Below are 57,671 nucleotides of genomic sequence, written 5' to 3'. Positions count from 1 at the left end.
TGTTTATTTGGTATCATGCAGAGGCATCACCGCCAATTTGGGACGTGCAGTACGAAGCAAAAAATGCCAATCTTTATTCACTTTTAGGTGTATTTCCTGTTACTGCAACTGGTTCTCATGCGGAGCGAATTGCTAATTTGGAAATAATTCGGATCGATGATTTTGAGACTGTTACCGATCCAGTAGAGCGGGAGTTTTTCAGTTATATAGGATACCACTCTCTGCTGAACATTCCGGTTCAAACATCGGCTGGTAAAATTGGGGTAATTTCCTGTAGCGCTTCTAGCGGAGTGCGGTGTTGGAGCGATGAGGAAGTGGAACTGTTAGTGGCGGTGGGCAATCAATTGGCGATCGCCATTAATCAAGCGGAACTCTACACTCAAAGCGTCGATTCAGCCCGGAGCGCGCAAGAACAAACTGCCCAACTCGAAACAACTCTGTGCGAACTCCAGCAAGCTCAAACTCAACTCGTCCAAGCCGAAAAAATGTCCAGTCTCGGTCAGATGGTAGCAGGAATTGCCCACGAAATTAATAACCCAGTCAGCTTTATTTTCGGCAATCTAACCTACACTGAAGAATACACCGGAAACCTAATAAAACTGCTGCAAATGTATCGAGACGAACACCCAGAACCTTCTCCAAATCTTCAGGAAGAAATAGAGCGGTTAGAACTGGATTTCTTGCTCGACGACTTGCCAAAAATGCTATCTTCGATGCAGGTAGGAGCAACTCGCATCCGGGATATTGTGCGGAGTTTGCGGAATTTCTCTCGTCTCGATGAAGCGGAGATGAAAGATGTTAATATTCACGAAGGCATCGACAGCACATTAATGATTTTAGAACACCGTCTGAAAGCTCAGCAAGACCGCGCAGCCATTCAAGTCATTAAAGAATATGGAGAATTGCCGCTGGTGGAATGCTACGCCGGACTGTTGAATCAGGTGTTTATGAATATTATCGCTAACGCGATCGATGCTTTACAATATCCGCCGGAAAATCCGGGAATTATCCGCATTCGTACAGAGGTAGAAGGTACTTGCGCTGTGATTGGAATTTCTGATAATGGTTCAGGTATCGCCGATCAAGTCAAGCAGCGGATATTCGACCCTTTTTATACTACAAAACCGATCGGTTCGGGTACAGGAATGGGTTTGGCAATTTCCCATTCAATTATTGTCGAAAAACACAAAGGTAAAATCAACTGTTTTTCGGCGAAGGGGAAAGGTACTGAATTTGCGATCGAGATTCCGATTAAAAGAATAGAAAATTAAATAGGTTTGTAGTGAGGACTTTAGTCCTCAGAGTTTGATATAATATTAAAAATCTAAAATTTAAAATCTAAAATGGCATTACCTCCAGGCAGTTTAGGTTTACCGCTAATTGGCGATACTCTCAACTTTTTGAAAGATTCTCAATTTGCCAAAAAACGCCACCAACAGTACGGGCCAATTTTCAAAACCAGCATCTTCGGACAACCTACCGTGTTTGTGTGCGGCCAGGAGGCGAATTTGTTTGTTTTAAGCCATGAAAACCAGTATTTTGTTGTGAGTTGGCCTCCTAGCACCAAAGCGCTGTTAGGGCCCCTTTCCTTGGCGCTGCAAACGGGTTCGGAACACCAAAATCGGCGCAAGCTGCTATATCAAGCATTTCAACCGCGAGCTCTGGCCGGCTACATCGGCGGGATGGAAGATATCACGGGGCGCTACTTGCAAAGGTGGACGCAAATGAGCGAGTTTGCTTGGTATCCCGAACTGAGAAATTATACTTTTGATGTTGCAAGCAAGCTGTTAGTTGGAATTGACAATGGTTCGGATACTGCGCTAGGACATTATTTTGAGATTTTCTCGGATGGTTTATTTTCTATTCCTTTGGATTTGCCTTTTACTCGGTTTGGCAAAGCTAAAAATGGCAGAAAGTTGCTGTTAGCTGAACTAGAAAATATTATTCGTGACAGACAGCAAGGAACCCCCGGCGGTAATGATGCTTTGGGTTTGCTAATTAGCGCTCGCGATGATGAGGGCATTTCTCTGAGTTTGGAGGAGTTGAAGGATCAAGTGCTGTTGCTGTTGTTTGCGGGACACGAAACTCTGACTTCGGCGATCGCCTCTTTTTGTCTTCTCGTGGCTCAAAACCCCGATGTAATGGCAAAAATTCGCGCCGAACAACAGCAGTTTCCTGCAACTGAACCGCTAACTCTGGAACAGCTCAAACAAATGACTTATTTGGAGCAGGTGATGCGAGAAGTGCTGCGGTTGGTGCCGCCGGTGGGAGGCGGTTTTCGGCAGGTAATTAAGGCTTGCGAGTTCGGTGGCTACGAAATTCCCAAGGGTTGGAGCGTTTTGTATGAAATTAATCAGACGCATCAGGATAGCGCAGTTTATCCCGAACCCGATCGCTTTGATCCCGATCGATTTACGGGCGATCGATCGACAAATGCGAAACCTTTTAGTTACGTGCCCTTCGGCGGCGGTTTGCGGGAATGTTTGGGAAAAGAGTTCGCCCGCTTGGAAATGAAATTGTTTGCGGCGAAGATTGTTCGGGAGTGCGAATGGGAGTTGTTACCGGATCAAGATTTGAATTTAATCCGAGTACCGACTCCGCACCCGCGCGACGGTTTGCGAGTGAAATTTCGGCAAACAACTATGAATCTGAAGGATTAAACCACAGAGGACGCAGAGAACTCAGAGGAAGAGAACAGAGATATCGATAATTCCGATATTTTATCTAACAGGGTTCTCGAAGAGCGATCGCATTTTATGAATCAACATCCAAGTGCATCGGCCCCAAATACTTAGTTAAATAAGGTGAAAACACCTCATAAATCAGCGTCAGCGGCTTACCGTGATGCCAAAACAAATAGTGTCGCCCCCAAAAAGGCCCCGACTGTTCAAAAGCTGACTCTAAAATCGCCGAATCACCGAGATAAATGCCTTGCACGTCGCGATACAATTCTGTTCGCAGCCGCGCTAAACTAGCCCAAATGGGTAAAGATTTATTGTGTAAATATTCATCTACGTGACTCGCTTCCCACCAGGAAGTCGCGTAGGCGAGGCGCTGTCCCGAAGCTGTTCGCAGCCACACTTGGCGGCGGAGGCGCGGCCCGGGCACCGCGACAATTTGCTGAGGTGCGCCGTCTGCATCGTCACCCACCAAGGACATATCGATTACGTCTACTTCTGTGGGTTCCCCTGTCAGCAGTTGCAGGTGACGGGTGGGGGAACCGTCGCCCAGGAGCAGTATTTGCCATGCCGGCGCTAGCTTAGTGTGGGGTAAACCCCTCTGTACAGCGTCTTCTGCTCCTTCCCACAGGGGGTTGAGAGCGTGCCAGGTTTGGTTGTTTTTGAATGTGAATGTTGCAGTCAAGGGTGTTTACAAAACTTAATTTTTTGTTTATTATAACGCTTCTGCAATTATCTCAAGTCAAATAGTTATAATAAAATTCGCGATCGCACTCCGACTCTCATAACCGGGTTTTGGAAGAAAAAAACGCTTTTTAGCTACCCGTGCATAATTCCTAAATACTTTTATTCGACTGATTTTATTCAACTGACAACTGACAACTGACAACTGACAACTGACAACTACTATATGTTACGAATAACCGAAATCAAACTTCCCTTAGATCATCCTGAAGATGCGATCGCCAGCGCCATACTCAAAAAGCTGCAAATCCCCCCCGAAGAATTGCTCAGCTATACCATCTTCAAGCGCAGCTACGATGCTCGCAAAAAAGCAGAAATCGTCCTTGTTTATATTGTGGATGTGGAAACGACACAGGAAAAACAACATCTGCAACGCTTCAAAAAAGATCCTCATGTCACGGTAACACCAGACACGAGTTATCGCTATGTAGCGCAAGCCCCCAGCAATTTGACGATTCGGCCCATTGTGATTGGTACGGGGCCGTGCGGTATGTTTGCAGGTCTGATGCTGGCACAAATGGGGTTTCGCCCTATCCTTTTAGAACGCGGAAAAGCAGTGCGCGATCGCACAGTTGACACCTTTGGATTTTGGAAGAAAAAAACCGAATTTAACCCAGAATCTAACGCTCAGTTTGGCGAAGGTGGTGCGGGTACTTTTTCCGATGGCAAACTCTACAGCCAAGTTAAAGATACCCAGCATTACGGGCGCAAGGTACTGACGGAACTTGTGAATGCGGGAGCTTCACCGGAAATTTTATATATTAATAAACCGCATATTGGTACGTTTAAGCTCGTAGGAATTGTCCAAAGTATGCGGGCAAAAATTGAATCATTAGGCGGAGAAATTCGTTTTCAAACTCGTGTTGAAGATATCCATATCGAACATGGCAAAGTGCAGGGAATTACCCTAGCCAGTGGAGAATATATTGCTAGTAATTATATAGTTCTGGCGGTGGGACACAGCGCCCGCGATACTTTTGAAATGTTATTTTCGCGCGGTGTTTACATCGAGGCTAAACCTTTTTCTATTGGTTTTCGGGTGGAACATCCGCAGCAGTTAATCGATCGCTGTCGTTTTGGCGATCGCGCGGCCCACAAACTTTTGGGCGCCGCCGATTACAAACTGGTTCACCACTGCCAAAATGGCCGTTCTGTTTACAGTTTCTGTATGTGTCCCGGTGGTTTGGTAGTGGCTGCTGCGTCGGAACCGGGGCGACTTGTGACTAACGGGATGAGTCAATATTCTCGCAACGAACGCAATGCTAACAGCGGGATTGTGGTGGGTATCACGCCGGAGGATTATCCCGGTCATCCCTTAGCAGGAATTGAGTTTCAGCGTCGTCTAGAAGAACGGGCATTTGAGTTAGGAGGTGGCACTTACAACGCCCCTGGGCAGCTTGTGGGTGATTTTTTGGCAAATCGCCCTTCCACGGCGCTAGGAAGCGTGCAGCCTTCTTATACGCCGGGAGTTGTGATGACTGATTTGAGCGAAAGTTTGCCGGATTTTGCGATCGCAGCCATCCGCGAAGCGCTTCCGGCTTTTGACAAACAGATCAAAGGATTTGCGATGGATGATGCGGTTTTAACTGGGGTGGAAACGCGCACTTCTTCGCCGATTCGGATTAAGCGCAGGGAAGATTATCAGAGTTTGAATACAGAAGGCCTTTATCCTGCTGGGGAAGGTGCGGGATATGCGGGTGGAATCCTTTCGGCGGGGATTGATGGGATTAAGGTGGCGGAGGCGGTTGCTTTGAGTATTTTGCGAGAAAACCACAAAGTTTGAGGCTGGGATCAACCAACTGCAAATTCGGTGTATTGTCGGACATCAGGTGCATGATAGGCTAGCACAATTTCCTGGGAGGGGACACCTCGTGCTATTAATTGATTGGCGATCGCCTCTTCAGTCCCGTCATGCTGCACCCAAATTTTCCCATCTTTAATATCTACATGAATTATACAGCCATAAATTCGAGTGCTACTGTTTTTCCAACCCACATGAACCAGTTGATAGCGATCGCTAATTAGATCGAAAATCGTCTCACTAGCAACTGGATCGTGAGGCGAGCGTCTCTGGGCCCGTTCAGTTAACAACTCCTGAATATGTTGACGATACAAACTTATTTTATCCATTGAGAAATCTCCTTTTTTTCGGTATCATAAACTAAAAGCGAAATTTGATTACGTTCAATTACCGTTTGAATAAATGAGTATTTGACAATTTTTTTGTGAATAGCTAATGGAATTGCCAGGTAAAGAATTCTATCTGGATCGTCAAATTATAATGCAATCCGATAGTTGATAAATTGTCCCACTGCGGTATGAAACTCTGAAATAGTCGATGGTGCCAAAAACGTTTTGATTTCAACCGCAATTTTTTCACTATCCTTTGTCGCTGCTAATAACTGTTCTGCACCGAGATCGATATAAAAATCAACAAATCCCAGATCGATATGATAAGGGTCATGGGTAATTGTCCAACCCTGATTTTCGAGGGCAGTCTTGACGAGTTCGTGAAACTTATCTTTAGCTGGCATCTTTAAACAGTAGCTAAGCCCGATCGAATTTCCGTATCCGTATATTCCGGCGTCCAGCCTTCTGTGGTGGTAAAATAGCGCACTGCTTTAATTTTCCGGGCCGCAGTCAAATAAAACCAATGTTCCGTATTCGCCGGTACGTTGATAAATTCTTCTGGCTGCACCGTAAGTTCAACTTGGCTACCGTCGGGCCGCACGAAGCCAAAAATGCCCTCGCCTGCTACGATATAGCGGACTTCATCGTCAGCGTGGATGTGGCACTTATTGAATTTCGACAGCACGGTGTCGATGTTGGGAATGTCTGGGTGCAGTACGATTAAGTCGCGCTCTTGATAGCCTGCGGTTTCCTTGAGTTGCTGAAAGTAGCCGTCGAGGGCTTGCAGGATTTGCTCTTTTTGATTGTCGTCAAGAGCATCTTTCGCTAGCAATTCCAGAATTTCAGCGCTGTCACCCACGGGCCAGCGGTTGAGTTGAATGTTTAAAGGCGCGAGTTCGCGCGCAATATCGCTTAATTGAGTGTAGGTTGTACCGTTTTCGAGTTGCAGGATAGCCATTATTTCACGTTTTTATTTTTGATTCACAGACCGCGAAAGATATTGGTCGATCGCCCTTGTAGCAGAAAAACAATTTTAACGCTAATTTTAGGATTTGTGGGTGTTCGCAAGTTTGGTCGATCGACTCAACACAATTTTCCAATTAATTTGTCAGTATTTAATCAGAACCCAAAAAAGTCAGGTGTCCGTCTGTACCGCCAGCGGTTCAGTATACTGATTTTATTCATGTAACTTTTGCAACAACCATGCCTACTTATACTGGAATTTCTAGCGAAGCATTTCAGCATCCCCTCGATCGCCAAGCCGAAGAAGCGTTACGCAGCGTACCTGGATTTGACTTAATTGCCAGCAAATTTGTAGAATTTGTCTACGAACGACCGCAATTCGTTTACTTAATGGGAAATAGCATTCAAGTCGGGCCGCGCCAGTATGCCAGCATTTATCACATATTTCGGGAGTGCGTGCAGGATTTAGATGTTTTTCCAGAACCGGGTTTGTTTGTGTCTCAAAATCCCGCCGTTAACAGCTATGCTCTCGGAAAAAACCAGCCTTATATAGTGTTAAATACGGGTCTTTTAGACTTATTGGACGAGGCAGAAATCAAGGCAGTGCTAGCTCACGAGTTGGGACACATAAAATGCGGCCATCCAATTTTAAATCAAATGGCGATGTGGGCGATGAGCGTCGCCTCGACCATTGGCGAGATGACTTTCGGGCTGGGAAATATGGTCGGAAGCGGTTTAATTTACGCTTTTTATGAGTGGCGGCGCAAGGCGGAATTATCCGCAGATCGGGCGGCTTTGTTAGTAACTGATGATTTGAATAGCGTGATGAAGACGATGATGAAACTTGCGGGAGTTAGCAGTAAATATGCTGACCAATGCAGTTTGCAAGAATTTATCCGCCAGTCTGATAATTATCAAGAGCTCGATCGCGACAATCTCAATCAAGTGTATAAATTTTTACTTTACAACGGCGGCCAAGGCGTGATGCTGAGTCACCCTTTCCCGGTGGAACGCCTGCGGTATTTGCGAGACTGGGCAAGTTCCGAGGAATACCGCCAAATCAAACTGGGAAACTACAAGCGGGCTGTAGCTGAGGGTGCGGTTGATGTGAAATCCCAAACATCTAACAGCGAGACGGAGGCTTTACGCCGTCAGATTGAAGAATTGCAGCGGGAGATCGATCGACAAAAATCTCAGCAAAAATAACTTTAGGGTGTGCCGCAACCACCTGGTGGCTACAATTAGCGCGTTACACCACTGTTTGCGTAAGTCTGGGAAAATTTACCGGATTTGGGTGAGGGAGGAAAGTAGAAGGAAGACGGGCTAGTGAGAGACTTACTCGCAACTGGCCTCCAATCTAAAAACTGTCCTCTCCTTTCTGAAATCTGTTTCACAGAAGGTGTAGTTTAAATCTAGATAAGCTTTTAACTCAATCGGGCTAGGAAAAAAATGATTATTGATAAACCAATGAATACTCACAAACCAACTTCTAATTTTTTCGGTAATGTCGGAAAAGTGGCGATCGCCCTAACCGTGTTAGCCGCCGGTATGGCATTTACAAATCCTCCTAGAGACAAATATTTAACTTATGCTTCCGGCGTACTCCAAACCGAGTTGGAAAACACTGTCTGTAAGGATTCTCGCGTGCCTCAAGCGTTGAGCGGCGTTGCAGAGACGCTGATCGGCAGTTGCAAAAATTTGCTAACTTCGCAACGGAGTTCGATCGAACACTTGCTCGACAATACAACGGAACGTCAGAACTTAGGCGTTGTCAGCATTTACAAAACTCAAGTGGGCAAAAAAACCTATCCAACCGTTGCAGCTTTCGGTAATTTTGTCACCCTGCCACCTAGTTCTGAAAATGCTCAAAATTAGGATTAAATTAAGTTCAATTCTCAAAACCGGGTTTTCTAGAAAACCCGGTTTTTACTTGCGTAATTATATCTAAGTAAGTTTCAATAAATTCCTAGACAGCAAGCACGTATTTTTAATCGATCTCGCTATCAAACGCCAAATATTAAATTTTAATAAAAATCATAAATTGTGATGTCATTTTAATATAAAATTAACAATATAAAGTTTTATTATTTACCAATAAGTAGATAGCCATGCAATTAAGTAAGGGTGAAAGATTTAATATCTCTCAAGAAGCGCCGGATTTGAAAAAAATGGCGATCGCCCTCGGTTGGCAGGTGACAGAGGCAGGACAAAGCTACGAGATTGATGTCTCTGCGTTTATGCTAGGTTCTGACGGTAAAATACCTAACGATCAATATTTTATTTTTTACAATAACCTGCAATCCTCTGACGGTTCGGTACTGCAATCGATTCCTGCAAACAACAACCCAGGTAAAGAAAATAAGACTATTTACGGCGTTATCTTAGAAAAAGTTAATCCTGAAATTGTGGAAATAACTTTTGTTGTCACTATTCACGAAGCACAGAAAGTTAATGCAAATTTTAGCAATATCATAAATTCTTTTGTCAAGATTGTTAATTTGGATACGGGAATCGAACTTGTTCGGTATGAATTAAAAGAGAATTTTACGCGAGAAACTGCTATAGAATTTGGTCGCTTGTATCGCAAGAATGGAGAGTGGAGATTTCAGGCGGTAGGAGAAGGATATCAAGCTGGATTAAAGAGTTTTGTTGACAAGTATTGTAGCTGAAATAGAAATAACATGGCTCCGCTTAAGCGAGGCTAGGGGCGATCGGCTTTAACCCAAGTTAATTGAATTATATGTCAGTAAATCTTCGTAAATCCGGCCACAAAAAGCACATATTTTAAATCTGGCCTGCTATCAGACGCAAGTTAATATTAAGTCTTATTAAAAATAAAACATTTTGACACCAATTTATATTAAAGTGAGTGATATCAATTTTTATCTTTTATAAATAAGCAGATGGCAATGCAATTAAGTAAGGGTGAAAGATTTAATATTTCTCAAGAAGCGCCGGATTTGAAAAAAATGGCGATCGCCCTCGGTTGGCAGTTGACAGAGGCAGGACAAAGCTACGAGATTGATGTCTCTGCATTTATGCTAGCTTCTGACGGTAAAGTGCCTAACGATAAATATTTTATATTTTACAATAATCTGCAATCCTGTGACGGTTCGCTACTGCAATCGATTCCTGCACAAAACAACCCAAGTCAAAAAAACAAGACTATTTACGGCTTGATATTAGAAAAAGTTAATCCTGAAATTGAGGAAATAACTTTTGCTGTCACCATTCACGAAGCAGATAAAATTAAGGCAGATTTTAGTAATATCACAAATGCTTTTATCAAAATTTGCAATGTGGATACGGGAACCGAACTTGTTCGGTATAAATTAAAAGAGAATTTTTCGCGAGAAACTGCTGTAGAATTCGGGCGTTTGCACAGAAAGAATGGAGAGTGGAGATTTCAGGCGGTAGGACAAGGATCTCAAGCTGGATTGCAGAGTTTTGTTGACAAGTATTGTAGCAAAAATAGCAATAATACTGCTCCAATTACTAACGAGTTGGCACCGGAAATGGCAGCAGATGATTTGCAGTTGCCGGCTTGGGAGTTGGAAGTGGAGTCAGAAGCGGCAGCTTCCGGGGAGACGGAAATCCCGCCGCGATCGCAAATTAACCATCAAGTTAATTCCCGAAACCGCAAAATACCGCTAGCTTTAGCGGCAAGTTTAGGCGTTTTGGTGCTGGGGACTGGTGCAGTCGCGCTCGCCTTTATGCGATCGGGAAATGAAACGCTGAAGCAATCAAAAATACTAACCGTTGAAACGCAGAATGCAGCGCAAGCAACCGATATCAACCTACTCAGAAGTTTCGATAAACGACTTAAAGAAACGATCGCGAATTTAGAAAAAATTCCTAACTTCCCCGGCTTGGGATATCCACAGGCGAGAATTGATTTGCTGACGTTAGGCCCGAATTTGGTTGCTGTCGAGCAAAATTTACAGGCTGCAGAAAATCTAGAAAAAGCTCAAAAGTTGGCGCTGGAAGCTGCTGTGCTCGTGCAAAAACCGCCTCATCCAATAGAAGTTTGGCATCAGTCGCAAAGTAAATGGCAACAGGCGATCGGGCTTTTAGAAGCGATCGAATCGCGTACACCTATCTATAATTTAGCTCAAAATAAGTTATCTAATTACCGAAAAAATCTCGCTGTTATCAGTCAAAGACTGGCGATCGCTCAAAAAGCCACCAACTTCAGCAACCAAGGTTCTTTAAAAATTCAAAAGGGAGATGTTCCTGGGGCGATCGCCAATTTTACTCAAGCTTTAGGGCTGAATGCCAACATACCCCAAGCTTATCTCGGATTGGGAATTGCGAGTTCACAACAGGGAAACAAGCAGCAGGCAATTTACAATTACGATCGAGCGCTGCAATTCAATCCTAACCTAGCAGAAGCTTATTTTGGTCGCGGTCAAGCATACTATGAATTGGGAAACAAGCAAAAGGCGATCGGGAATTACGAACAAGCTATTCGCGTCAATCCTGATTATGGTTTGGCTTATTTGGAACGAGGCGCTATTCGCTGTATGTTGGGAACTAAATCGCAAGCAGTATCAGATTTTCAACAAGCTGGAGAACTTTTCTCAAAGCAGGGAGACGGCAACAATTACCAATTAGCAAAAAGCATGATTAATGAGTGTCAAGAACCGACTGCACCGGCTGTAATCTGCGATTATCGAAGGAATATCGACTCTTTGGGCCGGCGCTGCGGTGGATCTGTCAATGTTCCGATTATAATTAGAAGAAAATCTGCGATCGCTCCTTCCAACTCTAACTCCACTCAGATTGACAGCAATAGCAGCAAGCCCAAAATCTCGCCAATAGATTCTGATAGCAGCAGCACCAGAACTCGCAGCAGGAGAAGAAGTAAAAGATAAACGTCTATTGCATTAGTTAATATAGCAACCGACAAGACGCTTAGGACGCTGTTAATGGCTAAAACGATTGATTTTATTGCTTCTTCCTTCTTCCCTCTTCCTGGTGACGTTGGACGTTCGATGGGGGAGGACAACACTAATGACTAATGACTAATGACTAATGACTTCTTCCTTCTTCTATAGATGACAAAATGTGCTGGTAAGCATCGATGGTTTGTCGGGCGAGATGTTCCCAGTTATAATACTTTTCGGCATACTCCCTGCCATTTAATCCCCTGCGCTGGCACTCCTGTGGGTTCAGAAGTGCTGATTTAATTGAATTGGCGATCGCCCCTACATCCAAAGGAGCAACCCAGCCCGCCTCTGCTTGCTCAATGTCTTCGGAAATCTGTACGCGATCGGAAATAGCAACAGGTACACCAGCAGCCATCGCTTCTGCAACAGCAATGCCAAAGTTTTCGTAATAAGAAGGTAACACAAATAAGTCAGCCTTTCTCAACAGTGCAAGTTTGGCATCACCGCTAACAAAACCCGTGATTGTGGTAAATTTTCCTAAACTTGAATTTTGTATTTGTTGTTTAATTTTTGTTTCGTAATCAGCATCTTGGGGATTGGAACCTGCTAAAATAAAATTAAACTTTATGCCGTCCGCTAAAATACTTTCTAGAGCAGGAATCAGCACATCTAATCCTTTTTTGGGTTCTATCCGTGACATAAATAATACGACTGGCGCTTGAATAATTCGCAATAAATCAGAATAAAAAGCTGCTTTCACCCCCAAGGGAATCACCAAATCTTGTGGAAAACAATTTTGTGAAATAGCAATATTATTTGTCTTATTTGGTAACATAAAATCTTGTGACATAGCTATCTCGCTTGGCCTAGCCAAACCAAATCTTTCTGAAATTTTAGCTTCTCGCTTGCTAGTGAAATGAATCGCAGCAGCACCTGCTAAATTAGGACGTTCTAAAAGTGCAGCATAAATCTGTTTTAAGCACTTTTTTTTCTCTAAATCTGCGGGATCGAGCATACCGCAGGGACGAATAATATACGGTAACTGGCGATTTCTAGCAATTCTAGCAGCAAAAGTAGTTACTGGTGAGAAAAGAGCGTGAATGTGGGCGAGGTCAAATTGCCTTACATTTTGATTGAACCACTGCAATAACGAGAGTGAAAACTTATATCTACGAAACGGATAACAGCGGAAATAAATAATCTGATAACCGTTTTGCTTGATTGGTTGATTTAACGGCACATCTAAGGGAGATTGACCGATATCTCCATTAGAATCTGTGGTGATAATTGTGACATCAACGCCTTGGGAAGCTAGGGCGGCAGAAAGTTCCAATACCATTTGACTCGGGCCGCCGTAGACGAGGGAAATTGAGGGAATAATTTGGATAATTCGCATGGAGGATCGTTTTTTAAATCAATATACCAACCTCTCCAATGACAAATTTAATTATCTGGAAAAGGCTGGCCATGTAGCTGTTGAGCTTCCTCTCTCTTTGTTGCTTTTATCTGGGTATTGTGAGATATTTGCTTAGAAAATTCATACATTTCACTGGCTTTGGCTTCAGTGGCTTTGACAATTTCAAGAATTTCTAGGAGTAGGCTTTCATCGGGTAATTTTTTCATGGCAATGCATCTAATTTTTCAATTACTTGTTCGATCATAATTTTAACTTCTGGAGCCATATGTAGCAAGGCTCCTAAATAATCTCCGGCTTTTTGAACATCTTCGTCAGGAACACCAGCCAGCAATATATTGCTCACAATGTTCTCTGCTTGTAAACGAGTACCTGCTACGCAGAATTGAAAATTACTGATCGAAGAAAAGTATTGCATCAGTATTTCATTTTCAGGAAACAGAGACATTGCTGTTCTAAGTGCAAAAAGTCCCTGGGTTGCTTGGCGCTCGGTATCGTTCAGTACCTGGTAGAGTTCGTTAACCAAAGGTCGTATGTCGGAAGGAATAGACATTTACCACAGTTTTTATTTGACAATCATAATTATACTGCTAATTAGAAGGAAGAAGGAAGAAGGAAGAAGGAAGAAGGCTTGAGTTATCGTTGCTATAGCAGGAATAATACATATACATCTAGCTTCAGCGCGACTCGATCTGTATTTTACGTTTAATTAGGTGGATTTGCTTAAAAGTTACGATCGCTAGGAAAATTCTTTGTAAAAATCTAATAACTGTTCAGCTAAGGCTTTATTTGTATAATGGCTCATCGCTCTATGATAACCCCGATCGCCCAAATCAGCAGCAAACTCCCGCCGCTCCATCAATTGCTGCAAACAATCTCGCAAAATCCCCGCATTTCCCTCCGGGAAGACTAACCCTGCAGATCCGATGACGTGGGGAATTTCCCCGCAGTCGGAACCGATAACGGGAATTTTACAAGCCATCGCTTCAATTAAAACATGGCCGAATTGTTCTTTCCAACCCACAGTAGTTAAAGTTTTGAATTTATAGCTCGTTTGCGATGGTAATACCAAACAGTTCATTAAGTTAATATAGGGGGGGATTCTTTCGTGAGAAACGCTTTCTACCCAGATTATGCGATCGCTAATTCCCCATTCTCTAGATTTTTCTGCGAGATGCGCCTGCAATTTTCCTTGTCCTACTAACAGCCACTTCCAAGAGTTTTTTTTCAACCCTGCCAAGGCTTCAGCCAAAGTCAACAATCCTTTTTCTTCAACAAATCTACCGACAAATCCTACCACAAAATCTGTCGGTTCAACGCCTAATTTTTTTAATAAATCAGCATTTTTAGCAGTCGGTAGAAATAAAGTTTCATCTACTCCGAGTTGCGGCATTACTTTCACCGCACCTTGATAGCCTCTATCGCGCAAAATTTTCGCTCCGTCTAGGTTCCCTGCAATAATTCCGTCGGTGTGATTGAGATTGTAATTTTCTAAGGCTGAAACGGGCCAGTTCAATTTATAAGGCAGATTCCACCAGGTAAATAATATATTTTTTGCTTGCAACTTTAGTAATTTATTTAGTAAGATTAGCTGAGCGCAGGCTAGGGACTTTGATCCTTGTTCGACTTGGATAATCTGCGGTCTAAATTCGTGTAATATTTTAATTAAATCTGGGCCAAACGTTAGTAATCCTTGATTGTTTTGGCTGTAATTGGAGACGGGAACTACTTTAAATGAACCTTGTTGAGAGAATCCGGTTTTGATGATTTTATTTTGTACGCCTCCAGGTTTCCAGCGTCGCGGTACTATAACTGTTACTTCAATATCGGGTTCCAGGTTGGCTAATATTTTGAATTTTTCGCGATTAATGTCAACTATATATGTGTGACTGGCGACCAGAATTCTCATTTTTTGGAAGAGGGAAGAAGGAAAAAGGAAGAGGGAAGAAGGAAGAAGGAAGAGAAAAGAATAGGTGTTGAAAATTTATGTTAGTTATTGATTGAGAAGGATCTTGCTACCTGCAGCCTCTGCGATTGCTTCAATTCACTGCGCTGCATTCGCAATGAGATCATTAAGCTTTTTTGTCTTGATGGGTGTAAATTTGTCCGTCGTTCCAGAGGGACTGAATTAATGTCTTGATGGCGCTAATCAAGCCGAGGAGATAAAAAGTAAGTCTCAGAAATATTTTAAGAGGCGATCGGCTTTTATGGCAAGGCGGATTTCCCAAAACTTGGCAGTCAAAGAGTTTGGCGAAAAATTGCAGGCATTGAAAGGCTGTTAAATTTTTCAATCCCATCAGGAAGTGGTTGTGATAAAATGTGATTTGATATTCGATCGATCGCGTACTGACATCATGACATCCGCCGCTCTCCTCCCCTAAGTGAACTAAACAAGCATTGGGATCGTACCAAATTTTCATGTTAGTCGATCGCAATCTCAAACAAAAATCCGACTCCTCTCGCACAGCACTCCCCGCAAACCGCTCATCAAAAGTCAAACCCCACTCAGCAAAAATCCGCCGGCGAAACGACATATTGCAGCCTCTAGCCGAGAGCACCTGCTGCGGTTGTACCGTATGCACCAAATCGATAAAATACCAAGCAACGGCTGCATCCATCGCTTCTGGAGGCAAATATTCGATCGCCAAACCGCTGATAGAATTATCCAGTTTCATTCTGTCAAAAACCCTGCCCGCCACACATCCCACATCAGGTTTTTGTAAATAATTGCCAGCGTGAGCCGCCAAAAAACCATCTGGCAATTGTACATCATCATCAATAAATAAAATAACTTCTCCAACAGCGCGCCGCACTGCATAATTTCGAGCACCTGGTAAACTCGCCCAATCTACCCGAAACCACCTAATTTTTCCCGCATTTGCCAATTCGTTCAAATAAACTTGAGTTTCCAATTCATGGGTGCGAGTTTGATCGATTACCAGCACTTCAAAATTATCGTAATTTTGCCGAATCGCATCAGCCAGTGTCTCTCGCAAAGGTTGCTCGCGATTGTAGGTAGGTATCACAACAGAAATCATCATGGCACTTGCCGCCAAAGTATTCAATTTGAAACTTGAGATTTGAGATTTGAAGAAGAAGGAAGAAGGAATATCAAAGCAGGAATATCAAAGCAGGATCAGAAATTAGTTTTAAACCAAGAGACTGAATCTCTATAATTTTCCTTCTTCCCTCTTCCTTCTTCCCTCTTCCTTCTTCCCTCTTCCTTCTTCCTTCTTCCCTCTTCCTTCTTCCTTCTTCCTTCAGATCAAAGAGATTGGTATTTCTGAACTGCCAACACCAAATTATCAGTCCAGAAATTAGCCAATTCGGCGCTGGCAGCTTCTACCATAACTCGGATCAGCGGTTCAGTGCCAGAAGCGCGAACCAAAATTCGTCCCTGTTCTCCCATTGCAGTTTTAGCACGGACGATCGCCCCTTGCAAAATTTCGCACTCGTGCCATTTTAGGCGTTTTTCCCGATCGTCCACCCGCACATTTACCAGCAACTGCGGATAAGTTTGGAAACTGCCGCTGACCAATTGCGCTAAAGATTCCCCGGATTGGCGCACCAGCGAAGCTATGTGCAAAGCTGTGAGCAAACCATCGCCACTAATACCAAAATGCGGACAAAGAATGTGTCCCGACTGTTCGCCGCCCAACATCGCACCGGTGCGCTGCATTTCAGCGTGAACGTGCTGATCTCCCACGTTCGTTCTAGTTAGTTTTCCTCCTAATTTTTCCCAAGCTCGCTCGAAGCCGAGGTTAGCCATTACAGTAGAAATAATTAAATTGGACGGTAACTGTTCGGAGGCGCGCAACTGCCGACCCCACAGATAAAGAATGTAATCGCCGTCAATCGATCGACCTTTGTTGTCAACACCCAAAACTCGATCGGCATCGCCATCAAAAGCAAATCCCACATCGGCATTGTGTTCCAAAACCGCCGCTTGCAAACTTTCGAGATGAGTAGAACCGCAGTTAACATTAATGCGATCGCCATCAGGAGAGTCGTGCAAACAGATAACATCCGCCCCCATTTTCTCAAATACCGCCGGTGCCAAACCAGCCGCCGCCCCCCAAGCCAAATCCAAAACCACCCGCATTCCCGACAAATTCATCTCTTGCAGCGAATCAGAGAGAGAAGCAGCATAATCTTTCACCAACTCCTGGCGGTGGTAGTGGTGTCCCAAAGCAAAACTAGCAACCGGAACCTTAGCCCCCCGGATTCCCGCTTCGATTTGTTCCTGCAACTGTTGCGACAGCTTAGAGCCGTTTGAGCCAAAAAACTTAATCCCGTTATCTTCAGGGGGATTGTGAGAAGCCGAAATCATCACACCGCCGACAGAATCCGAAATGCTTGCCAGATAAGCAACGCAGGGAGTCGGACACAAGCCCAAATTCCACACTTCTAAACCGGCCGCTGTCAAACCCGCAGACAGCGCCATTGCCAGCATATCGCTAGAATTCCTGCTGTCTTGCCCCAACATCACATGGCCCTGGTTGGGGGCATTTTGGCGGAGAACTTGCCCAGCCCAGAAGCCAATTTGCAGCGCTAGGGATGCAGTCAGCAATTCTCCCACTTTCCCGCGAATGCCGTCTGTGCCGAAGAGTTTTGTATTTGGCAGCGGGGCGCTATCTCCCAGCAGAATCGTATCGCGTTTGACTGGGCTTGCTGAATTAACAGCCGGAAACTCGCTGCCGCGATGGCGCGAAGGTGTCTGAACCATATTCACTCCTTTAGGAATATTCACACTCACACTTTGCAGTTCATGTTACAACTGAAAGTCTTTATTTTCAGCGTAAACTCGATTTATTTCGGGGATTTATCAGGTAACGTACCCTGTCAACCTACGCACAAAGTTTAACTTTTCGGGAAAAATTTGTATCGGACTCAAGGGCTAAATTTTACGATCTGCAGGCGCTTGCAGGATGGTTGAGACCGCTATTCGGGACGATCGCACTGCGCGATCGTTCGGATCTGGGCGGGATTTGATATTATGATGCTGATGCCGTTTGAGCTGGTCAGCCACTGCGGGCATAGAAAGTTAATGCTGTATTGCCGTATATTTTTTGTCGGCAAATTTCTAGGCCGGGAATCGGTTGTGTCGATCGATCGGGGCTGTGTTCGATCGCAATTTCGCCATCAGGTGCTAGCATTTCTTGGCTGGCGAGCTTGTTTAACAGAGGTTCGTACAAGTCGCTGGCGTAGGGCGGATCGAAGTAAACGCGATCGAACTGCTGTCCTCCCAGCGCCCCCAATTTTACCATCGCGTTTCCCCGCAGGATTTGGAATGTTTGGGAAGAGCCTGCTACTTTCTCCCAGTTTTCATGAATAATCGCACAAGCTTTCGCCGACTGTTCGATGCCAGTAACACTAGCCGCCCCCCGACACAAAGCTTCTGCGCCCATCGAGCCGCTGCCGGTACAAATGTCAAGCCATCTGCAACCTGCGATCGTCCCCTGCCAAATATTAAACAAAGCTTCTCTGACTCGCGAAGGCGTAGGACGAGTGGCTAGTCCCGGCAGAGTTTTGATTTGGCGGTTGCCGCAGATTCTCAAGCTCATTTAACACCCAATTTGTCACACTATTTTATAATTAATTTGATTCGCCAAACTAAGTTGGAATGCAAGGCTGCATCTCCGACTTAGCAGCATTTCTTTGAGTGCTTTGGCGAGTTCGCCCCGGCCCAAAATATCTGCATAAATTGGGGAATATCTCCCGAAAGCATTAAGAGTGCCAGCGTCTCGATCGCTAGCTGTACAATACTCGCGATCGCCCGAAACCGATTCTGCGATCGATCGCCAGCGGGGATGCCCTATAATATCAAATCCCGTAGCATCGGAATTATATAGTGCCGTCGCGCTGGCGATCGACTTCGCCAGCGCGACCTCACTATCAATGATTTAAATATGTGATTTCGATGCTATCGGAAACGATATAAAAGCTGGCTTGATGCTCCCTGGCCGTCGGTAATTATAAATGACGATCGCCATTTTGTCTGTCAAATATCATACATTTGGCAGATGCTCCTGTCGCTCAACCTATGATGTATCCAACTAAAAAATAAAATAATGGCTGGAAAAAAGCTAATGTCCCATCTCAAATTGGCTGAAACTCGCTCTAATCAAGGGTTTTTTGAAGTGATAAAGCTCTCTTGAGAGAGGGGATAATATCGACTATCGCTTGGCAAACAGCCAGCTTACTGTTATACTTCTGTCAAGCCAGCAGGGAATGTCTGAAAAATCGAAGCAAATTGGGATAGACAAGCCCGATGTTGAAACATACTTCGAGGATAACGCCTGCGGCTGGCATCCAAAAAACGATCGAATAGTTGATAAAAAAAATAGAATCGTTAAATTGGAGCAAAAATATGATGTTACATGGAATCAATCAGTAAATATGAGAATTGGCGCAACGTATCTGGGCAATAATCGCTGTGAATTTACGCTATGGGCACCCTTGTTACAAGATGTAGCAGTCCAAATCACAGCACCCGAACCACAACTAATCTCCATGCAAAAAAAACGGAGAGGATATTGGACTGTCACAGCCCAAGGGGTGTCTCCAGGTACGCTTTATACCTATCAACTAGATGGAAAGACAACGCTACCAGATCCAGCATCCTATAGTCAACCCGAAGGCGTTCACAACCCCTCAGAAGTAGTCGATCAAAGTGCATTTGTTTGGAACGATGCCGACTGGCAAGGGATTGCTCTGGCAGACTATATCATGTACGAGGTACACGTAGGCGCGTTTACCGAAGAAGGAACATTCGAGGCAATGATTGACCGTCTCGATGACTTGAAAGAATTGGGAGTTAACGCGATCGAAATTATGCCCGTGGCGCAGTTTCCGGGCGATCGCAATTGGGGCTACGATGGCGTATATCCCTTTGCCGTTCAATCCTCCTACGGCGGCGTTAACGGCTTGAAAACCCTAGTCGATGCTTGCCACCAAAAAGGCTTAGCCGTTGTCCTAGATGTCGTCTACAATCACCTAGGCCCCGAAGGCAACTATACCTCGAATTTTGCCCCCTACTTTACCGATAAATATCGTACCCCTTGGGGAAACGCCCTCAACTTTGATGATGCTGGTAGCTATGGCGTTCGCAATTTCTTTATCGAAAATGCCCTCTACTGGTTTCGGGATTGTCACATTGATGCGCTGAGGTTAGATGCCATTCACGCGATTTACGACTTCTCCGCCAAGCACTTTTTAGCCGAGTTAGCCGAAAAAACCGGAGAATTGTCCCAACAGCAAGGGCGATCGTTTTACTTAATTGCTGAAAGCGACCTCAACGACGTTCGGATTATCAATCCTCCCAGCAAAGGCGGCTACGATATCAATGCCCAATGGTGCGATGATTTTCACCACTGTTTGCACAGCCTCATTACCAAGGAAGACCTAGGTTATTACCAAGATTTTCGCGAGTTCAGAACCTTAGTGAAAGTCTTGCAAGAAGGATTTGCTTATGCAGGAGAGTATTCGGAATTTAGACAGCGCTACCACGGCAGTCCGGCGGGCAATTTCGACCCGGATCAATTCGTCGTTTGTTGCCAAAATCACGACCAAGTGGGCAACAGAATGTTAGGCGAACGGCTGGCACATTTGGTCTCGTTTGAAGCACTAAAATTGGCAGCAGCTACGGTATTGCTTTCTCCTTACATTCCTTTATTATTTATGGGGGAAGAGTACGGTGAAGAAGCACCATTTCTGTATTTTGTCAGCCACGGCGATCCAGATTTAGTTGAGTCGGTGCGCCAGGGAAGAAAGGCCGAGTTCAAAGAATTTCACCACACAGGAGAACCGCCGGACGTACAAGACAAGACAACATTTTTGCAATCAAAGCTTAACTGGAAAAAACGGCGCGAAGGCAAGCATAAAGTGTTGTTAGAGTTGTATCGAACTCTGATCAAACTTCGCCAAGAAATTCCTGCCTTGAAGTGTCGCGATCGCCAAAGCATTGATATTAACAGTTTTGACGGTGAAAAAATCATTACCCTCATCAGAAGCGTTGACGACAGTGAAGTCTTAGCAATCTTTAATTTCAGCGATACCACACAAAAAACTAAACTTGTACTACCAGAAGGAAACTGGCAAAAAGTCTTAGACTCATCCGACCCTCAGTGGATGGGGGACGGTTCGACTTTGCCCGAAAAACTTACAGGCCAAGCCGAGGTCAGCCTTCGGCATCAAAGCTTTATTCTATATCAAGTTGAATAGTTTTCTCCTAAAAAGTCTGTAAACAGCAGGCATCTTGCCTACCATTGATATCATGTTCGATCGATCGCAATCAGCAAGGATCGCGCGTGCGGACGACCGTCCGCCCAAAAGCGGTTTTTGTGATGGTAATCGATCGAACATGATAGGAAAGGCTTTTTGCTACAAGTCTAATGATTGATTGTTCAACTTAAATAAAATTACCACTCTAGGTTCTATGGATTTAAAACTTTGGCCCGGTAAACCCTATCCCTTGGGTTCAACATGGGACGGTAAAGGCACTAATTTTGCCCTATTTTCCGAAAATGCCACAGCAGTCGAATTGTGCTTGTTCGACGAAAAAGGGTGGGAAACCCGAGTCCCGCTGACTGAAGTCTACAACTTCATTTGGCACTGCTACATTCCCGGCATCAAACCCGGTCAATTGTACGGGTTTCGCGTCCGCGGCCCCTACGAACCCTCAGCCGGACATCGGTTCAACCCCGCCAAACTGCTGATCGACCCCTACGCAAAAGCCATCGCCGGAGATGTGGATCACGGACGGGAACTCTTCGGCTATGACTGGGACGACGAAGCCGAAGACTTATCCTACAGCGCATTAGACGATTCTCATTTAATCCCCAAAGCCGTTGTCATCGATGAATCCTTCGACTGGGAAGGCGACACTCACCCACAACTGGCTTGGCACAAAACCATCATCTACGAGATGCACGTCAAAGGCTTTACTCAACTGCATCCCGACATTCCCGAACCCTTGCGGGGAACCTACGCCGGACTCGCCCATCCCGCCGCCATCGACCACCTGAAATCCTTGGGGATTACCGCCGTCGAACTCCTCCCCGTCCACCACTTCATCGGCTGTCCCGGATTTCTGGATGCCAAGGGACTGCGGAACTACTGGGGCTACGACTCGATTAACTATTTCGCACCTTACTCCAGCTACAGCGCCAGCGGCGACACCGGCGAACAGGTGAATGAATTTAAGGAAATGGTCAAAGCCCTGCACGCTGCGGGCATTGAGGTGATTCTCGATGTGGTCTACAACCACACCGGAGAGGGCAACCACATGGGCCCGACCATCTCGTTTCGAGGCATCGATAACGCCGTTTACTACCGCCTCGTGAAAGAGAATCCCCGCTACTACATGGATTACAGCGGCTGCGGCAACTCCCTCAACGTCTTCCATCCCCAAGTATTGAAGCTGATTATGGACAGCTTGCGGTATTGGGTGTTGGAGATGCACGTCGATGGGTTCCGCTTCGATTTGGCGACGGTTTTAGCGCGGGAAACCGATCGCGTCGATACTTTTGCTGCCTTTTTCGATATCATCCACCAAGACCCAGTTTTGTGCGATGTCAAGTTAATCGCCGAACCTTGGGACATCGGCGAAGGCGGCTATCAAGTCGGAAAATTCCCCTTGCTGTGGTCGGAGTGGAACGGTCGCTACCGCGATACCATGCGCGACTTTTGGCGGGGAACCGATGAAACTCTCTCTCAGTTTGCCTACAGCTTTACCGGAAGTTCCGATTTGTACGAAAGTAACGGACGGCGACCCCACGCCAGCATCAACTTTATCACTGCCCACGACGGGTTTACCCTGCACGATTTGGTCAGCTACAACCAAAAACACAACGAAGCTAACGGTGAAGACAGTCGCGACGGGGAAAACCACAATCAGTCTTGGAACTGCACGATGGTGGAATTCCCATATACCGAAGCGCTAGGAGAGGGAGAATATCCACCTCCGCCAGACCCCTGTGCTGGGGACGGGGAAACTGAGGATCCCGAAGTGCAGGCGTTGCGAGAACGCCAAAAGCGGAATTTTTTAACTTCGTTACTGCTGTCCCAAGGGGTGCCGATGCTGGTGGCGGGAGACGAAATGGGGCGAAGTCAAGGAGGCAATAACAACGCTTACTGTCAGGACAATGAAATCTCGTGGGTGGATTGGGGATTGCAGTTCAAAAACGCCGATCAACTCGAATTTACCCGCGAGTTAACCCGCTTGCGGCGCGAACATCCGGTATTCCGCCGGCGTAAGTGGTTCCAAGGGCGCGCCATTCACGGTTCTCAAGTTAGCGATATTGCTTGGTTTAACCCCGATGGCGGGGAAATGACTGACGAACAGTGGCAAGTGGGATATGCTAAGGCGATCGGCATTTTCCTCAACGGCGAACAACTTGCTACGCCAAATGCTCGCGGCGAACGGATTATCGACGATAGTTTTCTGTTGTTTTTCAATGCTTATTGGGAGACGCTGGATTTTGTGATTCCCCCTCGCTTTCAAAGTTTGCAGTGGATTGCTGTGCTTGACACTGCTGAACCGAAATTTGTGGAATCTCAAGGGCGAATTTATGCAAAGGGGAAAGCTGTTCCGGTGACGGCGCGATCGGTGGTGATTTTAAAGTGTCTCAAATAAGATTGGCGATCGAACATAGCTGATTTATTAAAAACCCGGTTTCTTGAAGAAATCGGGTTTTTAATTGACTCTAAGCGGCTACTTTTGTTCTCACTTGATTCACAAAATTTGAGAGCATTTGCAATCCCGTGCTTGAAGACTTTTCCGGGTGAAATTGTACGGCCATCAGATTGTCTTTAGCTATGGCCGCCGTCACCGTCTGACTTCCGTGCGTCACCAATGCAGCTTTGACTGTTGAGTCCACCGGATCGACATAATAGGAATGCACTAAATACACCCAAGGTTGAGATGAAAGATTGTGCCACAGCGGCAAATTTGGCTGAGTAAATTCTAACTGATTCCATCCCATGTGCGGAATGGTTAACCCCGGTTCCGAGCGAAATCGGCGCACTTTTCCGGCAATAATTCCCAATCCTGCTTCTGTACCTTCTTCGGAACTGTCAAACAGCATTTGCAAGCCCAAACAAATGCCTAAAAAAGGCTTTCCAGAGGCGATCGCATTTGTTATCGGTTCTATCAAATTGCGCGATCGCAAATTCTGCATTGCCGGGTCAAAGGAACCAACTCCCGGCAAAACCACCGCATCAGCCTGCTCGATTGCAGCAGGAGAATCCGTAATTTTTGGCACTGCGCCCACATTTTCCAAGCCTTTACAGACCGAGTGCAGATTGCCCATGTCATAGTCTACTACTGCGATGACAGACATTGACTTACTTGCCTTATATGATCAATTTTTAGTATTATTGCACAAAACGTCAGTAGTTAGTAGTTAGTAGTTAGTAGTCAGTAGTCAGTAGTCAGTAGTCAGTAGTCAGTAGTCAGTAGTCAGTAGTCAGTAGTCAGTAGTCAGTAGTCATTAGTCATTAGTCATTAGTCATTAGTCATTAGTCAGTAGTCATTAGTCAGTAGTCATTAGTCATTAGTCATTAGTCAGTAGTCATTAGTTAACAGTTAACAGTTAACAGCCAACAGTCAACAGTTAACAGCCAACAGTTAACAGCCAACAGTCAACAGCCAACAGCCAACAGTCTGATGAATTTTCAATTCCTGATTCCCATATTCGAGAGTCGTAGGGACTGGTTCATCAGTATTTCTGCTGTAAAACCAGAGGATTTTTGATACTCGCCCCTACCCAGCGACAAGGTTTTCTGCACGTCAATTTACGGGAGATTATATGAATACCAAAATCCTGCTAACTTCATTTGACACTTGGCGATCGCATCAGCAATCAAATTCTTCTGACGATTTATTAGCTAACATTTCCCAAATTCAATCTTTGCCTGATTCCCTAACTTTTTTGAGGAAACTACCCGTAGATTCCCAGCTAGCAGCGAATTTGGCGATCGCCCAAATCAACCAACTCCAACCAGACATAATTATCTGCTGTGGCATGGCAGAAAGCAGGGAAAAATTAACCGTGGAATCCTGCGCTTGCTGCGATACGGACATTTTGAAAACAACAGTTAATCTTGAAGCGCTAGTCGCAGATTTAGCCGTCACAGAAATCAGTCACGAAGCCGGGAAATATGTTTGCGAAGACCTCTATTATGCGGTTTTAAAGCATATTCATGATTCTCAAATACCCACTCAATGTATTTTTGTCCACGTCCCGATTTTAACTCCCGACAACACCGACAAGATTGTTGCTGATTTTTTATCTATTGTGAATCGCTTAACAATTAACTATAGTATTTCCAGCTCTCATATGAGGTAATGTCGGGCATTGGCCAAACAGGGCATTGGCCAAACAGGGCATTGGCCAAACAGGGCATACCTCACAACGCGATCGAGCCGCTATATCTAGCAACTAACAACTAACAACTAACAACTAACAACTAAGAGGGCGGGCACGGGGCACCGCCCCTAGCAACTAACAACTGAGAGGGCGGGCACGCACCATCCACCGCCCCTACCAACTAACAAATAACAAATAACAAATAACAACTAACAACTAACAAATAACAAATAACAACTAACAACTAACAACTAACAACTAACAACTGACAACTAACAAATAACAACTAACAACTAACAACTAACAACTGACAACTAACAACTGACAACTGACAATTGGCAATTGCCAATTGCCAATTGCCAAGTTTTTAGCCGCCGTAATTCCAACCAGTGCTTTCTAATAGCAACGGATCGCCTTCTCGGTGAACGCCGGCGGCTACCACTTCTCCGACATACACCGTATGATCACCGTGTTTTACAGCACCGACAACATTGCACTCAATGTAACCCAGAGAGTCGGAGATAATCGGACAACCAGTTTCGGCCCCGGCATAAAATTCTACATCCTCAAATTTATTGCCAACGCGCCGCTGCGGCTTGAAGAATTTTTGGGCTAACTCTTTTTGTCCTGCTTCTAGGAAACTCAAAGCAAAGACTCCGCTGGCTTCGATCATGGCGTGGGATTTTGAGTCTTGCTTGACGCAGTTGACGACTAAGGGAGGGGTAAAGGAAGATTGCATCACCCAGCTAGCGGTGAAACCGTTGAGTTCCTCCCCGTCTTTGACGCCGCAGATGTACAATCCGTGGGGGATTTTCCGCAAGATGGTCTTTTTAGCTTGTTCGTCTAGCACGGGCTTACCTGTCGATCTATAATTCTACACAGGCCAGTTTACCAAGTTGCGCCCACAAACCCAACTGTCTTAAGGGCGATCGGGCTACACTGATATTGTTCAGATTGCCTGTCTGGCTGTTTTCGATCGCAAATAGGCTGCTTCGCGCCACCTTTATTTTGTTAGAATTAAATTTAGGTATTTGTATTGTTTGACAACCAAGTATATACGAATATTTTTAGCTGCGGGTTTGCATTTTTTGGTTCAATGTAGAACAATTGTTGTTTTTATGCTGGTAGTTGGTGTTTTTGCATTTAGCAGGAAAGCTAAATCCCGTGAGGGATTGCAGGAAGAAATGGCTTGATTTTGCCCTAGTCGTTCAGTCAGGGCGGGTTGATAGATATTCTGGAGGTAAGTTACAGATTGTTGGTGAAATTCCCCCCTAAGATATAATACTAACTTATATCGTTTCCGGTCAATTAAAAACGATAAAATTGGTTTTTAGTGCGGACTTTAGTCCGTAAAAAGGAGCGGACTGAAGTTCGCACTACGAACGTTTCTAGCCACAAAAAGAAGCGGAATAAAGTCCGCAATACGAACGTTTCTAGCCGCAATTATATCTTCACGAATCCCCAAAAATAAATATCTAAAATACCAAGATTTGTAGATACTATATTGACCTGTCAAGGGGTAGCGAGCAAATATTGATTGGGAATGTGTTATGCAACTCCGTGCTTCTTAAACCAATTTTGCAGCTTTTGCCAAGCATCCTTGGCATCTTTTTCTCGGTAAGTGGGGCGATAGTCGGCATTAAAACCGTGCGGCGCATCTGCATAAACTACGATTTCGGAACCGCTGCTGCCGGTTTTGAGCAGTTGCTGCATTTTTTCGACTGTATCCAGGGGAATTGAGTCATCGTTGCCACCGTAAAGACCCAATACGGGCACTGTCAAAGTTGCTGCAAGGTCGATCGGCTGTTTGGGAGTTAAAGCCGTAGAAGCTCCAACCAAACGCCCGTACCAAGCCACTCCTGCTTTGACTTTTGGGTTGTGGGCCGCGTACATCCAAACAATTCGGCCTCCCCAGCAAAATCCGGTAATTCCCAACTTATTAATATTGCCTTTTCCTGACTTTTGTGCCCACTCTACGGTAGCATCTAAATCGGACATAACTTGAGCGTCGGGAACTTTCGAGACAACTTTACTAATAATTTCTTGGATGTCGGTGATTTTAGAAACATCGCCTTGACGGGCAAACATTTCTGGGGCGATCGCCAAATAGCCTAATTTGGCAAAACGGCGGCAAATATCTTGAATGTGTGCATGAACTCCGAAGATTTCTTGAATTACTAAAATTACTGGAAAATCGCTGCCAGTAGCGGGCATTGCTCTGTAGGCTGGAATGAACTCGTCTTTCACGGGAATTTTTACTTCACCTGCTATTAAGCCAGTTTTATCTGTGGTAATAGTTGCCAACGAAATAGGATGAACTGCTAAGGCAAATCCGGCGGTTAATGCGGTGACAGTCATAAATTCTCTGCGAGTTAAATCTTTCATGGGTAATGGGGAATTGGGAATGGGGAATGGGGAATTGGGAATTGGGAATTGGGAATTGGGAATTGGGAATTGTCAACCACTACTGACTACTGACGGAAAAGCCGATCGTGCTCTGGATGGTACAAGCGCGATCGCCCTTGGGCTTCTTTTCCCAACGCCGGACTGATAACATACATTGTCGTTCTGAACAAACTATTTTCGCGGGTAGCAACCGCCATTTTGTCAAGGGGAACCAGGACAATTTTTTCATCCGGCCAGCCCAAGCGATAACAAATCGCCACTGGTAAATCCGATGGGTAATGTTCCATCAATTTAGCTTGAGCTCGATCGACATGGCGCGCGCTCAAATACAGGCACAAACTCGCTTGATGGGCCGCTAAACTCGCCAATTCTTCGCGATCGGGTACTTCCGTACGGCCGCTAATTCGGGTCAAAATAATTGTCTGTACAATTCCGGGAACTGTCAACTCAATTTTAAGTTTCGCTGCGGCAAGTTGGAAAGCGCTAATTCCCGGAATTACCTCAAAAGCAATTCCCGCCTCGGCCAAAGCTTGCATTTGTTCGCCCACAGCGCCGTAGAGACAGGGATCGCCGGAATGGAGGCGGACGAGGCTTTTCCCGGCGCGCACTCGTTCCACCATCAAAGGTACAATCTCTTCGAGAGTCTTATCTGCAGTTTGGATAACTTCAGCATCTGCGCGCACTCCCTGCAAAATTTGCTGCGGGATTAGGGAATCAGCAAATAATATGACATCGGCGACAGCCAGTAATTTTTGAGCCTTAACAGTCAACAAATCCGGGTCTCCCGGGCCTGCACCTACAATGTACACCCCTGAAAGGGGGGCTTCAATTTCTGTCAAACTCATGGCTGCTAAAAAATTTGCTAAATTTACCGGCGCTTCCGGATGCACCGATTTTGGCTGGAAGTAAGGGATGGTAGATGCACCCTGGTTTTGAGCCCTAGAGACTAACCTCTCTGGGGTTTTTTATCGATCGCCCGGGGATTTGCGATCGATATTTGCCCGATCGCTATTGGGGGAGACAACATCGGGTAAAGGTCGATCGAGCAAATAAAGCCAAGCCAACCCGCCCAAACCTAACACAATCCCAGTCAAACTTACCATCTGTGCAGCCCTGAGTGGCCCGAACATCAAACTATCAGTTCGCAACCCTTCAATCCAAACTCTACCGGAACTGTAAGCTGCCAGGTAAACCAAAAACAAAGCACCTGTTTTCAACCTAATTTTTCCTTGCAAATCGCGGAAGAACAAAGTCAGCAGCAACCCAAATACTGTCAAATTCCACAGAGATTCGTAGAGAAATGTGGGGTGGAAGTATTCAAAATTAGCGTAGCCGATCGGGCGGCTGTTTGGCGGAATATAAAGTTTCCAAGGTAAATCCGTAGGGCCGCCAAAAGCTTCGGAGTTAAAGAAATTTCCCCAGCGTCCGATCGCCTGACCGAGAATTACCGAAGGCGCGATTAAATCTGCCAATTGCCAAAAAGAAACTCGCTGGATTTTCGCAAAAATTAAAGCTGCGATCGTGCCGCCCAAAATCGCCCCGTGAATAGCAATTCCGCCTTTCCAAATCGCTATAATATCTTCAGGTCTTTGGGCATATTGCGGCCACTCAAAAGCCACGTAATAAATTCGAGCGCAGGGAATAGCGCCCAGAACCAGCCAAATTGCTAAATCGCCCAGCAATTCTGGGTTGACGCGGCGCTTTTCGGCCAAATATTGGGACAAACTGACCCCTATTAAGACGGCAGAAGCTATCAACAGCCCGTACCAACGGATAGCTACGGGGCCGAGTTGAAAGATAATCGGGCCGGGGGATGTAAATTGAAACGCTAAGGGCAGCGCAAGAATATTTAGCACCATAAAAGTTGCATTAATTGTGATGGAAAGCAGTCAGATTGCATACCCTAAAATAAACTCCAGAGTTTATTTTAGGGGGCTGCGGTCATTTACACGCAATTTTTGGGGGATTTGGTCAAAAATTAACTGGATTCTTGATTGTGCAGATTTCTGTCTGGAGTTTTCTTTGTGAGTCTACAATAACAGCCCCCTAACCCCCTTTTTTAAAGGGGGGAACCGGATTATTTTTAAAGTCGCCCTTGTTAAGGGATTTAGAGGGATCGAGACTTCACCTTTTTCAGAATTAACGGCAGCTTTGGTCGAGAAGTTTTAATATGGAGGATGGCTTTAAATTTTCTGATGACCTATGCCTTCTACTTCCGTTTCTCAGGTGTACTCTTCTGGTAATTCCAAGGGTGCGAATCAGTCTCGCAAGACTGCTGCTTTGGCTGTTGAGTCTGGTAAAATTCCGCCGTTGTTGGGCGCGAGTTTGGCTGAGTTAACGGAGTGGGTACAGCAAAACGGGCAACCCGCTTATCGCGGGAAGCAGTTGTACCAGTGGATTTATGAGAGAGGCGCGCGATCGATCTCTGAGATTTCTGTATTCTCTAAACAGTGGCGCGAGACTGTTGCTAAAGTCCCGATCGGGCGATCGACCATTCACTATCGATCGGTCGCACCAGACTCTACCGTAAAGTATCTTCTAAAATTAGCAGACGGTCAAATCATCGAAACCGTCGGCATTCCCACCGAAAAACGGCTGACAGTGTGCGTCTCAGCCCAAGTTGGCTGCGCGATGGGCTGCGACTTTTGCGCTACGGGAAAAGGCGGTTTCAAGCGCAATTTAGAAGTAAACGAAATTGTCGATCAAGTCTTGACAGTACAGCAAGATTTCGGCCGCCGAGTCAGCCACATCGTATTTATGGGAATGGGCGAACCCCTGCTGAATTTCGATAATGTTGTAGCTGCTGTCAAGTGTTTGAATCAAGACGTAGGAATTGGACAGCGCAACATCACCATTTCTACAGTAGGAATTCGCAATCGCATCAGCCAACTAGCCGAACATCAACTGCAAGTTACCCTCGCCGTCAGCCTCCACGCTTCCAATCAAAGATTGCGCGAAGAGTTAATTCCTAGCGCCCGCCCTTATCCTTTGGGTGAGTTAGTAGCAGAATGTCGGGAATATGTGCGATCGACTGGACGCAGATTAAGCTTTGAATACGTGCTCTTAGCAAACGTAAATGATTTACCAGAACACGCAGCCGAGTTAGCAACTCAGTTGCGCGGTTTTCAGTGTCACGTCAATTTGATTCCTTACAATCCGATTCAAGAAGCTGAATATCAGCGTCCGACTCCCAATCGAATCAATAATTTTGTTGCGGTTTTGAAGGAGAAGAAAATTGCAGTTAGCGTGCGGTATTCTCGCGGCTTAGAGGCCGATGCCGCCTGCGGACAATTGCGGGCATCTGAGGTTTAAATTTTAAGAGTGTATGAGTTATGCAGTGTGCGGTAAAATAAATTTACTAGCACTCATAACTCATACTCGTAAATACTGAATTTCAAGCTTTAAGACAATTAAATTGTTAATATAATCCTTTAAATATGGAACATGACAGCATAGAATATGACTTAAAAAATGAGCCTAGTCTCAATCTTTTAAGAATTGACAATGCACCATTAATTATTAGTTTTTTATATCTACAGTTCAAGTCTTCAGATAAGATTACCGTTTCCCAATCAGAACTCGTAGAAAAACTTGAAAATTATTTAGAGAAGCTGCGCGAACATGAACCGGAACGATATTGTAGGAAAGCACAGACTTACCTGGACACTTGGTGCAATAGCGATCATCAGTTCTTGAAGAAATATTATTTAACAAAAAATGACGATCCAGTTTTTGAACTTGCACCGGGTACTAATCGGGCGATTGGTTGGCTGGAAGATTTGAAGAGGAGAGAGTTTATTGGCACTGAATCCCAGTTTTTAGAGATATTTGCACTGCTCAAAGAAATTGTCACTAAAAGTACAGAAGATCCAGCAGTGCGTTTGGAGGAATTAGAAAAACAAAAAGCAGCCATTCAGAAAGAAATCGACACCATCGAACAAACTGGTGAGGTTGAGCGCTACAGCGAAGCTAAGCTCAAAGAGTGGTTTCTTAAAGCTAATGATGTGGCGCGTCGGCTGCTTGCTGACTTTGGAGAAGTCGAGCAAAATTTTAAAGCAATCACGGACAAAGTGAAAAAGGCACAGCTAAAAGAGGAGGGGGGAAAGGGTTTAGTTGTCGCACAGGTAATTGATGCCGATGAAGAAATTAGAAAATCCGATCAGGGGCGCAGCTTCTATGCCTTCCGAAATTTTCTGGCAGATCCTTCCAAACAGGAAGAATTGGAAAAAATGATTGATGGGGTATATGGCTTGCCAGAACTTCATGATTTGGGTAAAAAAAATCCCATACTACGAATAATTAAACGCAGTCTAATTAAAGCTAGCGACAAAATTATTAAATCAAATTATCGTCTTGCCGAACAGTTGCGAAAAACGCTGGCAGAACAGCATATCGCAGAGAACAGGCGAGTGAAAGAACTGATTGCCCAAATTAAAAAATTAGCACTTACCGTGGTGGAGAATCCTCCAGAAACTGAGGAATTTATCTGGATAGAAGGCGACCCGGAAGTGCAAATGGTGATGGACAGACCGAGGTGGAAACCCACAGAAGAGCGAATATTTAAAAGCTACAATTTTAGCGAGGAAAATGGCGATTTATCGAGGAAGAAACTTGAGGAACTCCGAAATTATTGTTATGTGGATGAGGAAGTATTGAAGCAGCGGATTGCTGCAATGTTGGAAAGTCAACATCAGGTAACGCTAGCTGAAATAATTGAGAGGTATCCGGTGGAAAACGGTTTACCTGAAGTTATTGCTTATTTGGCGATCGCTTCGGGCGATCGAAAACACGCGATCGATGACTCCGCGAGCGATCGCATAGACATCGCCAGTTACAATAAGGAAAACCTCATGCACCTGACACTGCCGCAAGTTATTTTTAAAAGATAAGCACAGCAAATTTATGATAGAAAACGACCTTATAGCACCCTACGCACCAGCAATCATCAAATTACTACAAGGTATTCTGTATGAGGATGACAGTGATTGGGGTCTGCTATTGAACAACGAACGAAACGTCAAAGAATACTTCGGGAAAATTGGCGTGACAGTTTATTTAGATGAAAAAGAAGGGTATGCTTATTTACAGCAGCCCGATCGCGAGGATGACGACGAGCAAGCAAAAACACTTCCCAGGCTGGTTAGGAGAGTTGCCCTGAGTTGGGAAGTTACGATACTATGTGTTTTATTGCGCGAGGAATTGCTAGAATTTGAGGCCAGCACCTCTAATTCCACTCGCTGCATTCTGTCTAAATATAAAATTCACGATTTAATGCGTCCGTTTTTTCAAGAGCAAACTAATGACGTACAGCTTGTGAAAAAATTTGACAGTACGATCGATCGAGCCGTCAAGTTGCACTTTTTAAAAGAGTTAAAGGGTACAGAAGGCGAATATGAGGTTCGCCGCATCCTCAAAGCTAAAATTCCCGCTGACAAATTGAAGGAAATCAAAGAAGAGTTAAAAGCACATGGCAAATCTAATGCTTGAATTTGAACCAGACAATTCCAAAGCTGGATACCGCTTGCATCGGCTTGAAGTATTAAACTGGGGAACTTTTAGTCAGGGTACGATCGCCCCATGCGGTTACACTTCCTTGCTCACGGGGGCTAATGGTTCGGGTAAATCGACGTTGGTTGATGCACTGCTGACATTGCTGGTGCCCAGTAGAAAGCGGAATTATAACTTGGCTTCAGGTTCGGAAAAGCGAAAGCGAGAGCGAGATGAAAAGACCTATGTACTCGGAGCTTACAGCACAATTAAAAGTGAAGATGACCACAAATCTAAACCGAAGTACCTGCGTACCAAAGATGATTATTCAGTTTTACTCGCTTATTTCTATAACAAAGGATGCGAACAGAAAGTCACCTTGGCTCAGGTTTTGTGTGTAAAAGAGAAAGTTGAAAAGTTGTTTGTGGTTGCTGCTGGTAAACTCAGCATCGCCGAACACTTCAATAATTTTGAAAACTTCCCAGAATTAAAAAAGCAATTAGCCTCTTTATTGCAACCAAAGATAGAAATATTTGACACATTTGTTGACTACAGCAAACACTTTCGCAAAACCTTTGGTGTGGAATCTGAAAAAGCTTTCGATTTATTCAATCAGACAGTCAGCATCAAAGAAATTGGAGAATTAAATGAGTTTGTGCGCGGTCATATGCTGGACAAAATTAATCTTGAGGAGGAAATACAAAAGCTAACTAAATATTATGAAGATTTAACTTGTTCCCATGAAGCAATGCAGAAAGCAAAGAAACAGATAGAGATTTTAAGACCGCTAATTGCTGATTCTGACAACTACGAAAATGTCAAGCGGAATCTGGATCAAGTGAAGGAAGTATTACGAGTTGTTCCTGCCTATTTTGCTCAGCGTAAAATAGGTTTGTTGCAAACAGTAATTGTAGACAAACAACAGGAACATACTCAAGCAAACCAGGATTTAGTAGAAATAAATGGGGCTTTAAAACGCTTGCGACAGCAAGAGCTAAATTTAAAATTAGACATTGAAAATGACGATAAAGGACGGCAAATAAAAGATTTAGAACAGGCAATTAAGACTTTAGAGGAACGGATCTATAATTATAAAATAGCAGCCAAAAAATATAATAAAATTGCTGAAGGTATAGGATTTCCAGTTTACAGTGACCAGAACACATTTAATAGTTCTGCAATCCGAGGGAGTGAAAATCAAGAACTGGTTGTTATTCAACTGGGAGAATTAACAAACCAACGCGATGAGCAAAAAAATTGTTGGCAGCAACTTCAAAAAATTTACACTGAGTTAAACGAAGAACTGCAATCTTTAAAGCAGCGGAGAAATCAGATTCCTGGTATAAATTTCAAACTCAGAAAAGAGATACTAAAAGCTTTAGAAATTGCTGAGGCGGAAATTCCTTTTGTCGGCGAACTGCTGAAGGTAAAGGATGGAGAAGGCGAGTGGGAAGGGGCGATCGAAAAACTGCTGCACAACTTGGGACTGCGACTTCTAGTTACTGAAAGGCATTACCATAAATTCACTCAATATGTCGATCGAACTAATCTGCGGGGCCGCGTGGTTTATGAGAAAGTTTGCACTAAAAATGTAGCTCAGGAAACTAGAAATTTAGCTCAGAATTCATTGTTTTATAAATTAGAGATTAAACCCGCTCCTGAATATAGTCCTTGGCTGAGTAATGAATTATTAAACAAATTTGGTAGCTGCATCTGTTGTGAAGATTTAGATAGGTTCGAGCGGGAGAATTATGCTATTACAAAAAATGGTTTGATGAAAAAGGGGAATAGACATGAAAAAGACGATCGCCATCGAATCAACGACAAAAGTCAATATATTTTGGGATGGGACAATTCTGAGAAAATCAAGGATTGTGAAGCTAAACTGAATGAGCGTAAAGCAGAGATTGATATAGTAGAAAAAGCGATCAAGGAGATTGAAACAGCACAAGAAGAGTGCGACCATCAAAAGAAGCTGCTAGAAAAGTTATTGGAATTCAATGATTTTTCTGCGATCGACTGGAAACCGGAGGCTAGCAAGAAGCAAAAGCTAGTAGAGCAAAAGCAGGAGTTAGAGGAAAGTTGCGATCGCCTAAATGACTTGAAAAGAACACTAGCTGCTGTCAGCGCTGACATTCAGAAAAAGGAAGCAGATAAAACTGGCGCTGACAAAAAAATTGCTAATCTCGATCGCGATATCGACGCTTACCAACAACAGAGGGATGAATGCGACAGGCGATCGACATCATGCACATCCGAAAAGATTCAGACTTATACTCCTAAAATTGAAGAGAGTCTCAAAAATCAAAGTCTGACCCTCGCTAACATCCATCCTTCGGAATCTGAAGTAAATGAGTCTTACCAGAGTCACATAAACGACGCAAATAGCAAGTTAACTTCTTTGGAAAGAAGCATTGACAAACAGATGGATAGTTACAAGCGAGAGTATCCCGAAGAAACTGCCAATGTTGACGCATCATTAGAAGCGATTCCTGAGTTCAAAAAGATGCTACAAAGGATAGAAATAGATGGTTTACCCGCACAGGAACAAAAGTTTAAAGAACTGCTAGATCGGAAAATTAGTGACGCTATTTCTAATTTTAAAGAGGCGTTAGAAGACTGGGAAAGTGAAATTAAACAAAAAATTTACGAGATAAATCAATCCTTAAAAGTGATTGAGTATACAGACTCGACTTATATACAAGTCCAATCGGAAATTAACCGAGACACCCAAATTAAGGAATTTAAAAATCAATTGAAGGCGTTGTGCTATCGTGATGTAGGCGTTGAGCAAACTTCTGAAGCTGACGAAGCTAGCTTTAAAAAAATTAAAGAGCTGATCGATCGCCTCAAGTCAGATGAGCCGTGGAGAGCAAGAGTCACCGATGTGCGTAATTGGCTTAATTTCTCAGTCAGCGTCAGAAATAAAGATGACCACACTCAGAAGGAATATTACTCCGATTCCTCTGGAAAATCGGGCGGGCAAAAGGCTAAATTAGCCTACACCATCCTAGCGTCAGCTATTGCCCATCAATTCGGATTAGTACAAGATAAAACAAAATCTGAGTCATTTCGTCTGGTGGTCATTGATGAAGCTTTTAGCAAGTTAGATGAAGAAAATGCAAAGTATGCAATGGAGTTATTTAAACAATTAAATCTTCAGCTTCTGGTAGTTACGCCCAAAGACAAAATCTACGTTGTTGAGGATTATGTAGGCTCTGCTTACTATGTTGAAAACAGCCGTGAAGAGAACGACTCCAAGGTTTATAATATATCCCTAGAAAAGCTGCGTCTAAAACAAATGGCTTCAAATTAACTGTGTCTGTTTATGATTACACCCGACGAAATCAGAAAGAAAGCCGATCGACTATATATTCCCTTCCTGCAATCCTTGCTCCAGGCAGAACCTTTTTTCCCGCGAGATTTTACGGCAGGTCGCACAATTCCCGACGACTTCCAGAAGCTAAGAGATGCTGTTGAGCAACTTAAGAAAGGCTCAAAACATTGCGTTGGGTACGGGTATCAAGTTGAGTCGATACGGCGGAAAACTCGCTTTGATATGCAGTCGTTACCATCCAGAATTATATTTGAAACCGAGACAGATTATCTCAAATTCGTGAATAAGGAATCCGAAGTGGCGGATTTTAAAAAAGCTGTAGCAAGGATGAGAAATGAATTCCCTGAATTGAATATCTGGCTCAGTCAAAATCCTAAAAAAGTAATCAAGCACTTAGGAAAGTGGGATAATTTATTGCGCGTATGCCTGTATTTCCAAAACAATCCCAAACCCCACCTTTATCTTCGCGAACTACCGATAAATGTTCACACTAAGTTCATCGAACAAAATCAAGGTATTCTAAATGAATTGCTGTCAGCTATCCTGCCAGATGATGCTATTAATCAAGAAGAAAATGATTTTGAAAAGCGATTTGGTTTGCGATATGCTGAGCCATCGGTAACTATCAGAGCTTTGGATCAAAACCTACAGGTGAAGTATGGCATTAGCACCTCGGAGATGAGCATACTCATTTCGGATTTTGAACGTCGCAATCTTCAAGGATACCGCTTTATTATTACTGAGAATCTGATGAATTTTCGCACTTTGCCTGATTTAACCAACAGCTTTGCGCTGTGGGGAAAGGGGTTTAATGTAGCTATTTTAAAAGATGTTGAGTGGCTAAGGAATTGCCAAATAATTTACTGGGGCGATTTGGATGCCCAAGGGTTCCAGATTCTTTCGCAGTTAAGGTCTTATTTTGATAAAACAATTTCTGTTATGATGGATCGAGAAACTTTCGATACATTTCAGGAATCTGCTGTGCCGGGTAAATTGTGCAAGGTTGCTAACTTATTTTACCTGACACCGGAGGAGCATGATTTATTTGCTGATTTATGCAAGCAAACAATTCGTTTAGAACAGGAAAAGATACCGAAGGATTTTGTAATTTGCAGGTTGAATAATTTGACCTATCGGTAATATCGTTTCCGGTAGCATCGGAATCATATATTTGGATGAACTCGCGTGATCCCCGCTCGCATTACCTAATTCCGATGCTACCGGAGATGATATAAGCCCACATAAAAGAAACAGCTCTTTACAAGCGTTTAATCAGTATCCACCGCAACTCTAACGGCGGCGTTTCTTGCACCGAAAATAAATCGCGCCCGCTAGCCCAACTGACAAACCAAGGTGTCGGCGGCCACGCCGACTCAGGCAAATGTTTTTGTTCGTATTCAATCACAGATTCATCAGAAATAATTTCTAACGGCAAACCTTCGATTGCTGCTTGCAATTCTTGTTTAGTAATCAGATAAGACCAACACAATTCAGACATTTGTTTTGCCATCTCGTCGGGTTCGTAGCCATCTACTGCTAAGAAAGCACTGAATAAGATAAACCCGCCGCTTAAAACAGCATCGGACATTTTACCGAGGAATAAGCGGACTTGTTCGGGGTAGCGGAAGTGGGAGATAACTTCGGTAGCAATGGCTAATTTGTACCGATAGGTTTTCATCCTCAATAAAGGGTCTAAAACGTCGCCTTGAGTGACATTGATCGGCAAGTTTTCGGCGGTGGCTGCTGCTGATAGTCGATCGGCAAATATCGGTGTTAGCTCGATCGCATCCACGGCATGACCTAACCTTGCTAAAGGCAAACTATTGCGCCCTGGGCCCGCACCGACATCTAAAATAGGTGCTTTACTTGATTCCCCTAATTCGGTGGCAATGGCGATGACTTTGGCATCGGGATGGCTACCAAATAAAGGTTCGGGGCGAATATCCGGCCAGCTATGATATTTCTCGGCCATTGATTCGATTTGAATCTTGGTATTCAGAGTAATGCCGTCGGCTAAACCGGTTTGGGAATTGGCGGGAAAGTATGAAACTATTAGATTAGCGTGGGGAGAATTTTTGAATCCTTCTGCTAAGGCGTTGGCGATTAATATTCGCAAGTTTTCGGCTTGGGCAGCGTCGATGTTTTGTCCGAGAATGTTTAAGAAGTCTGACAGTAATTTAAGATAGTCGTCTAGCATCGATGGCAAGCAAGGCAGATAGAATTCTCCCTTGATGCCGATGTTCTTTTTGAGCCTGTCTTTCAGGATTAATTGCAAGCGATTGCAGTCGGTCAGCGGCGGCCTTTTTTGGGGCGAGTCGCTGACTGGTAATTCCGGGACAGATGCGGAACTGGTGAGGTTTTTAGTCACAATGTTGTTGATGGGATTCGGCAATAAGGGCGATCGCACCGAGCATAATCTTGTGCTCTTGCACCTGAATTCTCGCGTGCAGCGTTTCTGCGGTATCATCAGGCAATACCGGCACGGCAGCCTGCATTAAAATCGGCCCGCTGTCTACTTCTAAACGGGCGATATGCACCGTACATCCGGTGATTTTAACCTTGGCTGCGAGTGCTTGTTCGACAGCGCGAATTCCTGTGAAACTCGGCAGCAAACTGGGGTGAATGTTAATAACTTTGTCGGGAAAAGCATCGAGCAAAACTTTGGTAACGATACGCATCCAACCCGCCATTACTACCCATTCTACATCATGAGCTTGAAAAGTTTTAACAATTTTTGTATCTAATTCTTCGCGGCTTTTGCAATCGCGGTGATTGAGCAAAATCGAAGGAATGCCGTATTTTTTGGCTCTGGTCGCGGCTTTGGCGTCGGGGTTGTTGTAAATTAATACTGGAATTTGAACATTAAGCTGTTGGTTTTGGATTGCTTGGGCAATTACCTCGAAGTTGCTGCCACTTCCTGATGCTAGAATTCCTATTTTTAAGGGAGGATGACCCGGAGCGATCGCACTTTTGCCAATTTCAGGAGAAATCAGGCTGGCGCTGGAATTAGCAGATACTGGATTAACTATCATAAGTAGAAGTCATTAGTCATTGGTCATTAGTCATTGGTCATTAGTCATCTTGCCCGCTCGCGAAGTCGAAGGGTCGTCATCAGTCATCAGTCATTGGTCATCAGTCATTAGTAATGAGTGCTGTCCCACCCTAGCTAACATCATCAGTCATCAGCAAGAAGACATACAGAGAAAGCTTTTTAGCAATTAGTATTTTACCTTTAATTAGGTGGAACAACTTAAATACTATCAAAAATCATCAATTAGATTCTACAACATTATCAAAAAACTCTTCTCTAAGAATCGAATAAATTTTCAGATCCCAATATCTGCCTTTCACAAATAGCTGTTGCCGCAAAATTCCTTCCAATTGCATCCCCACCTTTTCCATCACCCTCGCCGAAGCAATATTGTTAACTTCACATCGAGCCATAATTCGATTCAGCAACATCTCCCGAAAGCCGAATTCAATAACCGCATTGACAGCCTCGCTCATGTATCCTTCCCCCCAATATCTCCCAGAAAGTGCGTAGCCTATTTCGGCGCGGCTGTGGTTCATGCTCCACTCCACAAATCCGCAAGTTCCGATAAATTTTTCATCGACTTTGTGGACAATTCCCCAATCTACAAGCTCTCGTTTTTTGTACATTTTCATCAGTGATTTGATGAAATATTTAGTATCTTCTAGCGAGGTGTGAGTTGACCACATTGTATATTCTGAGACTTCCGAATGGCAAGCATATTCAAACATATCGCTGGCATCGTTTAAAGTGATTTTTCTCAGCAATAGTCTCTCTGTTTCTATAGTGGGTAAGTTAGATAATATATCGAGAAAATTCATTGTGACATTGACCTAGATTGTGATACCATTTAAAACTAAAAGCTACAATTTACAAGCAAATGGTTCCGATTAAATTTGGGCGTTTTAACTGGTTGGATAATGAGTCGATCGCAGCTTGGACTTTTCTGGCCCCGGCTTTGCTGTTTCTGGGTACTTTTTTGATTTGGCCGATCGCCTATTTATTTTACCTCAGCTTTACCAGCGGCAGCTTTACCCAGTCGGGAGTGCGTTTAATTGGTTTGAACAACTACTCGCGTCTAATCACTAACCCGGATTTTTGGCAAGTTATCCAAAACACCATCTATTTTACTACGGCCACAGTCATTCCCAGTTTAGTGATTCCATTGGGTTTAGCAGTGCTGCTAAATCGCTCCTTTGCTTGGCGGGGCGCTCTCCGCACCGCTTATTTTATCCCTTCGATTACCTCTTTAGTTGCCGTTGGCTTGGGTTGGCGGTGGTTGTTTCAAACCGAAGGCCCGGTGAATGATATCTTAATGGCGATCGGCTTAAATCCTATTCCTTGGTTGAGTAGCACAGTTTGGGCCATGCCAGTAATAATTCTACTCAGTGTTTGGAAACAATTAGGCTTTAATATGGTAGTATTTTTAGCAGGATTGCAAGCAATTCCCATAAATCGTTACGAAGCGGCAGAATTGGACGGAGCTAACGCTTGGCAACAATTTTGGCACATCACTTTACCAGGCTTGCGACCGACTTTAATATTTGCTACGGTGACTACAGCTATTTTTACCCTGCGGAGTTTCGAGCAAGTTTACGTCATCACCGGCGGCGGCCCTTTGAACTCTACTAATTTGCTAGTTTATTATATTTACGAGCAAGCTTTTTCACAATTCGATTTTGGCTATGCAGCGGCTGCGGCAACTTTCCTGATGGCTGTAGCTTTGATATTAGTTTATGTGCAACTAAAAGTTTGGAGCGAAGATGCTTGATATCACATCTGGTAGCATCCTTCCTGTATCGGAGGGGGCGGGTTTACCAGATTGTTGGTTTTATGCCGAGATGGTTGGTAAAACCCGCCACTACGCGCAAATTATACAATTAACCATGCCCATTACCCAATTACCAATTCCCCATTTTATATTCCATGTGCTCTGCGGTTTTTTCAGCTTGTGCTGTGCCCAAAAGCTTACCGACAACGTGCAAAGACATATCAATTCCCGCAGCAATTCCCCCAGAAGTGATTATTTTGCCGTTATCTACAAAGCGCTGATTTTCAAGAATAGTTGTGTTTGGAGCTAATTCTCTCAATAAATCTAACGCCCGATGGTGTGTAGTTGCTGCCAATCCTTCCAACAAGCCAGCTTTTGCTAACAGTAGCGAACCCGTACAAACAGAAAGCACTAATTCTGCTGTTTGCGAACAATCTTTGATCCAGTTAATAACTGCTGAATTATCGATCAACTTTCTCGTACCTTTTCCCCCAGGGACAATTAAAATATCCGGTGGCGGACAATTGGAAATAGTGCAGTCGGGATTTACGCTCAAACCGTTGCGGGCGTTGACAGCACCGGGATGTTGGGCTACGGTAGAGACTGCAAAAGGTCGCGAATCTTTATTTGATTCTGAATTTAATTCTGCTGTCACCGAAAACACTTCAAAAGGGCCTGCAAAGTCCAGCACCTCGACATCATCAAACATTAAAATAGCTACGTTTTTAGGTGGCATAAAACATACTTCTGATAGAGACGTAAAATCTCGGCGATTTGTTATCCTATAAACGGACTCATATCAAATCCGGTAGCATCGGAATGATTCAGATATATATTCTCTCCCTCTGTGTACTCTGCGTTCTCTGTGGTTCAATCATTCCGATGCAAGCGGAAACGGTATAATTTCAATTATTAAAGCTATGCCGAAAAATATTCGACACCGCGCCATAAAAATCTGTCTTTTGTGTCTTATTTGCTTTTTAGCAATTACTGTTAGACCAATTTCTACGCCCGCTCAATCTACGACTCAACTAGAGTTTCGGATTACTCAATTAGAAGGTCAAATTGCTGAACTCAGGGCACAAATATACAGCTTGCAGTCTCAAGGTTCTGGAGTGAGTCGCCCTCAGTCTCCGAACCGGCCTGGTTCGAGCCGGACAAATTCTAGGATGCTTTCGGGAGACCCGATGTTTGATAATTTAGCAACTTTGGCAATTGAAACTAAGCAGGATGTGCTCAAAATTAAAGAGCGGTTGTCTAAGTTAGAAGCATCCAGAAATCGCTAGTCATTGGTCATTGGTCATTGGTCATTAGTCATTAGTCATTAGTCATTAGTCATTGGTCATTAGTCATTGGTCAAAAGGAAGAGGGAAGACGCAAGAAGGACGAGGAAGAATGACGAGGGAAATAGTCAGAAGGAAAAGCGAAGTAGTAAAAAGGAAAAAGTCTCCCCTTTCCCACTCTCCCACTCTCCCACTCTCCCACTCTCCCCCTCTTCCCCTCTCCCACTCTCCCACTCCCCCACTCTCCCCGTCTCCGACTTTGAGCTACCCAAAAGCAGGGTCTGCTAAAATTCAGGTGGCAGAACTATTCAATGATATGGAAATAATAGGCTGCAACCAGGAAATTGATACCTAACAGCAACAGAAACCACGCTGCGCGAAAGGTGTAAGGGAATTTGCCCGTTTTCATCACGGAGTCGGATTTTAATTGGTTCTTTGCTATCTCTGCCATGATTCAAGCTCCTAATTCATAAGTCACTGTATTCACAAATAGCAGAGAGCGTGGCATATTTACACAATCTAAGAGTGTTATTTTTTGTAACTAGGAGTTTATACGGAGTTAAATTGAGATTGATTTCAATCGATCGCTCCTGCGTGGTAGGAACTGCGGACGAGAGGCCCCGATCGCACGCGCTCAAACCCCATCTTTCGGGCGATCGACCCAAAACGGTCAAATTCGGCCGGAGTCCAGTATTTACGCACTGGGAGGTGTTCTAGAGATGGTCTCATGTATTGACCGAGGGTGAGCCGATCGCACTGGGCATCCCGCAAATCGGCCATCGCTTCGACAATCTCGGCGGCAGTTTCCCCGTGGCCCAACATCAAACCGGATTTGGTGGGAATAGTTGGGTCAAATTCCTTGACAATACGGAGAACGTCGATCGAGCGATCGTACTTGGCCCCCCTCCGCACCGGTCCTTGCAACCGACGCACCGTCTCAATATTGTGGTTGTAACAAGCCGGTTTTGCCTCCACCACCGTCCGAATCCGCTCTCGTTGCAACTCATCGAGGTCAGAATTCTGTCCCTCTGAACTCCTCCCCATGCCTCCCCAAAAATCTGGAGTCAGTACCTCAACTTTAGTATCGGGGTTGAGGTGTCGGATTTGGGCGATCGTCCTTGCAAACCAATCCGCACCCCCATCCGGCAAATCGTCCCTCGCCACCGAAGTCAGCACCGCATAACGCAAACCCAACAATTGCACAGCCTCGGCCACCTTTTGCGGTTCCTCCGGGTCTAGGGGCATTGGAGAATGACCTTTATCTACTTGACAAAAAGCACAAGCGCGGGTGCAAGTTGGCCCCATCAACAAAAAAGTCGCCGTTTGTTGGGCGTAGCACTCGCCCCGGTTGGGACATCTGCCCTCCTCGCAAATCGTGTGAATTTGCCGCTGTTTAATAATTTTCTGCACTTGGGAAAGTTCGCTAGCTTTGCCAAGAGGCCGTCGCAGCCATTCCGGCATCGCTTCGATTTCATCCCGCATTTGGGCGGCAGTTGCTTTGACAGTAGGAGTTTGAGGAGTCTGGGGCGACATAAAATTTAAGGGCGATCGAGTTAATATATTCGATCGTATCCGAAATCAAAGTCCCTCAACTTGTAGCAGCCTCACCCCAAATCAAAATCAGGCGGCCATTGCAGCAAAACAATATTCCCCAGAATTCTGGGTAGAATTCGGTTAGGGATATACTAAAGGTTGCGAATCTCATCACTCATTACTGAAGGAGTCAGTCGTGGCTGGTCAAAAAATCTTGGTAATCGATGACAGTAAAGTCATCCGCGTCCGAGTCCGAGAAATGTTACCTCAAGGTAACTTTGAAGTTCTAGAAGCAAAAGACGGCGAAGAGGGACTCAAACTGATCCGCCAAGCCCGCCCGAATCTAATTATGTTAGATTTCCTACTGCCCAAAGTCAGCGGTTGGGAAGTGTATCAAAAAGTGCAAGCCCACCCCGAACTTTCCAAGATACCTTTGGTGATCATGTCGGGTCGCGAAGAAGAGGTGATGGAAAAAATTCCGAAACCCTTCGAGAAGCATTTTTTTGCATTCATCGCCAAACCCTTTGAGAAGAAGCAGCTAACCGAGGCGATCAAATCGGCGATGGTACTGGCCAAAAGGAAACCATTGCCCGAAGCCGCCGCAGCACCAAGCTCAGAAGCAGGCACTGCCGACATTCAGGCGATGACCCTGAAAATGGCAAAAATGCAAGCGGAAATTGATGCACTCAAAAAACAAATGTCTCAGGTGATTGCGATTATCAAGCAAAAATTGAAATAATTCTGCTGTTTGTTTGCAGGCACTTATGTAGAAAGAAAATGCTACACCGTGAAACTCGATCTTGAGTCTTAATGCAATTATTTGCAATTTTGTCGAGCGAGGGATCTCGCCTGCAGCCTGCAACGGGTTTCTCAAAATCCAAATGAGACAATGAACAAACAGTTAAAAATTAAATCAGGGAGGAAACAATTATTAATCTTTATTAGGACTTTTAAGTGCTGCTCCTCCCATGCTCAACAATCAACTCCTCAGTCTCATTTTTTTGGTTAATGACTAACGACTATTCCGATTTTTTGCCTCAACTGCGTGCCTCAACAGAGCAATTATTGAAAAGATTAGACTGCTTCGATCGAGCGCAGGTATTAGCGATCGGAGATTTGACCTTGGACGAGTTTCTTACCGGACAAGTAGAGCGAATTTCCCGCGAAGCACCTGTGTTGATTTTGCGCTACGAAAATACTCGGCAACTACCCGGAGGTGGCGCAAATGCTGTCTACAATTTGGCCAAACTGGGAGGCAAAGTCAAAGTTGCCGGTTTGGTAGGAAAAGACGACCAGGGAAAGGCTTTGTGCGGTATTTTTGAGGCGGCGGGAATAGATACGGGCGGGATTTTCATCGATTCGCAGCGTCCGACTGTCACCAAAACTCGAATTTCCGGGCACGCGCGACAGTCAGTGACTCAGCAAATTGTCCGAGTCGATCGCAAATCTGACGAGTTGCCGGATTTAGACTTGCAGTTGCAATTAGCAGACTACATCCGGCAGCAAATCCCGACAGTAGATGCTGTGGTTTGTTCCGACTACGGCGACGGAGTTTTGACCAATTTGGCGATCGAATCGGCAGTAGTTCCCGGCAAAACAATCGTAGACGCTCAAACAGATTTGCAGCGATATTCTGGAGCAATGCTGTTTACTCCGAACCTGCCCGAAGCCGAACAAGCAGTCGGATATGCTATCAAAAACCCTCAAACTTTAATGCAGGCAGGACGCGATTTATTGAACTTAACTCAAGCTCAAAAAATCCTGATTACTCGCGGCGAAGAAGGGATGAGTTTGTTTGAAAGGGTGAACGGCGAAACAATCAAAAATTCACCTTCTCCAACATCTATTTGCCAACAGGGAAAATTTAACATTCAAAGTTGGGATATTCCCCCTTTTAACAAAACTGATGTATTCGATGTAACCGGTGCGGGAGATACAGTTGTAGCAGCAATGACTTTAGCTTTATGCGTCGGTGCATCCGGTTGGGAAGCGGCAGTTTTGGGCAATTTAGCGGCTAGCATTGTCGTGCGTCAATTCGGTACGGCGACGACAACAGCAGACGAAATGAAAGAAGCTTTGAAAGCAATGGTTGACGAGTAGTCAGTTGGCAGTTGGCAGTTGGCAGTTGGCAGTTGGCAGTTGTTAGTTGTTAGTTGTTAGTTGTTAGTTGTTAGTTGTTAGTTGTTAGTTGGCAACAGTCAACAGTCAACAGTCAACAGTCAACAGTCAACAGTCAACAGTCAACAGTCAACTGACTACTGACTACTGACTACTAACTACTTACTCTTCTTCAAAATTTGTCCCTTGTCATCAATTGTCAAACCAGTGTTGGGAAAATCGCTCTTTGTCAAACGGCGAATCAACCCCACACTCCTAAAATCTCGATCCACAGACGGAATACCTTGCTTGTCTAGTTCCACGGGGATAATCTTACCAGAAACAAAATCCCCTTGCCGAGTGATTTTCACATCCAAAATCAGAGATTGACCGAGTTCTGCCGCTGTGGACAAAGTGCGATAACCCATAAAATTGCCCAGGGAATAAGCAATCAATTTCCCTTTGTAAAGTTCCACTGCTCTGGTAACGTGCGGGCCGTGTCCTAAAATCAAATCCGCTCCCGCATCAATCATCGTTCGCGAAAACAAAACCATATTTCCCCGGTTTTCTCCGTGAAAAAATTCGTTTCTATTTTTTACATTCAGAGCTCCGGTTCCTTCAGCTCCCGCATGAACGGATATCACTACAATATCGGCTTTTTGCTTCGCTTTTTTGACAAGTTCTGCCCCTTCTTTAAGTTCCAGTAAGGAATTGTGAACTTCGCCGTAGTTGCTGAAACCGATAAAAGCAACATTTACGCCTTTGACATTTTGATAAACAATTTGGTTTCTTTTGCCAACTGCTTTCATGCCGTTGCTGTCGATGTTTTTAATCGTGTCCTTAAATCCCTGCTCGTTAAAATCGTAAGAGTGATTGTTGGCAATATTCAAAATATCAAAACCAACATCTTTGAAGATTTTGGCATAACTCGGAGGAGTCCGAAAGGCAAACAGCATTCGTCCGCCGACTCCTTTGGAACTGTAAGGGTAATCGGTCATCGTGCTTTCAAAATTGCCAAACAGAATGTCGGCTCCTTGAAGGTACGGTTTTACCGAATCAAATAAACGCTCCTTATTTGCTGGCAGTTTGTTGTAGGGAAAATTGGTGCCGGGGATGATGTCGCCAACGGCTTTGATGCTGACTGTGGCGGGGAGATTGGCGGGTTTTTGTGCTGCGGGAGAGGGCGATTTTGGAGCGGGTTCTGGTTTGGCTGCGGGCGCTGGTGCTGGTGTCGATGCGCTGCCCGATAGCTGCACTTCACGCGCTTTTGGTACTGCTGGTTTTGAGGTGAGAGAATTAATGGGGGCGGTGCTGGAGGATTTGTGAAATTGAGCGCGCAAAACAAAGCCGGATATCGGCACGAGAATCAGACTCAGGGCACCGACTGACAGCCAAGATTTTTTAGTTTTAGTGCGGGCTAACTTTGGGCGCGGTGATGGCTTTGGCTGGCCTTGGTTTGTGGGTTTGGGAGTTGGGATTTTCCGGGGTTGGGGCGGAAATTTTTCGGGTGTTGGAGCGGGCGCTGTGGTGACAACATGGTGAGTTTTTTCTCTGGTTGGCAAAGTCACAGGAATTGGGGCTGTGCGTAGGCCTACGGCGGCAGGAATTGGGGCTGCGGCTACGCTAACGGGTGAGGCTAGACTAATGGGTGCGAAAGTTAAGGCTTTTTTTAATTCTACTGTTTGAGTCCAAGCGGGCATTTGTTTACCGGCCTGTCGCCCGTAAACTGTTACTGAGTAAACGTTATTTGCTTGGAGTCTTTGCAATCCTTTGATTGCGACTCGCAGACAGGCTTCTTCTGCGGGTAATTGTTCTGCTTCCAGCAGCAGGTGCAGGGTGTCGTTGTCCCGGCTAGCTTTAGCTGTGACTCCGAAGCTGTGGAGTGCTTGGCCGATCAGAAATGCGATCGCCCTTGGGTCGCCTTCTTTTGCTAAATTTAAGATGTCTTGTTGGCTCACAAATGCCTCTACTCTCACACGAAAAATTTAGTTCTATCTTATATCAGATTTTGTGAAACAGGATTAAATGTCGATCGATTTAACTCGGGTTAAGTGCGTAGTAAAAAACATAGTAAAAATATGCGGTTTCGCTACCATAAATATACTCAAAAACCCGGTTTCTGGCGGCAGCAGCAAATCCTCCCCGTCCAAACCCCGATTTCGATGAGACAAAAAGCGATCGACTGACTGGCCAACGCAACAGTTAAACTCTTGCTTGTGGGACGCTATGGGTCAGAAATCGACGGCAAGCAACAATTGCCGGCGCATCGCAGCAGGTAACTGAGGCGATTGTTGCCTCTGTTAGGTGTAGCAATCGACTTTGTGGATGCCACCGCTTTACCTGCTGCAGCCGTTATTGAGACAATTGTGCGATCGAATTCTCGATCGCTACCATCTGGATTAAAGATTTTTTGTGAAAAGCCGTGGTATTTGTAAGTTAGTTGGACTCATAGCAGCTAGGATCGAGCTAACTCAAGGTTACACTAAAGCTCGTCACGCGGCGTTGCCTCTCAAAACCCTGATTGAGTCCTATGGCGCACTACCGCTCCACTTTATGTTTATTGACCTGTCTTGCCTGTCTGGGCGCTGCCTTCAGTCCAAGTGCGGACGGAAGACCACAAACTCTCAATGCTTCGTACCGGGCTGTTTCCCAAGAAATTGCTCAGGCGGACGATCGCCCGGATTCCAAGGCTCCAAAACCCTCTCCGGTGGCGGATAAAAACAAATCTAAGCCGTCCCAACCGCCAAAATCCAATTCCAAAATCCCGAAAGCAATCTCCAATCTAATCGTCATTTTGTCTCGCCAGCGGGGATTCTTAATATTGGGTTTGGCTGCAGTTGTCATCACGGCAGCGGCAGTATTTATCATGCTGAAATTAGTTGGCAACGACGAGTCAAATAATTCTAGGCGTCGAGGGGGAACAGTCGATCGCCGCAACCCAAGAAACTATCGAGCCACCAATCCGCGCGATCGGGGCAAATTGGTCTACCCTGTGGATTTTTCAACAGGCCACAGTCTCGACAACAACAGCGATCGATCTTTACCGTCTCTCCTGGAATCTGGAGCATCCGAATCGGAGAATGCTGGGCTAGAGGGCGATCGAATTAATGCCCGTGGCGCGCCCTCAGAAACTAACAGCAACGGCTACAGCGAAACAGGTTTCAACCTTCCCGAAACAACCAATCGAGGTGATTCGCTAGCGACGAATAAGAAAAAAAATATTTCCCTTGCACAAACAGATGATACAAATAACGTTGATATTATTGAAGCACTGATTGAAGATTTGCAGCACCGAAATCCAGCTTATAGGCGCAAAGCAATTTGGGAACTAGGCCAGCAGGGAGATTCGAGAGCTGTTGAACCGTTGCTAGATTTGCTAGCAAATTCCGACTCAAACCAGTACAGTTTAATTTTGGCAAGTGTCTCAGAAATTGGCATTCGCACGCTCAAACCCATGAATAATGCCTGGTCAATTTCGCTGCAAAATGAAAACCCAGAAGTGCGAAAAAATGCGATTCGCGACTTGACTAGAATTTACGAAATGGTGAATCAAATCAGTTATTTATTGCACCGCGCGACTAACGATCCAGATGCAGAAGTTCAGGAGACTGCTCGCTGGGCAATCAATCAGTTAAATCGCATCCATCCTCGTTCTGAAAGGGATGAATAGTCATCGGGAATTGGGCGAGCGCGAAGCGGAGGGATTGGGAATTGGGAATTGGGCGAGCGCGAAGCGGAGGGATTGGCCAAATAGGGCGAGCGCGAAGCGGAGGGATTGGGCAACAGTCAACAGTTAACAGTTAACAGTTAACAGTCAACAGTCAACACGACGAGCGATCCTATGCTAAAATAAATGACTGATGACCAATAACTAATAACCAATAACTAATAACCAATAACTAATAACCAATAACCAATGACTACTAATAACTCTTTAAAATTATTGTTTCTATCAACTTCTGTCGGCCAACTCGGTTCGGGGTTGGGCGGCGGAGTCGAACTTACAGTCCTCAATATTGCCAAAGAATTACACCGGCGCGGTCATAAAATAACAGTTGTAGCACCAGTCGGTTCAGTATTAGAATCAATTCCCGTAATCGAAATCGCGGGGGATTTGCAAGTAACTGCCCAAACACAAGATTACAATGCTTCTATCGTGATGCCCGCCGATGCTGTGCTGGCGAATATGTGGGAATACGCGCGCCAAGTTCAGGATGAATGGGATGTAATTGTTAATTTTGCCTACGATTGGTTGCCGTTTTATTTGACACCTTTTTTTAGGACTCCGATCGCCCATTTTATAAGTATGGGCTCTCTGGTGCGATCGCTCGATCGCATCGCCGAACAAACCGCCGCCCAATTTCCCGGTACGATCGGAGTTTACACCGCCTCCCAAGCCGAAACCTTTGCCTTTGCCGCAGAATGTCAGTTGTTGGGAAGCGGCATAGATTTATCGCTGTACGAATTTTGCAGCCAACCACAATCAAAATTAGCTTGGCTAGGCCGCATCGCCCCGGAGAAAGGCTTAGAAGATGCAGTGGCGGCTGCAAAAATTACAGGCATTCCCCTAAAAATTATGGGCAAAATGCAGGATGAGGATTATTGGCAAAAAATTTGTGCAGATTACCCGGATGCTCCGGTAGAATATTTAGGGTTTCTGACAACAACCCAAATGCAAGAGCAAGTCCGCCGGTGCCGAGCCTTGTTGATGACACCGCGCTGGGTAGAAGCTTTTGGAAATGTCGCGATCGAAGCTTTAGCGTGCGGTGTACCCGTGATTGCCTACGCGCGCGGGGGCCCCGCCGAAATTGTTCGAGACGGCCACACGGGCTTTTTAGTGGAGCCTGACAGCGTAAATGGCTTGGTAGGTGCGATCGCCCGTTTAGACCAAATTGACCGCAGCGCTTGCCGGCGACAAGCAGAGGTAGAATATTCTTTGGAAGCTTTGGGCGATCGATTTCAACACTGGTTCAACTCGATTGCAGCTAGTAGGGTGCGTCAGTAATAATAGCAAAACTGTGAGAAATATCCGCTGACTGAGCTCCTTGATAAATTGATTGAACGCTAGTTCAAATTTCATCTAAAATTGAGTTAAATAAACTCCTAATCGACCACAACAAAAGACCGAAAAAAAACTATGCCAACCGAACGTCTAGTGCTGCTATCCAGCAGAGAAATAGAAAAAATGCGTCAAGCCGGCAGCTTAGCAGCTCAACTTTTGTTGCATCTCGAACCAATGATTAAACCAGGAGCTAGCACCCTCCAAATTAACGACGAAGCCGAACGTTGGACTGTAGAACGCGGAGCAAAAAGCGCTCCTTTAGGTTACAAAGGATTTCCAAAATCTCTGTGCGCCAGCGTCAATGAAGTAGTCTGTCACGGCATCCCCAATGCCAAACAAATTCTCAGAGAAGGCGACATTATTAACATAGACGTAACCCCCTTAGTTGATGGCTATCACGGCGATACTTCTAAAACTTTTTTTGTGGGAACACCTTCACCAGTAGCGAAAAAATTAGTTGAAGTTACCGAAGAATGCTTGAGAAGAGGAATTGCTGAAGTCAAACCCGGTGCTCGTACGGGCGACATCGGTGCAGCAATTCAAGAATATGCTGAAGCACAGGGTTTTTCGGTAGTACGAAATTTTGCCGGACACGGCGTGCACCGCGTTTTTCACACCGAACCGGAAATTTTGCACTACGGGAAGCGGGGCACAGGAAAAAAACTTAGAAAAGGCATGGTTTTTACGATTGAACCAATGATTAATGAGGGAACTTGGGAAGTAGAAATATTGGGCGATGGTTGGACTGCAATCACTAAGGATAAAAAACTTTCGGCTCAATTTGAACACACCCTAGCCGTGACAGATTCCGGGGTAGAAATTCTAACTTTACCTTAGCAATCATTAACAAACAATCTCAAAAACTCACTCCTAAATCAATAATTAACCATATCCCGTAGGGGCGGGTTTCACCGACAATATCCTAACGATTATCAACAATCTAGATAAACCCGCCCCGCCACTTCATCGTCCTGTATTCATCTCTCTATTGTCTTCCTCTGTGTTCTCTGCGCCCTCTGTGGTTAAATCATTCCGATGCAACCACAACCGATAACCCACATCAACCTAAAAATTGCCTCAAATTCGACAATGTAGGTTTGTATTTATGGGTAGGTGGGGGCGGGTTTGCGAGATTGTCTGTTGCAGTCAGAAATCATCTATAAAACCCGTTCGGACGGAATTACGATCGATTCACCAAACAACAAACAACAAATAACAAACAACAAACAACAAATAACAAACAACAAACAACAAATGACTAACATAAAATTTCTGCAACCTGGAGATTTGCTCAAAGTAATTGCCCCTAGTGGCACTTTGCGAGAATCAACCAACTTTGAAAAGGGTGTAGAAATTTGGAAATCTCGTGGCTATCGAGTTGAATTAACACCGGGTTTTGACGATCGCTGGGGCTATTTGGCAGGTTCCGATGAAAACCGCGTCCGACAGTTGGCAGATACCCTCAATGACCCGGATTGTCGCGGTATTCTCTGTGTCCGTGGCGGTTTCGGCAGCACTAGACTTTTGGAAAAAGGAAAAGTGGGAGATTGGGAAAATTCCCAGTTTCCAACTCCTGACTCCCATTCGCCGAAATGGTTAATCGGCTTTTCCGACATTACGGCTTTGCTGTGGAATGACGACAAATTGGGGATTTGGGGCGTTCACGGGCCGATGCTGACAACTTTGGCGGATGAACCGGATTGGTCTGTCGATCGACTTTTTGACTGCATAGAAGGTCGCCCCTTACAATCTTTGCAAGGGAAAGGATGGGGTAGCGGAAAAGCTACCGGGCGGCTGTTTCCGGCGAATCTGACGGTTGCTTCTCATTTGCTCGGAACCCCGTATCAACCGGATTTGACCGGGGTTATTCTCGCATTTGAGGATGTTTCCGAGGCTCCTTACAGGGTCGATCGAATGCTGACTTTGTGGCGGATGGCGGGGGCTTTCGCTGGGGTGCGGGCCATTGCTTTGGGGCGTTTCAGTCGCTGCGAGATTGAGCCGAGTATTCCCAGTTTTAGCATTGAAGAGGTTTTGCGCGATCGGCTTTTAGACCTAAATATTCCGATTGTCTCGGATTTACCCTTTGGGCACGAGGGAGTTAACGCTGCTTTACCGATGGGAATTATGGCGAGTCTCGACGCTGAATCGGGATTGCTGATTTGTGGGGATACATCGCAACTTTAAAAGCTGCATCAACGTCTATAAGTTTGTAGGGTGCGTTGGGGGAAAAATTATTAGTCTGCGGTTAAAAAAATCAGCCCAGACGAACCCCAAAATAACGAAAGTTGAGACTAATGGTTGAGACGGTGGGCCGAAATTAGATTTAAAATGGATTGTGTATGCAAATGTCCGCGCCAAGAAGGCAAAAAAAATTTATAATTTTCCAGAGGTTGACATGAAAAAACACAACTTGTTAAACAGTATTGCTGCCGCTGTGCTAGTTACAGGATTGGCACTTACGGGGATTTCTTCTAGTGCGGTTGGCGAACAGATACGAAATAACGATCGCATAGATGGAGTAATTCGCCGCACTTCCCCAATTTACCGTTTCCGAAATATGTGGACACCGGGCTCTCCGACAGAAGAATTGCGCGGTCAAGAATACACGTTCACCGCGCGGGAAGGCGACAACATTCAAGTATTGTTAGATACAGATAGAAGTCGCGGTTTTACTCCCGTGATGGTACTATTTTACGGAAACAACAAACAAGTAGCTTTTACCCAAGACCGTTCTTTTAATTATCAAATTCCCCGCAGCGGCGATTACAAGTTGTTAGTATTAGCAAAAGATGCTGCTAGGGGCGGTAGTTATACCCTAGAAGTTGCGGGAATTGATGGCGACAGGCGGGCTAGCAATAGGTGGGATGACAGAAACGATAGGGACAGAAACAACCGCAACTACGACGGAGAACGGATTTTGCGAGATGATTTTGGCTTGCGGCCTCTTGATTGTCGCGTGAGACGTAGTATGGTGAGAGTAAGGTTTGAAGATGGTGACAGAAACGAGAGTTATTGCGCTGAACCGAGTCGCCGGTATCCGCAGGGAGACTATTATTACAATCCGCGCACTAGAGATTTAGAATCGGCGAGGGTGGATAATAGTAGATTCGACGACGATCGCGCTAATGATAATAACTGGTACGATGGCGATCGCGATCGATGTCGCGTATCGGTAGGCGGAGTGTGCGTTACTAGGTAAGCTGTTCGTTGTCATTGCGAAGACTATTTCTTGTCATTGCGATGACAGATAAATGGCATCTACCCATCAAACCCAAAGAAACCGGGTTTTTTTGCGAATCTGCCGACTGCGACGAAGAATTATCGCCAAAAACCCGGTTTATGAACCCCGCATCAGTCCGAATCCAGATACGCAGGTCAGAAATAGCTGGTGCGGGCCGATCGCCGAATTTTCGATCAAAAAGGACGATCGGACAATGGTAAGCTACCAAAGGCATTGAAATATCTAAGGTAGAGAAAAGTTAAAATGTCGGCATTAAATGAAGTTCCCTTGTTGTTGCGGGCAGCCCGCGGCGAAACCCTAGACCGCCCGCCCGTGTGGATGATGCGCCAAGCCGGTCGCTACATGAAGGCTTATCGAGATTTGCGAGAAAAGTATCCCTCGTTTCGCGAACGTTCCGAAATTCCCGAAGTCGCCATCGAAGTTTCCCTTCAGCCGTGGCGCGCGTTTCAACCCGACGGCGTAATTCTGTTTTCCGATATCGTCACCCCAATGCCGGGTTTGGGCATCGACATGGACATCGCCGAAGGCAAAGGCCCGATTATCCACTCACCCATTCGCACTCAGCAGCAAATCGACAACCTGCAACCGCTGAACCCGGAAGAAAGCTTGCCCTTTATCAAAACAATCCTGCAATCCCTGCGCGCGGAAGTCGGCAACAAATCCACCGTGCTCGGTTTTGTCGGCGCGCCCTGGACGCTGGCCGCCTATGCGGTTGAGGGTAAAGGTTCTAAGTATTATGCCATCATCAAAAACATGGCATTTTCCGATCCAACTTTACTGCATCAGTTGCTGTCGAAATTCGCCGATGCGATCGCCGTTTATATGCGCTACCAAATCGACTGCGGCGCGCAAGTAGTGCAAATGTTCGACTCCTGGGCCGGCCAACTGTCTCCGCAGGACTACGAAACCTTCGCCCTACCATACCAAAAACAGGTTTTCGATCAAGTCAAAAAAACCCATCCCGACACCCCGCTAATTCTGTTAGTCAGCGGTAGTGGCGGCCTCCTCGAAAGCATGACAAAATCCGGCGCCGATATCATCAGCGTCGATTGGACAGTTGATATGGCTGACGCCCGCCGGCGTTTGGGCTCCAACATGAACGTTCAGGGAAATCTCGATCCGGGCGTGTTGTTTGGTTCTCAACCGTTTATTCGCGATCGAATTCTTGATACAATTCGCAAAGCCGGTCATCGCGGACACATCCTCAATTTGGGACACGGCGTATTACCGGGAACTCCCGAAGACAACGTGCGTTTCTTCTTTGAAACCGCCAAACAAGCCGACAAATTGCTTGCAGTTGCTGCTTAAATTGCGATTTGATTGCGATTAACTGGTAACGAGTAAAACTCTCGTTTATAGCCAAGGCCTGATCCCCCTAAATCCCCCTTAAGAAGGGGGACTTTGAGAAGAATCTTATCACCCGCTTAAGAACGGGAACTTTGATCAGACTCTTGTCCCCCCCTTAAGAAGGGGGGTTAGGGGGGATCAGACCTCGGCATCAAATCGATCAGCCCAAAAAACCCTGACAAATCTCGTTTATAGCCAAGGCCTGATCCCCCTAAATCCCCCTTAAGAAGGGGGACTTTGAAAAGAATCTTCTCCCCCGCTTAAGAATGGGAACGCAAGAGAAGCCTCTTGTCCCCCCCTTCTTAAGGAAGGTTAGGGGAGATCAGGCCTCAGCATCAAGTGAAAACCCCTCATTCCTCTCCTCTTCCCCTCCGGCAAAATGAACCCCAAAAAAATTTTTGTGACGGGTGCAAGTGGCTGTATCGGTCACTACATGGCCGAAACCTTGATTCAAGAGACCAACCACGAACTTTACCTATTAGTTCGCAACCCAGACAAGCTAAAATTTGACTGGAAAGCCCGCCCCGGCATCCATATCATACAAGGCGACATGAAAGATATCGATCGCCAGGCCGAACTCCTGCAAACAATAGACGTAGCAATTTTAGCCGCCACAGCTTGGGGAGGAACCCAAGAAGTTTTTGATGTCAACGTCACCAAAACCCTGCGCCTAATTCAACTACTTTCGCCCGAAAAGTGCCAGCAAGTAATTTACTTTTCAACAGCCAGCATTCTCGGTAGAGACAACAACTTACTCGCAGAAGCCGGCGAACTGGGAACAGATTATATTCGGTCAAAATACGATTGCATGACGCAATTATCCACATTGACAAATGTACCTCCGATTACCGCACTCTACCCAACCTTAGTATTGGGAGGAGACGCAGAAAAACCAGTTTCTCACCTGTCATCCGGTTTGCCACTTGTCGCCAAATGGATAGGTTTAATTCGCTGGTTTAAGGCAGACGGAAGCTTTCACTTCATCCACGGTGCAGATATTGCCAAAGTAGTTAATTATTTAGTTGAACATCCGCCAGCTTCCGAGGAACCGCGACATTTTGTGCTAGGAAATCCGGCGATTACAGCTAACGAAGTTGTCGAACAAGCTTGCCAGTATTTGCATAAAAACATATTTTTTCGGATTACTCTGTCACCTTGGCTGGCCGATTTCTTTATTTGGCTGTTCCGAATTCAGGTGGCAGCTTGGGACAGATTTTGCATCAGCTACCGCCATTTTACCTATAAAAATCTGGTCAATCCCGAAAGCATCGGAATGCCGAGTTACTGCGGCACAGTTGCCGATATGTTAAGAACTAGCGGGATTCCCGCTCAAAATGTAAAGTAGGTCAGAAGTTATTAGTTATTTGTTATTAGTTATTTGTTATTGGTTATTGGTAACAACTGACAACTAACAACTGACAACTGACAACTGACAACTGACAACTGCTTTCCGTACAACGTCATCATGAAGAAGGAAGAGGGAACGCCAATGTGTACCTTACCAGATATATGTAGGGTGCGCCGAGGCGCATTTTACGAATAATGTAAGTTTTTCAAGTTCTTTTTTGTCTGAATCCGATGCTTTTTAAATGCGATTATCGTCAATTAAGGGTTAAATACGATAAGATATCAGCATTTGCTAGCTTTAACAGGGAACTGCAACCTAAAAATTGCGATGTTTTATTGGTTTTAGGGGGTGTTACCCCTCGCCCGATATTCGATCGAGTGCAAGATCGTAATTTTAGCCTTAACATTAAGTCTTGAGAGCCGATCGAACTCTCACGCCCCGCCAGCCCGATCGCAAGTTGTTTACTGATGTGAGGTTTAACATAATATGCGAGTTCTCCTAGTTTATCCCCTGTTCCCGAAAACATTTTGGTCTTACGA

53 protein-coding genes and 1 pseudogene (2 of these 54 only partly in view) are annotated in these 57,671 nt (G+C 45.0%); 29 read left to right on the top strand and 25 right to left on the bottom strand.

Features of this window, described 5'->3' with window-relative positions; genetic code table 11:
• Positions 1-1,271, top strand: partial view of a PAS domain S-box protein gene (locus tag QUA01_RS09600; RefSeq protein WP_333089316.1) — the 3' end only. 4,045 nt of this gene lie to the left of the window's left edge; 1,271 of the gene's 5,316 nt are visible here — the last part of the coding sequence; its start codon lies off the left edge, out of view; it ends in the stop codon at positions 1,269-1,271.
• Between the two features lie 72 nt (positions 1,272-1,343).
• Positions 1,344-2,660, top strand: coding sequence for a cytochrome P450 (locus QUA01_RS09595; protein WP_333089318.1), 1,317 nt, complete (start codon positions 1,344-1,346; stop codon positions 2,658-2,660).
• Between the two features lie 94 nt (positions 2,661-2,754).
• Here QUA01_RS09595 and QUA01_RS09590 read toward each other — a convergent pair whose 3' ends face one another.
• Complete coding sequence (locus QUA01_RS09590; RefSeq protein ID WP_333089319.1) at positions 2,755-3,363, bottom strand: chorismate lyase; 609 nt, start codon at positions 3,361-3,363, stop codon at positions 2,755-2,757.
• A 225-nt stretch (positions 3,364-3,588) separates the two neighbouring features.
• On the opposite strand from QUA01_RS09590, the gene QUA01_RS09585 reads away from it, so the two are divergent.
• Positions 3,589-5,205, top strand: coding sequence for an NAD(P)/FAD-dependent oxidoreductase (locus tag QUA01_RS09585; protein ID WP_333089322.1), 1,617 nt, complete (start codon positions 3,589-3,591; stop codon positions 5,203-5,205).
• A gap of 8 nt (positions 5,206-5,213) precedes the next feature.
• Here the strand turns inward: QUA01_RS09585 and QUA01_RS09580 are convergent, their stop codons facing one another.
• From QUA01_RS09580 to QUA01_RS09570, 3 genes and pseudogenes are all read right to left on the bottom strand, one after another.
• The gene (locus QUA01_RS09580) at positions 5,214-5,552 is read right to left on the bottom strand and encodes a XisI protein (protein WP_333089323.1); all 339 of its coding nucleotides are present in this window, start codon (positions 5,550-5,552) and stop codon (positions 5,214-5,216) included.
• Positions 5,540-5,956, bottom strand: a pseudogene (locus QUA01_RS09575) (XisH family protein). Before QUA01_RS09575 ends, QUA01_RS09580 begins: the two are co-directional and overlap by 13 nt.
• Before the next feature lie 2 nt (positions 5,957-5,958).
• The gene (locus QUA01_RS09570) at positions 5,959-6,510 is read right to left on the bottom strand and encodes a 1,2-dihydroxy-3-keto-5-methylthiopentene dioxygenase (protein WP_333089325.1); all 552 of its coding nucleotides are present in this window, start codon (positions 6,508-6,510) and stop codon (positions 5,959-5,961) included.
• Positions 6,511-6,755: 245 nt separating this feature from the next.
• On the opposite strand from QUA01_RS09570, the gene QUA01_RS09565 reads away from it, so the two are divergent.
• The 4 genes from QUA01_RS09565 to QUA01_RS09550 all read left to right on the top strand — a co-directional run bounded on the left by QUA01_RS09565 (position 6,756) and on the right by QUA01_RS09550 (position 11,389).
• Positions 6,756-7,721 (top strand): M48 family metallopeptidase, encoded by a 966-nt coding sequence (locus QUA01_RS09565; protein ID WP_333089326.1) that lies wholly within the window; start codon positions 6,756-6,758, stop codon positions 7,719-7,721.
• Between the two features lie 243 nt (positions 7,722-7,964).
• Positions 7,965-8,390 carry a DUF4359 domain-containing protein gene (locus tag QUA01_RS09560; RefSeq protein WP_333089327.1) on the top strand — a complete coding sequence of 142 codons (426 nt, stop codon included), beginning with the start codon at positions 7,965-7,967 and terminating at the stop codon, positions 8,388-8,390.
• Positions 8,391-8,623: 233 nt separating this feature from the next.
• Positions 8,624-9,184, top strand: a complete 561-nt coding sequence (locus QUA01_RS09555) for a TerD family protein (protein ID WP_333089328.1) — start codon at positions 8,624-8,626, stop codon at positions 9,182-9,184.
• Positions 9,185-9,424: 240 nt separating this feature from the next.
• Positions 9,425-11,389, top strand: a complete 1,965-nt coding sequence (locus tag QUA01_RS09550; protein ID WP_333089330.1) for a TerD family protein — start codon at positions 9,425-9,427, stop codon at positions 11,387-11,389.
• Positions 11,390-11,546: 157 nt separating this feature from the next.
• On the opposite strand, the gene hpsP is transcribed toward QUA01_RS09550, so the two are convergent.
• From hpsP to rsmD, 7 genes are all read right to left on the bottom strand, one after another.
• Positions 11,547-12,800: a hormogonium polysaccharide biosynthesis glycosyltransferase HpsP gene (gene hpsP, locus QUA01_RS09545; RefSeq protein ID WP_333089331.1), complete on the bottom strand. Its 1,254-nt coding sequence runs from the start codon at positions 12,798-12,800 to the stop codon at positions 11,547-11,549.
• Positions 12,801-12,847: 47 nt separating this feature from the next.
• Entirely contained in the window at positions 12,848-13,027 is a 180-nt protein-coding gene (locus QUA01_RS09540; protein ID WP_194008849.1) for a hypothetical protein, read from the bottom strand.
• Entirely contained in the window at positions 13,024-13,371 is a 348-nt protein-coding gene (locus QUA01_RS09535) for a hypothetical protein (RefSeq protein ID WP_333114660.1), read from the bottom strand. The genes QUA01_RS09540 and QUA01_RS09535 overlap by 4 nt, the downstream gene beginning before the upstream one ends.
• 186 nt (positions 13,372-13,557) lie before the next feature.
• Positions 13,558-14,727 (bottom strand): hormogonium polysaccharide biosynthesis glycosyltransferase HpsO, encoded by a 1,170-nt coding sequence (gene hpsO, locus QUA01_RS09530; protein ID WP_333089334.1) that lies wholly within the window; start codon positions 14,725-14,727, stop codon positions 13,558-13,560.
• A 163-nt stretch (positions 14,728-14,890) separates the two neighbouring features.
• Positions 14,891-15,859 (bottom strand): hormogonium polysaccharide biosynthesis glycosyltransferase HpsN, encoded by a 969-nt coding sequence (gene hpsN, locus QUA01_RS09525; protein ID WP_333089335.1) that lies wholly within the window; start codon positions 15,857-15,859, stop codon positions 14,891-14,893.
• Positions 15,860-16,083: 224 nt separating this feature from the next.
• Positions 16,084-17,544: a phosphoglucosamine mutase gene (glmM, locus tag QUA01_RS09520; RefSeq protein WP_333089518.1), complete on the bottom strand. Its 1,461-nt coding sequence runs from the start codon at positions 17,542-17,544 to the stop codon at positions 16,084-16,086.
• 295 nt (positions 17,545-17,839) lie between these two features.
• Positions 17,840-18,382 carry a 16S rRNA (guanine(966)-N(2))-methyltransferase RsmD gene (gene rsmD / locus QUA01_RS09515; protein WP_333089336.1) on the bottom strand — a complete coding sequence of 181 codons (543 nt, stop codon included), beginning with the start codon at positions 18,380-18,382 and terminating at the stop codon, positions 17,840-17,842.
• A 169-nt stretch (positions 18,383-18,551) separates the two neighbouring features.
• On the opposite strand from rsmD, the gene QUA01_RS09510 reads away from it, so the two are divergent.
• The 3 genes from QUA01_RS09510 to glgX all read left to right on the top strand — a co-directional run bounded on the left by QUA01_RS09510 (position 18,552) and on the right by glgX (position 23,454).
• Positions 18,552-18,725: a hypothetical protein gene (locus QUA01_RS09510; protein WP_333089338.1), complete on the top strand. Its 174-nt coding sequence runs from the start codon at positions 18,552-18,554 to the stop codon at positions 18,723-18,725.
• 492 nt (positions 18,726-19,217) lie between these two features.
• The gene (gene treZ / locus QUA01_RS09505; RefSeq protein WP_333089520.1) at positions 19,218-21,041 is read left to right on the top strand and encodes a malto-oligosyltrehalose trehalohydrolase; all 1,824 of its coding nucleotides are present in this window, start codon (positions 19,218-19,220) and stop codon (positions 21,039-21,041) included.
• Positions 21,042-21,255: 214 nt separating this feature from the next.
• Positions 21,256-23,454, top strand: a complete 2,199-nt coding sequence (gene glgX / locus QUA01_RS09500) for a glycogen debranching protein GlgX (protein WP_333089341.1) — start codon at positions 21,256-21,258, stop codon at positions 23,452-23,454.
• 70 nt (positions 23,455-23,524) lie between these two features.
• Here the strand turns inward: glgX and hisH are convergent, their stop codons facing one another.
• The gene (hisH, locus tag QUA01_RS09495; RefSeq protein ID WP_333089342.1) at positions 23,525-24,160 is read right to left on the bottom strand and encodes an imidazole glycerol phosphate synthase subunit HisH; all 636 of its coding nucleotides are present in this window, start codon (positions 24,158-24,160) and stop codon (positions 23,525-23,527) included.
• A gap of 468 nt (positions 24,161-24,628) precedes the next feature.
• On the opposite strand from hisH, the gene QUA01_RS09490 reads away from it, so the two are divergent.
• Entirely contained in the window at positions 24,629-25,168 is a 540-nt protein-coding gene (locus tag QUA01_RS09490; RefSeq protein ID WP_333089344.1) for a pyroglutamyl-peptidase I family protein, read from the top strand.
• A gap of 388 nt (positions 25,169-25,556) precedes the next feature.
• Here QUA01_RS09490 and QUA01_RS09485 read toward each other — a convergent pair whose 3' ends face one another.
• The 5 genes from QUA01_RS09485 to lgt form a co-directional block, all read right to left on the bottom strand.
• Positions 25,557-26,039: a flavin reductase family protein gene (locus QUA01_RS09485; protein WP_333089345.1), complete on the bottom strand. Its 483-nt coding sequence runs from the start codon at positions 26,037-26,039 to the stop codon at positions 25,557-25,559.
• Between the two features lie 16 nt (positions 26,040-26,055).
• Positions 26,056-26,190: a hypothetical protein gene (locus tag QUA01_RS09480; RefSeq protein WP_333089346.1), complete on the bottom strand. Its 135-nt coding sequence runs from the start codon at positions 26,188-26,190 to the stop codon at positions 26,056-26,058.
• A gap of 547 nt (positions 26,191-26,737) precedes the next feature.
• Entirely contained in the window at positions 26,738-27,574 is an 837-nt protein-coding gene (locus QUA01_RS09475) for a dienelactone hydrolase family protein (RefSeq protein WP_333089348.1), read from the bottom strand.
• Positions 27,575-27,660: 86 nt separating this feature from the next.
• Positions 27,661-28,440 (bottom strand): precorrin-4 C(11)-methyltransferase, encoded by a 780-nt coding sequence (gene cobM / locus QUA01_RS09470; RefSeq protein WP_333089351.1) that lies wholly within the window; start codon positions 28,438-28,440, stop codon positions 27,661-27,663.
• A 120-nt stretch (positions 28,441-28,560) separates the two neighbouring features.
• Positions 28,561-29,454, bottom strand: a complete 894-nt coding sequence (gene lgt, locus QUA01_RS09465; protein WP_333089353.1) for a prolipoprotein diacylglyceryl transferase — start codon at positions 29,452-29,454, stop codon at positions 28,561-28,563.
• Positions 29,455-29,797: 343 nt separating this feature from the next.
• Here lgt and rlmN point away from each other — a divergent pair, with 343 nt between their 5' ends.
• The 5 genes from rlmN (at position 29,798) to QUA01_RS09440 (ending at position 37,559) form a co-directional block, all read left to right on the top strand.
• Positions 29,798-30,907, top strand: coding sequence for a 23S rRNA (adenine(2503)-C(2))-methyltransferase RlmN (gene rlmN, locus QUA01_RS09460; RefSeq protein WP_333089355.1), 1,110 nt, complete (start codon positions 29,798-29,800; stop codon positions 30,905-30,907).
• A gap of 125 nt (positions 30,908-31,032) precedes the next feature.
• Positions 31,033-32,484: a DUF3375 domain-containing protein gene (locus QUA01_RS09455; protein WP_333089357.1), complete on the top strand. Its 1,452-nt coding sequence runs from the start codon at positions 31,033-31,035 to the stop codon at positions 32,482-32,484.
• 13 nt (positions 32,485-32,497) lie between these two features.
• On the top strand, positions 32,498-33,082 hold the full coding sequence (locus QUA01_RS09450) for a DUF4194 domain-containing protein (RefSeq protein WP_333089358.1): 585 nt from the start codon (positions 32,498-32,500) through the stop codon (positions 33,080-33,082).
• Positions 33,075-36,398, top strand: a complete 3,324-nt coding sequence (locus tag QUA01_RS09445; RefSeq protein ID WP_333089359.1) for an ATP-binding protein — start codon at positions 33,075-33,077, stop codon at positions 36,396-36,398. The genes QUA01_RS09450 and QUA01_RS09445 overlap by 8 nt, the downstream gene beginning before the upstream one ends.
• Before the next feature lie 12 nt (positions 36,399-36,410).
• Positions 36,411-37,559, top strand: a complete 1,149-nt coding sequence (locus QUA01_RS09440; RefSeq protein ID WP_333089360.1) for a Wadjet anti-phage system protein JetD domain-containing protein — start codon at positions 36,411-36,413, stop codon at positions 37,557-37,559.
• A 118-nt stretch (positions 37,560-37,677) separates the two neighbouring features.
• Here the strand turns inward: QUA01_RS09440 and QUA01_RS09435 are convergent, their stop codons facing one another.
• The 3 genes from QUA01_RS09435 to QUA01_RS09425 form a co-directional block, all read right to left on the bottom strand.
• Positions 37,678-38,826 carry a class I SAM-dependent methyltransferase gene (locus tag QUA01_RS09435; RefSeq protein ID WP_333089361.1) on the bottom strand — a complete coding sequence of 383 codons (1,149 nt, stop codon included), beginning with the start codon at positions 38,824-38,826 and terminating at the stop codon, positions 37,678-37,680.
• On the bottom strand, positions 38,780-39,451 hold the full coding sequence (gene purN / locus QUA01_RS09430; protein WP_333089362.1) for a phosphoribosylglycinamide formyltransferase: 672 nt from the start codon (positions 39,449-39,451) through the stop codon (positions 38,780-38,782). Before purN ends, QUA01_RS09435 begins: the two co-directional genes overlap by 47 nt.
• 238 nt (positions 39,452-39,689) lie before the next feature.
• Entirely contained in the window at positions 39,690-40,271 is a 582-nt protein-coding gene (locus tag QUA01_RS09425; RefSeq protein WP_333089364.1) for a GNAT family N-acetyltransferase, read from the bottom strand.
• Positions 40,272-40,330: 59 nt separating this feature from the next.
• Between QUA01_RS09425 and QUA01_RS09420 the strand changes: the two genes are divergently transcribed.
• Complete coding sequence (locus tag QUA01_RS09420; RefSeq protein WP_333089365.1) at positions 40,331-41,221, top strand: carbohydrate ABC transporter permease; 891 nt, start codon at positions 40,331-40,333, stop codon at positions 41,219-41,221.
• 130 nt (positions 41,222-41,351) lie between these two features.
• On the opposite strand, the gene QUA01_RS09415 is transcribed toward QUA01_RS09420, so the two are convergent.
• On the bottom strand, positions 41,352-41,957 hold the full coding sequence (locus QUA01_RS09415; RefSeq protein ID WP_194066668.1) for a DJ-1/PfpI family protein: 606 nt from the start codon (positions 41,955-41,957) through the stop codon (positions 41,352-41,354).
• A 226-nt stretch (positions 41,958-42,183) separates the two neighbouring features.
• Between QUA01_RS09415 and QUA01_RS09410 the strand changes: the two genes are divergently transcribed.
• Entirely contained in the window at positions 42,184-42,507 is a 324-nt protein-coding gene (locus QUA01_RS09410) for a hypothetical protein (RefSeq protein ID WP_228057580.1), read from the top strand.
• Between the two features lie 301 nt (positions 42,508-42,808).
• Here QUA01_RS09410 and psaX read toward each other — a convergent pair whose 3' ends face one another.
• Positions 42,809-42,913: a photosystem I protein PsaX gene (gene psaX / locus QUA01_RS09405; protein ID WP_255513042.1), complete on the bottom strand. Its 105-nt coding sequence runs from the start codon at positions 42,911-42,913 to the stop codon at positions 42,809-42,811.
• A 167-nt stretch (positions 42,914-43,080) separates the two neighbouring features.
• The gene (gene lipA / locus QUA01_RS09400) at positions 43,081-44,037 is read right to left on the bottom strand and encodes a lipoyl synthase (protein ID WP_333089369.1); all 957 of its coding nucleotides are present in this window, start codon (positions 44,035-44,037) and stop codon (positions 43,081-43,083) included.
• Positions 44,038-44,233: 196 nt separating this feature from the next.
• Here lipA and QUA01_RS09395 point away from each other — a divergent pair, with 196 nt between their 5' ends.
• Together QUA01_RS09395 and QUA01_RS09390 are read left to right on the top strand one after the other, a co-directional pair.
• Positions 44,234-44,776: a response regulator gene (locus QUA01_RS09395; RefSeq protein WP_333089372.1), complete on the top strand. Its 543-nt coding sequence runs from the start codon at positions 44,234-44,236 to the stop codon at positions 44,774-44,776.
• A 269-nt stretch (positions 44,777-45,045) separates the two neighbouring features.
• Entirely contained in the window at positions 45,046-46,137 is a 1,092-nt protein-coding gene (locus QUA01_RS09390) for a bifunctional heptose 7-phosphate kinase/heptose 1-phosphate adenyltransferase (protein WP_333089373.1), read from the top strand.
• 176 nt (positions 46,138-46,313) lie between these two features.
• Here the strand turns inward: QUA01_RS09390 and QUA01_RS09385 are convergent, their stop codons facing one another.
• Positions 46,314-48,092, bottom strand: a complete 1,779-nt coding sequence (locus QUA01_RS09385; RefSeq protein ID WP_333089374.1) for a CapA family protein — start codon at positions 48,090-48,092, stop codon at positions 46,314-46,316.
• Positions 48,093-48,422: 330 nt separating this feature from the next.
• On the opposite strand from QUA01_RS09385, the gene QUA01_RS09380 reads away from it, so the two are divergent.
• Positions 48,423-48,569 (top strand): hypothetical protein, encoded by a 147-nt coding sequence (locus QUA01_RS09380; protein ID WP_333089375.1) that lies wholly within the window; start codon positions 48,423-48,425, stop codon positions 48,567-48,569.
• Positions 48,570-48,795: 226 nt separating this feature from the next.
• Here the strand turns inward: QUA01_RS09380 and QUA01_RS09375 are convergent, their stop codons facing one another.
• Positions 48,796-49,002 carry a hypothetical protein gene (locus tag QUA01_RS09375; protein ID WP_228042530.1) on the bottom strand — a complete coding sequence of 69 codons (207 nt, stop codon included), beginning with the start codon at positions 49,000-49,002 and terminating at the stop codon, positions 48,796-48,798.
• On the opposite strand from QUA01_RS09375, the gene QUA01_RS09370 reads away from it, so the two are divergent.
• From QUA01_RS09370 to QUA01_RS09335, 8 genes are all read left to right on the top strand, one after another.
• Positions 49,001-49,804: a HEAT repeat domain-containing protein gene (locus tag QUA01_RS09370; RefSeq protein WP_333089378.1), complete on the top strand. Its 804-nt coding sequence runs from the start codon at positions 49,001-49,003 to the stop codon at positions 49,802-49,804. The genes QUA01_RS09375 and QUA01_RS09370 overlap by 2 nt on opposite strands.
• A gap of 246 nt (positions 49,805-50,050) precedes the next feature.
• Entirely contained in the window at positions 50,051-51,139 is a 1,089-nt protein-coding gene (locus QUA01_RS09365) for a glycosyltransferase family 4 protein (RefSeq protein WP_333089380.1), read from the top strand.
• A gap of 132 nt (positions 51,140-51,271) precedes the next feature.
• Complete coding sequence (map, locus tag QUA01_RS09360; RefSeq protein ID WP_333089381.1) at positions 51,272-52,033, top strand: type I methionyl aminopeptidase; 762 nt, start codon at positions 51,272-51,274, stop codon at positions 52,031-52,033.
• A 417-nt stretch (positions 52,034-52,450) separates the two neighbouring features.
• Positions 52,451-53,380 carry a S66 peptidase family protein gene (locus tag QUA01_RS09355; protein WP_333089382.1) on the top strand — a complete coding sequence of 310 codons (930 nt, stop codon included), beginning with the start codon at positions 52,451-52,453 and terminating at the stop codon, positions 53,378-53,380.
• 211 nt (positions 53,381-53,591) lie between these two features.
• Entirely contained in the window at positions 53,592-54,395 is an 804-nt protein-coding gene (locus QUA01_RS09350) for a hypothetical protein (protein ID WP_333089383.1), read from the top strand.
• A gap of 285 nt (positions 54,396-54,680) precedes the next feature.
• A complete protein-coding gene (gene hemE / locus QUA01_RS09345; RefSeq protein WP_333089384.1) occupies positions 54,681-55,745 on the top strand; it encodes a uroporphyrinogen decarboxylase in 1,065 nt (354 codons plus the stop codon).
• A gap of 418 nt (positions 55,746-56,163) precedes the next feature.
• The gene (locus tag QUA01_RS09340) at positions 56,164-57,129 is read left to right on the top strand and encodes an NAD-dependent epimerase/dehydratase family protein (protein WP_333089386.1); all 966 of its coding nucleotides are present in this window, start codon (positions 56,164-56,166) and stop codon (positions 57,127-57,129) included.
• A 489-nt stretch (positions 57,130-57,618) separates the two neighbouring features.
• On the top strand, positions 57,619-57,671 hold the beginning of the coding sequence (locus QUA01_RS09335; RefSeq protein WP_333089388.1) for a B12-binding domain-containing radical SAM protein. The gene runs 1,540 nt beyond the window's last position; the window shows 53 of its 1,593 coding nt (coding positions 1-53); it begins with the start codon at positions 57,619-57,621; the stop codon falls past the right edge of the window.

This window comes from Microcoleus sp. S36a_B3, from assembly GCF_036700745.1.
Classification (GTDB): Bacteria; Cyanobacteriota; Cyanobacteriia; order Cyanobacteriales; family Microcoleaceae; genus Microcoleus.
Note: the sequence above shows the minus strand (reverse complement) of the source record. Positions and strands in the feature narration are given on the sequence as shown.

Excerpts from the sequence above, each read along its gene's own strand:
- QUA01_RS09595 (WP_333089318.1), top strand. The coding sequence starts at position 1,344 with ATGGCATTACCTCCAGGCAGTTTAGGTTTACCGCTAATTGGCGATACT.
- QUA01_RS09585 (WP_333089322.1), top strand. The coding sequence starts at position 3,589 with ATGTTACGAATAACCGAAATCAAACTTCCCTTAGATCATCCTGAAGAT.
- QUA01_RS09580 (WP_333089323.1), bottom strand. The coding sequence starts at position 5,552 with ATGGATAAAATAAGTTTGTATCGTCAACATATTCAGGAGTTGTTAACT.
- QUA01_RS09570 (WP_333089325.1), bottom strand. The coding sequence starts at position 6,510 with ATGGCTATCCTGCAACTCGAAAACGGTACAACCTACACTCAATTAAGC.
- QUA01_RS09565 (WP_333089326.1), top strand. The coding sequence starts at position 6,756 with ATGCCTACTTATACTGGAATTTCTAGCGAAGCATTTCAGCATCCCCTC.
- QUA01_RS09560 (WP_333089327.1), top strand. The coding sequence starts at position 7,965 with ATGATTATTGATAAACCAATGAATACTCACAAACCAACTTCTAATTTT.
- QUA01_RS09555 (WP_333089328.1), top strand. The coding sequence starts at position 8,624 with ATGCAATTAAGTAAGGGTGAAAGATTTAATATCTCTCAAGAAGCGCCG.
- QUA01_RS09550 (WP_333089330.1), top strand. The coding sequence starts at position 9,425 with ATGCAATTAAGTAAGGGTGAAAGATTTAATATTTCTCAAGAAGCGCCG.
- hpsP (WP_333089331.1), bottom strand. The coding sequence starts at position 12,800 with ATGCGAATTATCCAAATTATTCCCTCAATTTCCCTCGTCTACGGCGGC.
- QUA01_RS09540 (WP_194008849.1), bottom strand. The coding sequence starts at position 13,027 with ATGAAAAAATTACCCGATGAAAGCCTACTCCTAGAAATTCTTGAAATT.
- QUA01_RS09535 (WP_333114660.1), bottom strand. The coding sequence starts at position 13,371 with ATGTCTATTCCTTCCGACATACGACCTTTGGTTAACGAACTCTACCAG.
- hpsO (WP_333089334.1), bottom strand. The coding sequence starts at position 14,727 with ATGAGAATTCTGGTCGCCAGTCACACATATATAGTTGACATTAATCGC.
- hpsN (WP_333089335.1), bottom strand. The coding sequence starts at position 15,859 with ATGATGATTTCTGTTGTGATACCTACCTACAATCGCGAGCAACCTTTG.
- glmM (WP_333089518.1), bottom strand. The coding sequence starts at position 17,544 with ATGGTTCAGACACCTTCGCGCCATCGCGGCAGCGAGTTTCCGGCTGTT.
- rsmD (WP_333089336.1), bottom strand. The coding sequence starts at position 18,382 with ATGAGCTTGAGAATCTGCGGCAACCGCCAAATCAAAACTCTGCCGGGA.
- treZ (WP_333089520.1), top strand. The coding sequence starts at position 19,218 with ATGAGAATTGGCGCAACGTATCTGGGCAATAATCGCTGTGAATTTACG.
- glgX (WP_333089341.1), top strand. The coding sequence starts at position 21,256 with ATGGATTTAAAACTTTGGCCCGGTAAACCCTATCCCTTGGGTTCAACA.
- hisH (WP_333089342.1), bottom strand. The coding sequence starts at position 24,160 with ATGTCTGTCATCGCAGTAGTAGACTATGACATGGGCAATCTGCACTCG.
- QUA01_RS09490 (WP_333089344.1), top strand. The coding sequence starts at position 24,629 with ATGAATACCAAAATCCTGCTAACTTCATTTGACACTTGGCGATCGCAT.
- QUA01_RS09475 (WP_333089348.1), bottom strand. The coding sequence starts at position 27,574 with ATGAAAGATTTAACTCGCAGAGAATTTATGACTGTCACCGCATTAACC.
- cobM (WP_333089351.1), bottom strand. The coding sequence starts at position 28,440 with ATGAGTTTGACAGAAATTGAAGCCCCCCTTTCAGGGGTGTACATTGTA.
- lgt (WP_333089353.1), bottom strand. The coding sequence starts at position 29,454 with ATGGTGCTAAATATTCTTGCGCTGCCCTTAGCGTTTCAATTTACATCC.
- rlmN (WP_333089355.1), top strand. The coding sequence starts at position 29,798 with ATGCCTTCTACTTCCGTTTCTCAGGTGTACTCTTCTGGTAATTCCAAG.
- QUA01_RS09455 (WP_333089357.1), top strand. The coding sequence starts at position 31,033 with ATGGAACATGACAGCATAGAATATGACTTAAAAAATGAGCCTAGTCTC.
- QUA01_RS09450 (WP_333089358.1), top strand. The coding sequence starts at position 32,498 with ATGATAGAAAACGACCTTATAGCACCCTACGCACCAGCAATCATCAAA.
- QUA01_RS09445 (WP_333089359.1), top strand. The coding sequence starts at position 33,075 with ATGCTTGAATTTGAACCAGACAATTCCAAAGCTGGATACCGCTTGCAT.
- QUA01_RS09440 (WP_333089360.1), top strand. The coding sequence starts at position 36,411 with ATGATTACACCCGACGAAATCAGAAAGAAAGCCGATCGACTATATATT.
- purN (WP_333089362.1), bottom strand. The coding sequence starts at position 39,451 with ATGATAGTTAATCCAGTATCTGCTAATTCCAGCGCCAGCCTGATTTCT.
- QUA01_RS09425 (WP_333089364.1), bottom strand. The coding sequence starts at position 40,271 with ATGAATTTTCTCGATATATTATCTAACTTACCCACTATAGAAACAGAG.
- QUA01_RS09420 (WP_333089365.1), top strand. The coding sequence starts at position 40,331 with ATGGTTCCGATTAAATTTGGGCGTTTTAACTGGTTGGATAATGAGTCG.
- QUA01_RS09415 (WP_194066668.1), bottom strand. The coding sequence starts at position 41,957 with ATGCCACCTAAAAACGTAGCTATTTTAATGTTTGATGATGTCGAGGTG.
- psaX (WP_255513042.1), bottom strand. The coding sequence starts at position 42,913 with ATGAAAACGGGCAAATTCCCTTACACCTTTCGCGCAGCGTGGTTTCTG.
- lipA (WP_333089369.1), bottom strand. The coding sequence starts at position 44,037 with ATGTCGCCCCAGACTCCTCAAACTCCTACTGTCAAAGCAACTGCCGCC.
- QUA01_RS09390 (WP_333089373.1), top strand. The coding sequence starts at position 45,046 with ATGACTAACGACTATTCCGATTTTTTGCCTCAACTGCGTGCCTCAACA.
- QUA01_RS09370 (WP_333089378.1), top strand. The coding sequence starts at position 49,001 with ATGCTGAAATTAGTTGGCAACGACGAGTCAAATAATTCTAGGCGTCGA.
- QUA01_RS09375 (WP_228042530.1), bottom strand. The coding sequence starts at position 49,002 with ATGATAAATACTGCCGCTGCCGTGATGACAACTGCAGCCAAACCCAAT.
- QUA01_RS09365 (WP_333089380.1), top strand. The coding sequence starts at position 50,051 with ATGACTACTAATAACTCTTTAAAATTATTGTTTCTATCAACTTCTGTC.
- map (WP_333089381.1), top strand. The coding sequence starts at position 51,272 with ATGCCAACCGAACGTCTAGTGCTGCTATCCAGCAGAGAAATAGAAAAA.
- QUA01_RS09355 (WP_333089382.1), top strand. The coding sequence starts at position 52,451 with ATGACTAACATAAAATTTCTGCAACCTGGAGATTTGCTCAAAGTAATT.
- QUA01_RS09350 (WP_333089383.1), top strand. The coding sequence starts at position 53,592 with ATGAAAAAACACAACTTGTTAAACAGTATTGCTGCCGCTGTGCTAGTT.
- hemE (WP_333089384.1), top strand. The coding sequence starts at position 54,681 with ATGTCGGCATTAAATGAAGTTCCCTTGTTGTTGCGGGCAGCCCGCGGC.
- QUA01_RS09340 (WP_333089386.1), top strand. The coding sequence starts at position 56,164 with ATGAACCCCAAAAAAATTTTTGTGACGGGTGCAAGTGGCTGTATCGGT.